A 56,580-nucleotide genomic window follows, 5' to 3' on the forward strand; every position below is an offset into this window, starting at 1 on the left:
ACGACGTAGCCGGTGTTCGGGACGACCGGGATGTCCTGGTGGATGACCGCGTGCTGACCGCCGACGGCCTTGACGGTCGTGTCGCCGACCTTCAGCACATCACCCGGCCGTGCGACGGTCGGGTGCTCGACGCTCGGCGCGGTCCCCTCGTCCACGACCAGCAACGCCCGCGGGTTCGACCTGAGCAGCGCGGGCAGCTTCTCGGCGTCGACGTGGTCGGCGTGCTGGTGCGTGATCATGATCGCGTCCAGGTCTACCAGGTCCTCGAACCCGGACGAGAAGGTGCCGGGGTCGATCAGGATGCGGGTGCTGCCGGTGTCGAGCAGCACACAGGCATGACCGAAATGGACAACTTGCATGGATTCCTCCATTACCGACGTTCGGCGGGCTGACACGGTCAGGTGACGTCGGAAGTATCAAAGGGCATGAGGAAAACCCTGCAACTCCTCACGGCACTGGCGCTGGCCCTGCCGATGACGACCGTTGTCCCTGCCACCACCACCACGTCTACACCTGCTCAGGCGCAATCGCCGCAGTCACAGGAAATCGGCACCGAGGAATCCGTCTCGGTCCGCGTGGGCGGCCTCAGCCGTTCGACGACCGTCGAACGGCCCGGATCGGGATACGTGAAGCTGCATTTCACGGATCTGCGCATTTTGCCGGGTGACGTGCTCACGGTGTCGAACCCTGACGGCACCGAGAAGTACACCTACACCCGCGACCTGAAGTCCTCGCTGACCGCCACCGTCGACGCGACCGGCTTCTGGGCCATGTCGATCACCGGCGACAGGGCGGTGGTGTCGGTGAGCAGCCCGCTCAGCCGCGCCCGCGTCGACAAGCTCACCCGCGGCTACACCGAGGCGGAGATGTCCGCGCAGCCGTCCGTGCAGAGCATCTGCGGCACGAACGACTACAAGGACGCCGTCTGCTACCAGTCCAGCAACCCGACCGAGTGGGGCAAGACGCCGGCCGTGGCGAAGCTGCTGCGCAACGGCAGCTCGCTGTGCACCGCGTGGCGGGTCGGCCCCAACAACCGCATGCTGACCAACGAGCACTGCTTCACCAGCACCACCGGCATCGAGGTGTGGTTCAACTACCAGTGCCCCACCTGCGGCGGCACGGCCACGGCCACCGTCACGAAGGTGCTGGCGGCCCAGGTCCTGAAGTACAGCGCCGCGCTGGACTACACCCTCTTCACCGTGAACAACTTCGCGGCCATCAGCTCGTTCGGCTACCTCGAACTGGACGCGCGCGTTCCGGCCGTGGGTGAGGAGATGTACATCGTCGGCCACCCGGCCGGGAAGCTGAAGAAGCTGTCGTTGCGCGACGACAGCAACGGCGGCGGCTACTGCGCCGTGCGGGCCGTACGGGTCAACGGCAGCTCGTCGCAGTCCGACATCAGCTACATGTGCGACACCGAGGGCGGCTCGTCCGGTTCGCCGGTGCTGTCGAGGCGCACGCACAAGGTGATCGGGCTGCACCACTTCGGCGGCTGCCCGAACCAGGGCGTGCGCATCGACCTCGTCGCCGCGCAGGTCAACCCGCTGCTGTAAGGACCTCCGCCTCCTCGTCGGGCGTCAGTCCCGCCTTGCGGGGCCGGTCCACCCCGAGGCCGCGCTCGTACTCCAGCGAGTCGAGCGCGGTCTCGGCCAGCGGCCTGGTCCGCAACCCGTTCGCCAGCGCGGCGCTGACGTCGCGGCCGACCATCTTCGCCCACTCCCGCGGCAACCACAGCGGCAACGACCGCGGCCCGGCCCACGGGTTGACCCCGAGCTGTTCGAGCACGCTCTCCGCCACCGGCACGAGCTGCGTCCCCGGCGCCGCCGTGGCCCCGGCGATCTCCCCGATGGCCATCTGGAACGGCATGACCGGCCCGGTCGAGTCGAACGTGCCGGTCACCCGCTCCTCGGCCGCGAACACGATCCACCGCGCCAGGTCCCGCACGTCGATGTGCTGGAACCCCAGCTCAGGGCTGTCCGGCACCACCACCCGGCCACCTCTGCTGAGCCTGGCGGGCCAGTACCCGAACCGGTCGCTCGGGTCGTCCGGCCCGGTGATCAGCCCGGCCCTGACGATGAACTCCTTGCCCTGCACGGCCTCCCTGACCGCGTTCTCGCTCGCGACCTTGACGCTGCCGTACCGCTCGGACGTGAACTCCTGCGCCGGATCGTCCTCGAGCGGCGGCAACAGCTCGTCGCTGCCCGACGCGTGGTCGGCGTAGACCGAGATGCTGCTGACGAACGTCCAGTGCGGCGTGGTCGCCCCGAACGCCTCCAACGCGTCCCGCACCCAGGTCACCGAGTACTTCGACACGTCGATGACGGCGTCGAACCGCTCCCCGGCGAGCTGGTCGAACGCGCCGGGCCGGTTCCTGTCCATCGAGACCAAGCGCGCACCTTCGGGTACTTCGCCCGAGGCGCCACGAGCACCGCACACCACGTCGTGGCCCCGGCGGACCGCCTCCGCCGTGACGGCCTTGCTGAGGAACACGGTTCCGCCGAGCACCAGGATCTTCATGATCCCAGCATCCGTCCGGAACACCGCGGACGCCAGCGCGCTCCGCTGACGGCGAAACGCGCTCGATCGGCTGGACTTCCTGCAGTGTCGTTCGGCCCCGGCCGATGAACGTTCCGTGAGTCTGCACGCCTTCGTCGACGAGTCGCGGCGAAACAACACCTACCTGCTGGCCGTCGCACTGGTCTCGCCCGGCGAGCTCGCCAGGTTCCGCAGGTCCCTCCGCGGGCTGCTGATGCCGGGTCAGCACGAGCTGCACTGCAAGAAGGAGACACCGAGCCGGCGCAGGTTGATCGCGTCCCGTCTCGTCGCCGAGCGGGTCTCCGTGCGGCTGTACACCCGCAGCTGCGGTGCGGGTGACGAGGCCGCTCGGCAGACGTGCCTGGAGAACCTCGTCGCCGACCTGCTCAAGGTCGACGCGCACCGGCTCGTCCTCGACTCGCGCGACCAGCGCGACCGCTTCGACGCCCAGACGATCCGCACCGCACTGGGGCCCGCACCCTGGTCGTCGAACCTCGTCTACGAGCACCGCCGGAGCACCAGCGAGGAGCTGCTGTGGATCGCGGACGTCGTGGCGTGGTGCCACGGCTCCGGAGGCGAATGGCGGGAGCGGGTGTCACCGGTCGTCGAGTCGGTCGTCGACCTGAACTGACCCCGGAAAGCGCGATACCCAGCCGCCGACCGTCCGGACGTGGGCTGGGTACACTTCCTCGGCTTACGGGCCTCGGCGACCCCCACATTACCAAACAGTGCCCCCGGGACAAGCCGCTTCACCCGATGGTGGAACCCGGTGAAGATGTGCCCCCGAACACCTGTCGAGTTGATGAACACCCAGGTCAGGTAGGCTCTCCGGGTACCGCCAGCCCCCTCGAATCCCGGGAGCAGTCTGTCGTGGCCCGAGTCGTCGTCGACGTCATGCCGAAGCCCGAAATTCTCGACCCGCAAGGCCAGGCGGTGGCGAACGCGCTGCCGCGCCTCGGTTTTGACGGCATCACCGCTGTCCGCCAGGGCAAGCACTTCGAGCTGGAGGTCGCCGACGACGTCGACGACGCCACGCTCGCCAAGATCGCTGAGACCTTCCTCGCGAACCCCGTGATCGAGGACTGGACCGTGCGCAGGGTCGACGCATGAGGGTCGGGGTCATCACCTTCCCCGGCACCCTCGACGACGTCGACGCACAGCGAGCCGTCAGGTACGCGGACGGGGAGGCCGTGCCGCTCTGGCACGGCGACCACGACCTGAAGGGCGTTGACGCGGTCATCGTCCCCGGCGGGTTCTCCTACGGCGACTACCTGCGCTGCGGTGCCATCGCCCGGTTCGCGCCGGTCATGCAGGAGGTGGTCGAGGCCGCGAACAGGGGGATGCCCGTGCTGGGCATCTGCAACGGCTTCCAGATCCTCGCCGAGGCCCACCTGCTGCCGGGTGCGCTGGTCCGCAACCACAAGCTGCACTTCGTGTGCCGCGACCAGTGGTTGAAGGTCGAGAACAACAGCACCGCGTGGACCACCCGTTACGACGCCGGCGCCGAGGTCCTCGTGCCGCTGAAGTCGGGTGAGGGCGGCTACCAGGCCGACGACCGGACCCTCGACGAGCTCGAAGGTGAAGGCCGCGTCGTCTTCCGGTACGTCGGCGAGAACCCCAACGGCAGCCGCAACAACATCGCGGGCATCACGAACGCCAGGGGCAACGTCGTCGGCCTCATGCCGCACCCCGAGCACGCGATCGACGCGCTCACCGGCCCGACGGACGACGGACTGGGGATGTTCCTGTCCCTCCTCGACGCAGTGCAGGTGAAGGCATGACCGTGGACACCGTCAAGAACGCCGAGAGCACCCCCGACCAGGAGCAGCCCTACAAGGAGCTGGGCCTGAAGGACGACGAGTACGCGCGCATCAAGGAGATCCTCGGCCGCAGGCCGACGGACGCCGAGCTCGCCATGTACTCGGTCATGTGGAGCGAGCACTGCTCCTACAAGTCGTCCAAGGTGCACCTGAAGTACTTCGGCGAGACCACGACCGACGAGATGAAGTCGAAGATGCTCGCGGGCATCGGCGAGAACGCCGGTGTGGTCGACATCGGTGACGGCTGGGCGGTCACGTTCAAGGCCGAGAGCCACAACCACCCGTCCTACGTCGAGCCCTACCAGGGTGCGGCGACGGGGGTCGGCGGCATCGTGCGCGACATCCTCGCGATGGGTGCCCGGCCGCTCGCGGTCATGGACCCGCTGCGCTTCGGCGCGCCGGACGCGCCCGACACCAGGCGCGTGCTGCCCGGCATCGTCGCGGGCGTCGGAGGCTACGGCAACTGCCTCGGCCTGCCGAACATCGGCGGCGAGGTCGTGTTCGACGAGACCTACCAGGGCAACCCGCTGGTCAACGCGCTGTGCGTCGGCGCGATGAAGGTCGAGGACCTGCACCTGGCGCACGCGTCCGGTGCCGGCAACAAGGTCATCCTCTACGGCGCGCGCACCGGCCTCGACGGCATCGGTGGCGTGTCCGTGCTCGCGAGCGAGACGTTCGACGACACGGCCGGCAAGCGCAAGAAGCTGCCGAGCGTGCAGGTCGGCGACCCGTTCACCGAGAAGGTGCTGATCGAGTGCTCCCTGGAGCTCTTCGAGAAGGGCATCGTCGTCGGCATCCAGGACCTCGGCGGCGCGGGTCTGTCCTGCGCCACGAGCGAGCTGGCGTCCGCGGGCGACGGCGGCATGCACGTGTGGCTCGACCGGGTTCCGCTGCGGGCCACGGGCATGACGCCGGCGGAGATCCTGTCCAGCGAGTCCCAGGAACGCATGTGCGCGGTCGTCGAGCCGCACAACGTCGACGCGTTCATGGAGGTCTGCCGCAAGTGGGACGTCATCGCCACCGAGATCGGTGAGGTGACGGAAGGCAACCGCCTGGTCATCACGTACCACGACGAGGTCGTCGTGGACGTGCCGCCGCGGACCGTCGCCCACGAGGGCCCGGTCTACAACCGGCCGATCCAGCGGCCCGCCGACCAGGACGAGCTGCAGGCGAACACGCCGGACGCCCTCGCGAAGCCCGCGAAGGACGAGCTGCTGGAGCTGATCAAGTCCCAGGCGGCCAGCCCCAACCTGGCCTCCAAGCGGTGGGTCACCCAGCAGTACGACCGGTACGTGCGCGGTGGCACGGTCCTGGCGCAGCCCAGCGACGGCGGCATGATCCGCATCGGCGAGGACACGCACCGCGGTGTGGCGCTCTCGACCGACTGCAACGGCCGCTACACCAAGCTCGACCCGTACGCGGGTGCGCAGCTGGCGCTGGCCGAGGCCTACCGCAACGTCGCCGCCACCGGTGCCACGCCGGTCGCGGTCACGAACTGCCTCAACTTCGGCTCGCCGGAGGACCCCGGTGTCATGTGGCAGTTCGAGCAGGCCGTGAAGGGCCTCGCGGACGGCTGCGTGGAGCTGGGCATCCCGGTGACCGGCGGCAACGTCAGCTTCTACAACCAGACCGGTTCCACGGCGATCCTGCCGACGCCGGTCGTGGGCGTGCTCGGCGTGATCGACGACGTGCGGCGCCGCATCCCCACCGGGATCGGGGCCGAGGCCGGCGAGACGCTGCTGCTGCTCGGTGAGACGCGCGCCGAGTTCGGCGGGTCGGAGTGGGCGCACGTCGTCCACCGCCACCTCGGCGGTCTGCCGCCGAAGGTCGACCTGCAGCGCGAGAAGCTGCTCGGCGAGGTCCTCGTCGCGGGCTCCCGCGACGGCATGGTCTCCGCCGCGCACGACCTGTCCGAGGGCGGTCTGGCCCAGGCCCTGGTCGAGACGTGCCTCATCGGCGAGACGGGTGCGCGGGTCTTCCTGGAGGGCGACCTGTTCACCGAGCTCTTCAGCGAGTCGGCCGGCCGTGTGCTCGTGGCCGTTCCTCGCACCGAGGAGCAGCGCTTCACCGACATGTGCACCGCGCGCGCTCTGCCGTGGCGCAAGGTCGGCGTCGTCGACCCGGAGTCGGGCGCCCTGGAGATCCAGGACCTCGGCTCGCTGCCCCTGACCGAGCTCCGCGAGGCCTGGGAAGCCACCCTCCCAGCCCTGTTCGACTGACGCTTCAACCGCACGCGGGGAGCTTTCGTACTCTCGGAGAGTACGAAAGCTCCCCGCGTGCGTTGAGCGGTCAACGGGCGGCCAGGCGGGCCAGTTGGTCGTACTTGCCGTTGAAGAGGTTCTGGTCGCCGGGGAAGAAGCCGGCGGCCTGCCACTGCCAGATGGTGTGGAAGGTGAAGCCGGCCGGGAGCGGTCCGAGCTCGTCGGCGTAGCGCGCGATCCACAACGGGTGGTGCTCGCCGAAGTTGTACGAGCCGCCGACGCACTTGTTCCACCAGTTCGTGGACGTGTAGATCGCCGGATACCGTTTCGTGCGCGCGTAGACCGTGTCGCTGAACGAGCGCACCCACGTCGTCAGCTCCGCCTGGGACATGTCGTAACAGGTGTCGCCGTACGGGTTGTACTCCATGTCCAGCGCGGGTGGCAGGGTCTTGCTGTTCGGCGTCCAGCCCCCGCCGTTGTCGACGAAGAAGTTCGCCTGCTCGGCGCCGTCGGAGCGGTCGGGCAGCGCGAAGTGGTACGCGCCGCGGATCATGCCGACGCCGAGCGAGCCGTTGTACTGCTGGGCGTAGTCCGGGTTCTTGTAGTCGGTGCCCTCGGTCGCCTTGACGTAGGCGAACCGCGCACCCTTGGCCCACGAGTCCGCCCAGTCGACGTCACCCTGGTGGCTGCTGACGTCCATGCCGGGCACCTTGCCGTCTGCCGGTGGTGCTGCGGCCGTCCGGGTCCCCACCCCCTCGTGCCGGAGGATCTGTGAACCCGCGAAGTGGTCCGCGGAGCCCTCGGGCAAGGGCACCGCGGACGCGGGGGCCGGGGTCATCCCGGCGACGATCGCCGCAATGCTGATCAAGGTCCGCATGCACTAGATCGTGCGACCATTCGGCTCAGTCGGCCACCGGCTTCACCCGTCCAGGCGGGTCAGCTCCTCCGCGGTCAGCTCCAGGTGGGTCGCCGCTGCCGAGTCCGTGGTGCTCGCCGGCCGGGAAGCACCCGGGATGGGGATGACGACCTCGGACTTGGCCAGCATCCACGCCAGGCACGCCTGGTGCGGGCTGACCCCGTGCGCGTCGCCGACCTCCTTGAACGGCCCGCTCAGCGCGCCCGCCTTGCCGATGCCGCCGAACGGGCTCCACGGCAGGAACGCGATGCCGAGCTTGTCGCACAGCTCCAGCTCCGGCTCGCTCGACCGGAACGACGGCGAGAACTGGTTCTGCACGGCGGCCAGCCGACCGCCCAGGACCTCGTTGGCCTGCACGATCTCCTCGGGGTTGAAGTTCGACACGCCCGCGTAGCGGATCTTGCCGTTGTCCAGCAGCTCGGCGAGCGCCCCGACCGACTCGGTGATCGGCGTCTTCGGGTCCGGCCGGTGGAACTGGTAGAGGAAGATCTGGTCTACACCCAGCCGCCGCAACGACCCGTCGACCGCCTTGCGCAGGTACTCGGGCCGTCCGTCGAGCGCCCAGCCGCCACCCTCGACGCGCGTGTGACCGCCCTTCGTCGCGACGAACACCTCCTCGGAACGACCGCGCAACCCCTCGGCGATCAGCTCCTCGTTGTGCCCGAAGTCGCTGTCGTCGAGCGAGTAGGCGTCGGCGGTGTCGATGAACGTCACGCCCGCGTCGAGCGCGGCGTGGATGGTCTCGATGGCCTGTGCGCGGTCCGGCCGGCCCTGGACCGACATGGGCATGCCGCCCAGTCCGATGGCGCTGACCTCGACTTCTCCGATTCGGCGCTTCTGCATGCCCTCCACTCTGCTCCACCTGCATTAAGCTGTCCAACGCAGAGAAGTGATCTCATTGAGCACCGCAGGTGATGAATCGTGGAACTCCGGCAGCTGGAGCACTTCGTCGCGGTCGCCGAGGAGTCCCATTTCACCAGGGCGGCGCGGCGCCTGCACATCGCCCAGTCGGGGCTGTCGGCGTCGATCCGCGCGCTGGAGGTCGAGCTCGGCGCGCCGCTGTTCCTGCGCACCACCCGCCAGGTCGAGCTGACCGAGGCGGGCCGCGCGCTGCTCCCGGAGGCCCGGCGCGCGCTGGGCACCGTCGAGTCGGCGCGCGACGCCGTGGCCGCCGTACAAGGGCTGCTGCGCGGCACGTTGTCCGTCGGCAGCCTGCAGTGCCTGCACGTGGTGCACCTGCCGGCCGTGCTGGCGCGGTTCCACGAGCTGCACCCCGGCGTGGAGATCCGGATGCGCCAGTCCGGCAACGCCGAGCTGGTCGAGGACGTCCGCGCCGGGCGGCTCGACCTCGCCTTCGTGACGCGCCGGCCGAGGATGCCCGACGACCTCCGGGTGTCCACTTTGGCCAGTGAACCGCTCGTGCTCGCCTGTGCGCCGGAAAGTCCCTTCGCCACCAGGGAAAGCGTCGAGCTGACCGAGCTGAGGGGGCAGGCGTTCGTCGACTTCAACGCCGACTGGGGCACGCGCGACGAGGTCGACCGCACCCTCACCGCGGCCGGGGTCGAGCGGCACGTCGCCGTCGAGGTCAACGACGTGCACTCACTTCTGGACTTCGTCGGGTTCGGTCTCGGGGTTGCGCTCGTCCCGCAGTCCTTCGCGGTGAAGCCCACCAGGGCGCACTTCGTCGGCCTGCGCGGGGACGTGCCCGTTGCCGAGACCGCGGTCGTCACCGGTCACGCGGTCAGCGCCGCCGCGCGCGTCCTGCTGGACGTGGTCGCCGAGGCGCGGGCGGGGCGTCTGCGTGCCGCCGGATAGCGACCAACCCTCCTTGGGCGTGCGCAGAGCGGTGCCGGGCAACAACCTCAGCTCGCCCACCTGCTCCGGCGGTGGCGGGTCGACGAGCGCCAGGAACGTGCCGACGGTGGCACCGCGGAAGTCCACCCTGCCGTGGAACTTGCACTCGGTGAACGCGAGCCCGCCCTCGAACCGCGCCTCCGGTACCGAGAGCCGGCCGTGGAAGGTCGAACCGGAGAACAACGCCCGGCTGCGCACGTGCAGCTCGCGGAACTCGGTGATGCCGTAGAACTGCGCGCGCCGGCAGACGAACCGGTGCACCCGCCGCCCGTCGAGCTGGAAGTACTCCAGCGCGGCACCGGTCAGGTCGAGGTCGTAGAAGTCCTTCCTGTTCCTGTCCCCCCACGACAGCAGGTCGCGGATCAGCCGTTGCGCGGTGCGGCGGACCTGCTGCTCGCGCTGGACCTCCGGGTCGACCGTGACGAACACCGTGTCCGGGTCCGCGCGCTCGTGCTCCCACGACGGGTGCGTGAACGGGCGGCGCAGGTACGCGCACAGCACGTCGAGCACGGTCTGCGTGTAGCGCGGCGTCGAGTTCGCGAGCCACACCAGCGCGTGCATCGCGCCCACGCGCACCTGGTCGGCCTCGTTGCCGAGCAGCTCGACCGAGCGCGCGAACCGCTCGTCGGCGACCTTGTCGCTCTCCAGCAGGTGCTTGCGGTCGTTGAGCCACAACGCGTAGACCGCGATGACGGCACCACCGGCGACACCGGCGGTCTTCACGACCTCCACCGCGGGTGCCTTGAGCCACCACAGCGCCACGGCGGTGCCCGCGGTGACGAGAGCGGCCGAGATGACGGCGAAGAGCCACTTCACGTCAGTTCCTCCACGTCAGCGGCAGGTCGGGCTCGTGGGAACGCCACGAGGGAGGCGGGGAGGGTGGGAGCAGCACGGTCTTCTGGTGGTGCTTGCGCCGATCGGCAAGCCGCAGGAACCTCACGAGGTCCGCATTCTGCCAACGGCGCGATGTGCAACGCTGGCGGATCGGCCCATGACGTGGGTGCGCGGATCCGACGTGGAGGTAGCGGTGGAGCGGCCGAACTGGGCACCGGGGGACATCGACCTGGAACGGCCGAGCGTCGCACGGGTCTACGACTACTGGTTGGGCGGCGCGCACAACTTCGCGGCCGACCGCGCGGTCGGGCAGCGGGCCCTGGAGGTCATGCCCGAGCTGCGCGACGTCATCCTCAACCACCGCGCGTTCCTGCGCCGGGTCGTGCGCCACCTGCTCGGCGCGGGCGTCCAGCAGTTCCTCGACCTGGGCTCCGGCATCCCGACCGTGGGCAACGTCCACGAGATCGCGCAGGGCACCGACCCGGCCGCGAAGGTCGTCTACGTCGACGTCGACCCGGTCGCCGTGGCCCACAGCCGGTCGCTGCTGAACGGCAACGGACGGGTGGCCGTGCTGCAGGCCGACGTGCGCGACCCCGCGGCCGTGCTGGGCTCGCCCGAGGTCGGCGGCCTGCTGGACTTCGACCAGCCGATCGCCGTGCTGATGATCGCGCTGCTGCACTTCGTGTCCGACGAGGAGGACCCGCTGGGCATCATCGGCGGGTACCGCGACCGGCTCGCACCGGGCAGCCACCTCGCCATCTCCCACGCCGGGTACGAGGCGGACGAGGAGACCGGCTCGTACCGGGCCGTGCGCAGCGTGTACGACCGCGACGTCACCCCGATGACGTACCGCAACGAGGCTGAGTTCACCCGTTTGTTCGACGGGTTCGACCTGGTGGAGCCGGGTGTGGTGCGGTTGCCGGCCTGGCGGCCCGAGTCGCCGGACGACCTGAACGGCTCGCGAACGCCCTTCCCGGCGTTCGGCGCGCTGGGCCGGAAGGCGTAAAGGTGACTGCGCACGGCAACCGCCCGTATGCTGCGCGTTCGTGGCGTTAGGGCCGAGACGATGACCGAACGGGTTGACCACCGGGTGCGCGACGACCGCTCTCCCTCGGACCCGGCCGTGTTGGCCGGTGCCGAGTCGTTCGCGCGCAGCTGGGCGACGGCCGTCATCGGGTCCAGCTACGTCCCCATGACCAGGGCCGAGGTCGCCCAGCACCTGCAGGACCTGACCGTGCTGCTGGTCGAGGCGCTCTACGCGAGCCCGTTCCGCACCGAGCCCGGCTACGAGATCGGCTCCCGGCTGGTCGACGCGCACTTCACCGGCACCGACACCCTCGGCCGCACGGTCCAGCTGCTCGGTGACGACCTGCTGGCCGAGCTGGGCGCGGTCGACGACACGCGGTTGCGGTCCCGGCTGGCCGCGCTGCAGGGCGCCCTGTCCGCCGGGTACGCCCGCGCGCTGCGGGAACGCACGCTCGCCGAGCAGGAGGCGATCAGGGCGGCCGTGCTGGACGCCCGCGACCAGGCGGAGGCGGCGCTGCGGGCCTCGGAGGCCCGGTTCCGCGCCATGTTCACCGAGGCCGCGATCGGCATCGGCATCGCCGCCATCGACGGCCGGATACTGGACGTCAACCAGGCGTTGCAGGACATGCTCGGCTTCAGCGTCGAGGAGATGCGCCAGTACAACGTGCGCGACCTCATGCACCCCGAGGACGCGGGCAGCGTGTGGCGGCTCTACGACCAGCTCATCGCGGGCGAGTGCGACCACTACCGGGCCGAGAAGCGCTTCCACCGCGCTGACGGCGAGCAGGTGTGGACGCACCTGACGCTGTCGCTGGTCCGCGACGACCACGGCGAGCCGCAGTACCAGGTGGCGATGATCGAGGACGTCACCGACCGGCACCTGCTGCAGAACCGGCTGCGCTACCAGGCGCTGCACGACCCGCTGACCGGGCTGCCGAACCGGGCGCTGTTCCTGGAACGCCTCGGCCGGGTGTTCAACAACCGCGGCAAGCACCAGCGGGCCGGCCTCTGCTACCTGGACCTCGACGGTTTCAAGGTCATCAACGACTCGCTCGGCCACGACGTCGGCGATCAGTTGCTGGTCGAGGTCGGGCGCAGGCTCGACCACTCGGTGTCCGGCGAGGGCAAGCTGGTCGCCCGCATGGGCGGCGACGAGTTCGTGATCCTGGTCGAGGGCTCGTCCGGTGAACAGGACATCGTCGACGTGGCCGGTCGGGTGCTGACCGAGCTGGAGGCACCGATCCGCATCGCCGGCCACGAGCTGTCGGTGTCGGCCTCGATCGGCATCGTCGAACGGCAGCTGTCCGGCACCACGGCCGCCGACCTGATGCGCGACGCGGACATCACGCTGTACTGGGCGAAGGCCGACGGCAAGGCGCGCTGGGCGTTGTACGACCCGGAGCGCAACGCCCGCGAGGTTGCCCGCTTCACGTTGTCCGCCACGATGCCGCGCGCGTTGGAACGCGACGAGTTCTACGTCGAGTACCAGCCGCTGGTGCGGCTGGAGGACTCCACGGTCGTCGGCGTCGAGGCGCTGGTGCGCTGGCAGCACCCGGAGTTCGGGCGGCTCGCGCCGGACCGGTTCATCGAGCTGGCCGAGGAGACCGGGCTGATCGTCCCCTTGGGACGGTGGGTGCTGCGCAAGGCCTGCGAGGAGGCGCGGCGCTGGCTGGTCGAGTTCGGTGACGCGGCACCGTTCGTGTCGGTGAACCTCGCCGTGCGCCAGTCCCGCGACCCCGAGCTGGTGCGGGACGTGAAGCGCATCCTCGACGAGTGCGCGCTGCCGCCGCACCACCTGCAGCTGGAGCTGACCGAGTCGGCGATCATGGGCACCGCCGACGAGCCGTTGGAGGCGCTGCGAGCGTTGTGCGACATGGGTGTGCGCATCGCGATCGACGACTTCGGCACCGGCTACTCCAACCTGGCGTACCTCAAGCACCTGCCCGTGCACGAGCTGAAGATCGCCGGTTCGTTCATGGAGGGCCTGCGCGCCGAGAACGAGGAGGACCCGGTCGACGCGCAGATCGTGGCCACGCTGGTGCAGCTGGCGCACGCGCTGTCGTTGGGCGTCACCGCCGAGGGCGTCGAAACGCCTGCTCAGGCCGCACGGCTGCTGCGGCTGGGCTGCGACACCGGCCAGGGCTGGTTCTTCGCGCGGCCCGGTCCGCCCGAGGACATCGACAGCCTGCTGCGTGGTGATCTCTAGGTCGGGGAACTCCGAGTGCCATGAAGATCCTGGCGCTCGTCGTGCTCCTTCTCGTGGCGGTGACACCGGTCGTGCACGCCGCTGAGGTCGTCCCCCTCCCCGCGGACAAACAGGGGTTCGGCACGGCCAGAGGTGGCAGCCCGGTGTGGTTCACGCTCGGCCACCAAGGCCTGTCCGAGGTCTTCCACCCCGATCTGAGCACCCCGGCGACCCGCGAGACCCGGCTGCTGGTCGACGGCAGGCCCGGTCAGGCGCGGACCGAACCCGCCGACGACCGGTCGTTGACGTTCCGGCAGCGCTTGCGCGGTGAGGGCTGGCACGCCGTGCTCACCTACGTCACCGATCCGCAGCGTGCGGCCGTGCTGGCGGACGTGGAGTTCTGGGCCAAGCAGCCGATGAAGCTGACGATCGACCACGTGCCGATGAAGGGCGCGAGCACCGTCGAGAGCACGCTGCCCGCCGAACCCGTGCGGCACGCTCGTGGCACGTTCGCCGTCGGGTTCGGCGACGGCGTCGCACGGGCGGCGCTGAACCGCGATTTCCGTGTGGTGGCACGGGAGTACGCACGCGGCTGGCACCAGTACCTGGACGGGTTGAAGCGGCCGAGGTCGGCGGACCGGCGGCTCTACGACATGTCCGTGATGGTGCTGGCGGCGACCGAGGACAAGACGCACCCCGGTGCGTCCATCGCGTCGCCGAGCTTCCCGTGGGCCTTCGGGTCCGATCGGGAGCTGGCACCGGAGCTCGGCCCGTACGCGCTCGTGTGGCCGCGCGACCTCTACCACGTGTCCACCGCCATGATCGCCGCCGGCGACCGCGGGTTCGCCGAGCGCTCGCTGGACTTCATGCTGCGTGAGCAGCAGGAGCCGGACGGCCACCTGCCGCAGAACACGCGGGTCGACGGCACCCCGGTGTGGCTGAAGGTCCAGCTCGACCAGACCGCGGCACCGCTGCTGCTGGCGTGGCACCTGGACCGGCGCGACAGGTCCACGGTGGACGCTCTGCGCCGTTCGGCCGACTACCTGCTGAGCTACCCGGACGCGCCGTTCAGCGAGCAGGAGCGGTGGGAGAACCAGAGCGGGTACTCGCCGGCGACGATCGCGTCCGCGGTCGCGGGCCTGGTGTGCTTCGCGGACCTCCTGCGGCGCAACGGGGAGAACGCCGACCGCTACCTCGCCGCGGCCGACGCGTGGCAGCGGCAGGTCGAGGGCTGGACCGCGACGAGCACCGGCCCGTACGCGCCCAAGCCGTACTACCTGCGCGTCACCAAGGACGGGCAGCCCGACCAGGGTACGAAGTACAACCTCGGTGACAACAACCCGACCGACATCGACCAGCGGGCCGTCGTCGACCCGAGCTTCCTCGAACTGGTGCGGCTCGGCGTGAAGCGCGCCGACGACCCGGTCATCCGCAACACGGTCGCCGTGGTCGACGCGCAGCTGAAGGAACAGGGCTACTGGCACCGGTTCACGCAGGACGGCTACGGCGAGACCGCGGACGGCCGCCCGTGGGGCATCAACTGGCCGGAGCCGACCCGCACGTACGGGCGGCTGTGGCCGTTGCTCAGCGGTGAACGCGGCGAGTACGAGCTGCTCGCGGGCGACAAGGCGAGTGCAGCCAAGCGGTTGCGGGAGGTCGCGGCGACGGCGAACAGCGGCCTGATGCTGCCCGAACAGGTGTGGGACGGCCGGGGCACGCAGTCGGCGACCCCGCTGGCCTGGACGCACGCCCAGTACGTGCGGCTGGCGTGGTCGCTCGACCGGGGCGAACCGGTCGAGCGACCTGCCGTGGTGGTCGAGCGGTACCTCAGCTGACGGACTTCTTCGCCACGTTGTGGCCGGAGACCTCCACGACGGGCCGGGCGGACCCGAGCGACGAGGACCGGTACTCGGCCTTCAGCGCCAGGGTCTCGCCCGGCCACAACGTCACGTAGTTGTCGCTCCACCGCGTCGGCAGCACCTCGGCACCGCCGGTGCCCTTGCGCAGCGACGCCCGCACGAAGAACGCCACGGTGCTGCCGGTGTTCTTCAGCGTCACGGTGGTGACCTGCCGGTCGTCACCGGCGGGTGCGGTCGACACGGTCGAGGTGACCGTGCCCGGCTTCAACGCGTTGAGGCCTTTGAGGTCCGCGTACCCGGACTGCGGCGTGTGGTACCAGGTGGAACCGCCGTAGTTCAGCGTGTCGGGCTTGGTGGAGAGCCAGTAGACGTTGCGGTCCACCACCTGGCCGGCCGCGTCCTTGAGCAGCAGGCGCACGAAGTACGTGGTGGACAGCCCGGACGGCTGCGGCAGCAGGCCGGCCTTGGTGGGACCGTTGGCCGCCGCGGTCACGGCCCGGGTCTCGTCGGCCTTCTGCGTGCCGTCGAGGTTGAACAGGGTGATCTGCAGCCGGTGGCCGGTGGCCGGGTGCAGGCTCGTGTTCATGACGGACAGCGACTTGTCGTCGTAGGAGTACTGGGCGTGCAACGGCCGCAGTCCCGCCTTGGCGCCGAAGTACGACCCCGCGGTGGCGAGGTAGTAGTCGTACAGGTGCCAGTAGAGCGTCGGCCAGGCGTTGTTGAGCATCCAGTAGATGACACCGGTCGACGGGTTGGTCGCGTCGCTGAAGTTGTCGCCGAACGCCTCGAACTGCGCGCGGTTCGTCTCGTAGTTCGCGAGCTGCGCCTTGCGGACCAGGTCCTCGGCGTTCGCCGGCTTGCCGTAGCGGTTGTCGAGCGCGGTGCCCCAGAACGTCAGCTTGTCGAACGTGGCCGACGGCGACAGGTGGTACTGCGTCGCGTTGTAGTCGGTGAGTCTGTTGATCTCGGCGGCGGACAGGAACTTCTTCAGCTCGTCCATCTCGGGGATGGTCGCGCCGGGGCCGATCTCGGAGGCGAACCCGGCCGCGCCGCCGAGCTGCTTGGTGTGCCAGTAGACCGGCGGCTCCCACCAGTACGGGCCGTCCATCTTCATGCCGGGCTTGCCCAGCTGCGGCGAGCCGATGTTCTTGGCCGACGAGATGACCGGCAGGTTCCACTCGGCCCGCTGCAACGCGTCGAGGTAGGTCTTCTCCAGGCCGGCGCCGGGTGCGGCGTCGGAGCCGATCATGAACCCGATCATGCTCGGGTGGTTGCGGATGCGCCGTGCCTCGCTCTCCGCGGACTCGCCGGCGACCCGGTCGTCCTCGGCGTCGAACGAGTCGTACCGCTCCCACTTCGAGCAGCACTCCCAGCCGGTGAGGATCATGATGCCGCGCTGGTCGGCCAGGTCGTAGAGCTCGTCGTTCTCCGGCTTGCCCTCCAGCCGGAGGGTGTTCATGCCCATGGCCTTCACGAGGTCGAGCTGGTCCTCGACGTAGCGCACGTCCGTGCGCAGGAACAGGTCCGAGGCCCAGCCACCGCCGCGGATCAGGAACGGCTTGCCGTTGACGGTGAACTGCCGTCCGGTGCCGCGGAGGCTCGACGACACCTCGCGGACGCCGAAGGTGGTCTTCGCGCTGTCGGACGCGGTGGTGCCGACGTTCGCGGTGAGCACGGCCTCGTAGAGCGGCTGCGCGCCCATCTGGAACGGCCACCACACCCGCGGGTCCCGCAGGTCCTGGGTGAACGTCACGGTCCTGGTCTGGTTGGCCGCGAGCTGCACCCGCTGCTTGAGGACCTGACCGGCGACCGCGGCGGTGACCTCGGTGGTGACCGGCTGGCCGGTGTTGTTGCGCGCGTCGACCTTCGTGGTGATCTTCGCGCTGGTCAGGGCCGGCAGCGGCAGGTCGGTGTCGACGCGCGGGTTGCGCAGCGAGACCGGGCCGCTCGGTTCGAACGTGACGTCGCGGAAGATCCCCTGGTTGCGGTCGGGCGGCAGCTGCGCCCAGTCGATGAAGTGGATCAGCAGTTCGTTCTGCGGGTCGGCCGGCGTCGCCTTGATCGCGAGCGCGTTGTCGCCCTTGCGCAGCAACGGCGTCACGTCGAACTCGTGCGTCGGGTACGCGCCGACGACCTGGTCGGTGCCGGCGACCTTGCTGCCGTTCAACCAGATCTCGCCGCGGGCGATGATGCCGCCCTTGAGCCGGAGGAACGTGTGCACGCCCGGCTGCGGGTCGGCGCTGAACACCTTGCGGTACCACCAGGCGACCTTGAAGTCGCCGGCGTCGACCTGCTTCATGTTCTCGGAGAACCGGACGTCCGGGTACCGGCCGTTGGCCACCAGGCCGGCCATGACGGTGGACCGCGCGGGCACCGTCAGCCACCCGGTGTCCGAATAGGCCGGTCCGGAGATCACGTCACCGGCCTGCGCGGCCCTGGCGCTGCTCTGCATGCGCCAGTCGGGGACGGTGGAGGCGGTACCGGGCCGTGCGGTCACGGTCAGCGCCGCTCCCGTGCCGGGCACCGGACCCGCGGCCGCCGTGGTGGGCACCAGCAGTGCTAGCCCCAGGGCCGCCACGGCCAGTGCCGGTAGTGGTCGGTTGCGCAGCATGTCGCTCCTCGACGCATCGGGGCGGCGGCGCTCCGGGTTATCGTAAAGAAGGTTTCCTTTCAGTGGGGGTCACCGGCAATGGGCCGTGCGGGTGACTCGGCTCACCGCAATCGCGACACTCCGCGTTCGGCGATCCGATACGTTGACCGTCATGCGTCGCGTGGTGGTCCCGTTCCTGCTGGCAGCGGTCCTGACCGGGTGTTCTTCCACCGAACCCGGCACCCCCTCCGCGGGCGGGCAGACCTCGGCCGGCACGCAGACCGGGACGTCTGCGAAGAGCGCACCGGTGAACCGCCCCAGAGCCGTCGACCTGCTGGCGCTCGACCCGTGCACGCTGGTGACCCCCGAGACCAGGACCGCGCTCGGCATCCGCAGCGTGCAGCCCGGCACGCCCGACGCCGACTACGGCGAAGGCAGCAGGGGGTGCGGCACGAGCTACGAGGACCGCAAGTTCCTCTGGAGCATCGACACCGTGGTCAACGGTGGCGCCGACCGGCTGAAGAGGACGGTCGGCCAGGCGACCGGGCTGACCGAGCTGGAGGTCGCCGGGTACCCCGCCTACCTCGCCACCGGCCGGTCCGGGAACAGGACGGCCCAGTGCGAGGTCTTCCTCGACGCCAACGAAGGGCAGCTGTTGAGGGTTGCGGTGACCGCCGGTCTGGGTAATGACTCCACGGCGGACAGCGCGTGTGAGAGGGCCAAGCCGCTCGCGGAGGCAGCGGGGTCGGCGCTCCGGGCGAAGTGAGCAGAACTACTCGCTTTTACCGGGAACCGGTCACCCGCGTCATGCATCAGAGCTAAAGTCGTTCCAAATGCACACGCGGCCCCGATCCTGAGGGCCGTACTGAGGAGGGTGTGCCGTGCATCTCGCGGATGGTGGGGGTACTTCGTCGCCTCCGGAGTTCGGTCAACGCAGGCTGAAGGTGGACCCGTCCGCCATTCCCCAGGCGAGGGCGGCGTTCGAGCGCGCGTTGGACGAGTTCGAGGCCAAGATCGAACGTTCGTCGGACGCGCTGCCCACCAGGCCCTGGGCCGGTGACCCGATCAGCAGCGAGACCTCCAAGGCGTTCAACGAGCAGACCAGCGAGAAGGCCCTGGCCGCGCTGGTGTTCTACAAGAAGCAGCTCATCGGGGTCATCGACCAGCTCCGCGCGATCGAGGAGCAGTACCGCATGGTCGAGGGCGACAACACCGCCCTCTGGGGAAAGCACCTGCAGGGCTGAGAGGAGGGGACTGACCGATGAGCGACCACCGCTTCCAGGGGTACGCACACCCCGAGCTGTACAAGATGATCAACTCCGGCCCCGGCGTCTCCGCCTCCATCCCGGTCGAGGGCGGCTGGAAGACGATCGCCGCCTCGCTCGCGGAGATCAACGAGAACCTGCACGCCGCGCTGGCGAAGATGGGCGCGGACTGGGAGTCCGACGCCGCCGACGCCGCGAACGCCGCGCTGTCGCCGCTGGCGGAGTGGGCCGGGTTCGCGAACCAGGGCGCCACGACCATGGAGAAGCTCGGCACGCCTGCAGGGCGAGTTCATCGCCGAGGCGCGCAAGAAGATGCCCGAGGTCGTCCCGATCACCGCCGAGAAGCCCGGCTTCCTCGACTTCGCCGGTGGCGCGCTGACCGGTCCGGCCGGCATCGCGCACGTCATCGGCCAGCAGCGCGACCACGAGCGCCAGGAGGCGGCCGCCGACAACGCCGCCGCCCAGGCCGTGAAGGTCATGGAGGACTACCAGGCCGACAGCCGGTGGAACTCCTCCACGCTGGGCGAGTTCCCGGACCCGCCGCAGATCGTCATCGACACGCCGCCGCCCGGCCAGACGGGCACGCACAACCAGCACGTCGGCTACACCCCGACGGGCGTGAGCTCGCCGACGGGCACCGGCACGAACACGGGCACGACCACGCCGTCGTGGACCGCGCCGCCCACCGGCACGGTCTCCCCGACGCCGACGTGGACGCCGCCCGGTGACACCACGCACACGTCGTGGACGACGCCGTCGACGACCACGACGCCCCCCACGACCCACCTCCCGCCGACGACCCTGCCGACGCCCGAGCCGAAGCCGACCCCGACGCCGGGGCCCGGTCCGGTCTTCACCCGCCCGGCCACGGGCGGTCCCGGTGGCGGCCGCAGCGGTCCCGGTGGCACCGGTGGCGTGCGCGGTGGTCAGCTCGGTGGCGGCAAGGCGTTCGGCCCGATGTCCGGGTCGCTCGGTGCCTCCGGCCAGGGCGTCGGCGCCGGTCAGGGCGGCCTGAAGGCCGGCGTTCCCGGCATGGGCCCCGACGCGCTGCGCCCCGGTGGCACGGGCGCTGCCGGTGGACCCGGCGGTGTCGCGGGCAAGGCCGGTGCCGCCGGTGGAGCCGGCATGGGCGCCGGTGGCGCGCACGGCGCCAAGGGCGAGGGCGAGGACGACATCGAGCACAAGGTGGCCGACTACCTGGTCGAGACCGACGACGTGTTCGGCGACGACCGCATGATCGCGCCCCCGGTCATCGGAGGCCTGTCGGAGTGAGCCTGTTCGGCGGTCCGGCGGAGAGGGAGCCGATCACCCTGTCCGCCGAGGAGTTCGACGTGGTGTGGGAGCGGCTGAACGTCGGTCCCATGCCGCTCGTGCTCAAGGTCCCCTCACCTGGTCGGACGCGGGACGAGCGCATCGCGCTGGAGAACCGCGTCCACCAGCAGCTGGACCACCGCCGGCTCGGCAACTCCCGCGGCCTGTCGGCCGAGCTGGACGGCCTGCTGCGGATGTTCTCCAAGCCCGAGCGGGAGGCGGACGGCCGCCTCTGGCTCGGCCACGGCCTGCGCGTCCTCGCCGTGGCGAACGGCGACCACGGCGCGCTCGCGACGTTGCGGGACGACCAGCTGACGTTCCAGCCGTGGGCGGGCTCCGGCCTGGCCGCCGCGGTCCTGTCGGTGCTGCCCCAGCACCCCGCAGGCACCGGCCTCTCGGTCACGCTGCCGAGCGCGGACATCGAGAAGGCGGCCGCGCGGACCGACGGTTCACCGAAGTCGATGGAGGCCGCGTTCCGCGGCATCGGCCTGCGCGAGGACGACGCGAAGGCGCTCGTCACGATGTTCACCGGCGTCGTGCGGACCGGGAACTTCGGCGCGGCGGCCCGCGACAGGTACGGCAAGCGCTGCCGGCCCGACCGCGTGATCTCGTTCTTCGACACCGAAGAGGGCCGTTACCTGCAGCAACGCCGTTCCACCAACGGCCAGCCGCCGTGGAGCACCTTCACGCCGACCGACGCCCGCCGGTTGATGCACCAGGTGGACGAGCTGGTCGCGGAAGCAGTGCGTTCCGCAGCGGACTGATCTCTGGTTTGATCTGACCACCGCCGCCGTGGCCAAGACCCCTTGGAGACGGCGAAATGAACATCGACAGACGGCAGTTCCTGGTGGCTGCGGGGATTGCGGTGGCAGGGACACCGGCGTTGACGGGGACGGCAGCCGCCGAGTCCTCCGCGTCGCTGTGGCAGGAGTTCGTCGCCAACCCGTACGACCACCCGCAGCTCCCCAACGTCGCCTACGCAGGCCACCGCACCGGCGAACGCCCGCCCCGCCGCCCGGTGCTGGCGAACGTCCTGTTCTTCGGCGCACGCCGCGACGGTTCCGCCGACGCCGCGCCCGCGATCAACAGGGCGGTCGAGCTCGTCGGCCGGTTGGGCGGTGGCACCGTCCTCGTGCCGCCGGGCCGCTACCGCATCGACGACATCATCCGCATCGGCTACGACAACGTCGTGCTGCGCGGCGCGGGCAGTGCGAAGACGACCTTCTACGCCACCAGGTCGCTGGAGCAGATCATCGGCATCAACCGCAGCCGTTACGGCTCGGAGAACTCGGCGTGGAGCTGGGCGGGCGGCCTGGTGTGGGTCTGCCACCGCGACCGCTACCGGCCGCTGGTCGAGGCGATCCAGGCGAAGAGGTGGCCGTTCGAGGGCTGGACCGGCAACGAGCTGGAGCAGGGCTCGGTGCTGACCGGGATCACCGGCTCCGCGCCGCGCGGTGCGTTCGTCGTGACCGTCGCGGATGGACGGTCGATCCGCGCGGGACAGCGGGTGCTGTTGCAGCTGGACGACTCCGAGTACTCGCTGCCCAGGCACATGTGCGGCGACGTGCCCGGCACGACGTCCTACCGCTGGGACGACAAGACGAAGCTGTTGTCCTACTTCCCGTTCCTGTGGCCGGTGCGGGTGGAATGGGTGCGCGGCAACAGGGTCAAGCTCGCGCAGCCGTTGCCGCTGGAGCTCCGGCCGGAGTGGAAGCCGCGGCTCACCACGATGGCACCCGTCGTCACCGGCGCGGGCGTCGAGGGCATCAAGATCGAGATGTTCCGGGTGCCGACCCCGAAGCACCTGCAGGACAAGGGCTACAACGGGGTGGCGTTCCAGTGCGCCTGGGACTGCTGGGCCGACGACGTGCACGTCCACGACGTCGACAACGGCTTCCTCCTGGTGTCCGCCAAGGGCATCTCGCTGCTGAACACCCGTGTTTCCGGCCGCGGCCACCACCACGCCTACGCCACCCGCGAGCAGTCCCACGACAACCTCACCGACGGCTTCGTGATCGAGGCCCCGTCCGAACCGTCCCAGGCGGGGGCGGGCAACCACGGTCTCAACGTCGAGGGCCTGTCCTGCGGCAACGTCTGGACCCGCGGCAGGATGGACCACGACGTGTTCGACACGCACCGCGGTCTGCCGTTCGGCAACGTCCGCACCGAGATCACCATCAACAACGTCGGCGCCCACGGCGGCAGCGCGGACGCGGGCCCGTTGTACGGCGCCCGGTTCGCGCACTGGAACGTCACCGTGACCAACCAGCGCGCCGGCAACGTCCGCATCGACCAGGTCGCCCCGTGCAGCGCGACGGTGGCGATCTCCGAGGTCCGCGACTTCGGCCAGGTGGACAAACCGGACTTCACCGGGCCGCTGAACTCGCGGCTGGAGCTGTACGGCACGACGGACGTGGTGCCGCGCAACCTCTACGACGCGCAGCGGCGCCTGCGCGGCCGCTGAGCCCGGGCCGGACCGGTCGGGCGGTGCCGCGTCACGACCGGTCCGCTGCCGCAGCTCGGTGCACTCGGGTCCGTCCTCCGCCACCCGCCGTCGGCGAGCGCTCGTGGTCCGGTCAGGTGGGGCGGGCCGATGAGGGCGCGGTGGGTCACGGCAGCGCGATCTGCACGTGCAGCCGGTCGGGCACGGACAGGCCGAAGCCCGGCCGGTCCGGCACCCGGCCGGCCTCGCGCGCCCCGACCAGTGACGTGGCCGGGTCGTCGAGGCGGAGCTCGACGCCGAACGCGAGGCTGTCGAGGACGAACTGCGGCACCTGGTCCCAGGTCCGGGCCGTCACGACGACGTGGCGGTCCGGGTCGAGGGGTTCGCCGGGGCCGTCGAGCAGCTGGAAGCCGGTGAGGTCGCCGAGCACCGTCGCGAGGGTGCGCAGCGTGGTGGTCTTGCCGGTGCCGGGGCCGCCGACGATCGCGCCGTGCCGCAGCTCGTCGGTGAACGACGGGACGAGCACGCCGCGGCGTTGTTCGTAGGGCAGGTCGAGCACGCCGATCGCGCCCGGCGGCAGCACGTCCAGGGTGGGCGTGTCGCCGGTGGTGTGCAGCGGCGCCAGGACGATCTCGTGCGCGGGCGGGCCGCCCACCAGCACGTGCGGCAGTGCCGCGGCCATCTCGTCGAGGTCGAACGCGGGGGTCGCGTGCGGCCACTCGGGGAGCTGGAGCGCCAGCTGCGGCGGGAAGGCGTCGCCGGAGAACAGCATCCGGATGCCGAGGGTGCGCCCGGCCCTGACCAGCGGTTCCAGCACGTTGCGGTAGCCGCGTTCGATCAGGATCTCCGCGGTGTCGACGCAGATCAGCAGGTCCGGCAGCGGTTCGAGGCCGGCACCCGCCGCGCGTGCGGCCCGGTAGTCGAGGCTGTTGCGGCACCGGGCAACCCGGTGGATCAGCTCCTGGCGGCGGTTGAGCTCGCCGTGCAGGCCCGCGGTGAAGCGGTCGAACCACTCGTCGTCGTCCTGGCCGGTCAGCTCGAACGTCGTGTGGCCCGCGTTCGGCAGCTCGCCGAACACGTCGTTGTCCTGCATGTCGAGGAACGCGATGTTCAGGTCTGCCGGCGAATGCGTGACCATCAGGCCGAGGAGCGCGCTCTGCAACCATTGCGAGCGCTGTTCGAACGGGCCGAGGTACGTGCCGCTGTAGCCGTGTCCGTCCACGCTGATGTCGAGGTACACGGGCCAGCCGTGCTCATCCGTGCCGAGAGCGGTCTTGAAGTCACTGCGCTGCCACTTGTCGTGCAGGTCGGCCGAAACCCCGTGCAGCGCCAGGAAGTCCGTCGCCTCGCCGTGCAGGTGCCTGCGCAGCCGCCGGGGCAGCGTGTCCCAGTCCCGCGCCGTCACCACGGTCTGCACGCCCCGCCCTGGACCGAAGGCCGCGATCCACTCCACCGTCCGGTCGAGCTCCGGGTCCATCTCCGCGCACAGCGCCCAGTCGTCGACCAGCAGCACCGCCCCCGACGGCGCACCCCGCTCGAACCAGTCGAGCAGGCTGCGGCACCCCGACTGGTCGGCCGGGTCGAAGCTCGCCGAGACCGGTAACGGGTCGGCGCCCCGGCCGATCCGGTAGACGGACAGGTTCGGCGCGGCCGCCAGCGCCGCCGCCAGCCGCTCCCTCGTCGCCGGCCTGGGGCCCACGACGGCGAAGTTCCTGATCACCGCCCAGATATACCAACAGCACCAAATCGGCTGCTCGCACTTCGCTAATCTGGCCCGCGTGCCAGCCAAACCCGTCGACCCCGCGCAGATGCGCGCCGCGGTCGAAGCCGTCCTGCCCTGGCTGCACGGCACCGCCGACCAGCCGGAACGCCCCGTGCTCGCCGCCGCCGTGCGCCTGAGCCTGCGCACCCTCGAACAGGTGGCACCCGGCCGCAGCGTCGAGGTCCGCGTCCCGCCGTTCGCCGCCGTGCAGTGCGTCGAGGGCCCCCGCCACACCCGCGGCACGCCCCCGAACGTCGTCGAGACCGACGCCCGCACCTGGCTCGAACTGGCCACCGGCGCCCTGACCTGGCCCGACGCGGTGGACACCGCCCGGGTCACCGCGTCCGGCACCCGAGCCGACCTGTCCGCACTGCTCCCGGTCGTGAGGTTCCAGGACCCGGTCTAGAACCACGACCCGATCGTGTTGCCGATGCCCTTCACGATCCCGACGCCGCCCTCGACGACGTCGCGGCCCAGCTCCACCGCGTTGCCCACGGTGTCCGCCACGACGTCGACGGCGTCGCTGCCGACCTCCTTGGCGGTGTCCCAGGCGTGCCCGGCGGCACCGCCCCAGTTGCCGTTCGACACGTCCTCGACGACCCGGCCGCCGCCGTTCCAGAGGTCCTCGCCCATGTCGGCGACCTCCTTGCCGGTGTTGACGCCCCAGTCGATGATCGGACCGGCCACCGGCAGGTCGGAGCCGGGCACCTCGACCGGGGTGGGCGAGTCCTGCCAGCGTTGCGAGCTGATCTCGTCGCCGCGACCGGTGGCGATCTTCGCGAGGTTGTCGAGCGACTCGGAGTTCTTGTCGAAGTAGGCCGAGTGCGCGTAGTCGACCTTCGCGTCCGTGGCGGTGCCGAACGTCTGGGCGCCGAACGACGAGTCGTAGGGACCCGTGGACGAGCCGTCCTTGGTGAACCAGTCACCGCTGGTGGCCTGCACGACCGGGTCGTGCTCGGTGCCGCCGACGTACACGTGGCCGCGGCCGGCGGAGAGCTGGTCGACGGTGGAGGCGCCGACGCCCGGCGAGCCGACGAACGCGATGTCGTCGGCCCTGAGCCCGTTGTCCATGGCCGAGTAGCCGACGACGGTGCTGCCGTAGCTGTGGCCGATCACCGTGACGTGGGCGCCGGGGTTCGTGGTGCGGTAGCCCTCGACGTCCTTCGCGAGGATCGCCGCGCCCTCCTGGGCCTGCGCCGGGTCGTTGACCTGGCCGATCGCGAACTCCGGCGCGTCGTAGCCGAGCCACTGGATCGCGGCGCCGTCCGGTCCCATCGCCGCGCTGAGCTGCGCGGCCTGGTGCTGGCTGAAGGACGTGAGCGTCGACGTCGTGCCGGGCACGCACACCGCGAGGTTCTTCGCGGTGTCCGGGTTGCCGTAGGACACCGCGAGGGCGCCTTCCTTGGCACCGGCGCCGTCCGGGCTCCAGTAGAGGACGTAGGGCTGCTTGCCGTTCGCCTTGCCCAGGTCCCTGGCGTCGGTCAACGCCTTGGCCGCGTCGTTGGAGTTCTTCTCCCGCCGGGCCGCCTCGTCGTACTGCGCCATCAGCTGGGAGCCCTGCGGGTCGTTGCGCAGTGCGCGCTGGCCCTCCGCCGACTTCGGGTCGACGCCGAGCTCCCGCGCGCGGTCGGCGAGCTGCTGCCCGAGCTGTTCGCGCTGCTGCTTGAACCGGGCCTGGTCCTCGGGGATGCGCTTGCGGTTGGCCTCGTCGAGCACGTCGGCCGGCAGGCCGCGGAGCTGGCCGAGCTCCTGGTACCTGGTGTCCCGCAACGCCTTGCGCTGGTCCTCGCTGAGCGAGTTCCACCAGGCGGCGACCGCCTTCGGGTCGGTTCCCGGCGGCGGCACCGGCGGCAGCGGTCCACCCGCACCGCCCGCGCGCTGGGCCGCCCGGCTCCAGCCGCCGTCGGTCCGCGCGGACTCCTCGAAGCCCGGCGGGATCTTGGCGAGCGCACCCGCGTAGGAGCGCAGCACGGCGTCGTAGCCGGTCCGCACCCGGTCCAGTGCGGCGTTGACCTGGTTGGCCAGCTGGCGCGTCTGCTGCTCGTCGAGACCCGGCGGGCGGCTGCGCCACACGCTGATCGCCTGGTCGGCGGCGCCGCGCATCTGCCCGTAGGCGCGGGAGGCGGCCTGCACGATGTCCACGCCGGCACCGAGGCGTTCGCGGACGGCTTTCGTGGCGGTGGAGGACAGCTCCGCGCGCGCGGTGAACTTCGCGGCGCTCTCGCCGACCCAGCTGCTGACCGCGGTCCTGCCGCCGTTGACGACCGACTCCCCGGCCCTGCCGACGGCGCTGATCGCACCGGTGATCGGGTCCGCGGCGGCGGCGATGCGGCTGACGTCCCCCGAGGCGAGCCGGCCGTACAGGCCCTCCGGATCGGTGTAGCTCACCGGCCGCCCCCCAGTCCGTTCATGATCTTCGTCAGGAACGACGCGTGGTCGTCGTCCGTGCGCTGGTAGGCCTCCGCGTTCGACACCAGGCCCTCGGCGGCGTCGGTGAACCAGGCCGAGCCGCGCTGGAGGTCCTGCGAGTGGGTGCCGACGAACCGCGACAGGGCGTCCGCGAACTCGGCGGCCGCGTCCACCTCGCCGAGCGCACCGGCGTCGAGCTGGAGCATCGAGATCATCTCCGCTGCCTCCCGCACCGCGTCGGAGCCGTTGCCGAACTCCTTCGACGCGGTTCGCAGCAGCTCTGGCTCAACGCCGAACATCGCCACCCCCTGGTTGGTCGTCGATCCATGCGACGCAGGAGCATCATGACCGGTTCCCCACTCATGCGAAGACCGTTTCGGGCACGATGACGCGCATGGTGCAGACAGGGTGGACGGCCCAGCGGTGGACCGCTGTGTTCATCGAGCAGGCGGAGATGTTCCGCAAGGCAGTGGCGGACGCGGACCCGGCGGCGGAGGTGCCGACCAGGCCCGGCTGGACCGTGCAGGACCTGGTCATCCACCTCGCGCGCTTCCTCGAGACCTCCACCGCCTACCTGCGCACCGGCAGCCGCAACCCGATGGCGCCGCCGCCCGCGCCGACCGGGCTGTCCCCACTCGAGTACCTCGACCTCCAGCTCGTGGCCGCGAACGAGATCCTCACCGCGGTGCCGGGCAACCGCCCGGTGTGGACCTTCTCGCCGTCCGCCCCCGACCTCGCGTGGGTCTGGCACCGCCGGATCGCGCACGAGACGGTGCTGCGCCGGTTCGACGCGCAGACGGTCGTCCGCACGCTCGTGGGCACGGACGCCGACCTGTGCGCCGACGGCATCGACGAGGTGCTGACCACGATCGTCGCCGCCAAGCTGGACGGCGACTCGCCTGCCGTCCTGTCCGGCACCGCCGTGGTCCGGCCCACCGACGTGCCCGAGTCGTGGCTGATCTCCTTCACGCCGGGCGGGGTGCCGGACGTCCGCGCGGCCGCCCCCGGCGAGGAGGGTGACGCCGGGGTCACCGGCGAGGCCGAGCTCGTCTACTTCTGGCTGTGGAACCGGATGAACCTGCAGGACATGACCGGCGACCGGGCCGTGCTGGACGTCCTGCAGGTCGGACGGGGGCACTGATGCGCGAGCTCACCGCGGTCCTGCTCGGCTGCCTGCTGCTGTCCGGGTGCGGTGCGTCCGGCTGGGAGGGCCAGCTGCGCTACCGGATCGCCTCGATCGACAGGTCGACCCCCACCGAGTTCCTGGACCTCGAACTGGTGGGCGACGCACCCGAGGGGGTGCTGTGGCAGGACGGCCTCACCCCCAAGTCGCTCATGCCGAGCAACGTCAGCGGTGACGTGGCCGTGGGCGACGAGGTGGTCTGCACGGGCACCCAGAAGAAGGGCAGCCCGTTCGCGGACTGGCAGAAGGGCACCGAGCTGAGCGGGTGCCGGAAGGCCTGACGCGCGGCCGGGAAGTACACGATCGGGGTGTCGTCCCGGCGAACTCGGTGCGAACCGAGGTCGCCGGGTGCCGGAAGGCATGAGTTTCATCACCTCAACGGGGGTGCGATGGGGGTGAACAGCCCCCTGCTCCACATACACTCGGGTAGCAGCCAGCCCCGTCGTGAGGGAGCCAACTCGGTGGTCGCCGACCATTCCCAGCCCGAACAGGAACCTCGTGAGGAGTGCGGCGTCTTCGGCGTCTGGGCTCCTGGCGAGGACGTCTCGAAGCTCACCTACTACGGCCTCTACGCCCTGCAGCACCGCGGTCAGGAGGCAGCGGGCATCTCGGTCGGTGACGGCGCGCAGGTGGTCGTCTTCAAGGACCTCGGGCTCGTCAGCCAGGTCTTCGACGAGCAGGTCCTGCAGTCGCTGAAGGGCCACGTGGCCGTCGGCCACTGCCGCTACTCCACCACCGGGTCCACGACCTGGGAGAACGCGCAGCCGACGTTCCGCACCACCGCCGCCGGGTCGGGGCTCAGCCTCGGGCACAACGGCAACCTGGTGAACACCGCCGAGCTGCGGGAGAAGGCGCGGGAGCTGGGTCTGACCAGCCGCAACGGCGCCACCACCGACTCGGACATCCTCACCGCGCTGCTCGCGCACGCGGCGGCGGACAAGGGCATCGAGCAGGCGGCCATGGAGCTGCTGCCGACCGTCCGCGGTGCGTTCTGCCTGGTGTTCTCCGACGAGAGCACGCTGTACGCGGCACGGGACCCGCACGGCGTCCGGCCGCTGGTCCTCGGCCGGCTGGAGCGCGGCTGGGTCGTCGCGAGCGAGACCGCGGCGCTGGACATCGTCGGCGCGAGCTTCGTGCGCGAGGTCGAGCCGGGTGAGCTGATCGCGATCGACGGCGACGGGCTGCGGTCCAGCCGGTTCGGGAACCCCGAGCCCAAGGGCTGCATCTTCGAGTACGTCTACCTGGCGCGGCCGGACACGACGATCTCCGGTCGCAGCGTGCACGCCACGCGCGTCGAGATCGGCCGCCGGCTCGCCAAGGAGCACCCGGTCGAGGCCGACCTGGTGATCCCGGTGCCGGAGTCCGGCACGCCGGCCGCGATCGGGTACGCGCAGGCCAGCGGCATCCCGTACGGCTCGGGCCTGGTCAAGAACGCCTATGTCGGCCGGACGTTCATCCAGCCGTCGCAGACCATCCGGCAGCTGGGCATCCGGCTCAAGCTGAACCCGCTGCGCGACGTCATCCGCGGCAAGCGCCTGGTCGTCGTGGACGACTCGATCGTGCGCGGCAACACCCAGCGCGCGCTCGTGCGCATGCTGCGCGAGGCCGGTGCGCTTGAAGTGCACGTGCGGATCGCGTCGCCGCCCGTGAAGTGGCCGTGCTTCTACGGCATCGACTTCGCCTCGCGGGCCGAGCTGATCGCCAACGGCCTGGACGACGACGGCATCCGCCGCTCGGTCGGTGCCGACTCGCTCGGGTACGTGTCGCTCGAACAGCTCGTCGCGGCGACCGAGCAGCCCAAGACGCGGCTGTGCTCGGCGTGCTTCGACGGCGAGTACCCGATCGAGCTTCCCGGCGGACGCGCTCATCGGCAAGCACCTGCTGGAGGGCCTCAAGGGCGTGGCGGGCTCGGCCGCTCCCGTCCTGCCCAACGGCTATGGTGCCGAGGACGCACTGCGTCGCCCCTGAGGCCTCCAGAACAAGTGGAAGAAGTTGACGTGACCGACAGCGCCAAGGCCACCTACGCCGCAGCCGGAGTCAGTATCGCCGCAGGTGACGAGGCGGTGGAGAAGCTGAAGCCGTGGGCGGCCAAGGCGCACCGGCCCGAGGTGCTCGGTGGCATCGGCGGGTTCGCCGGCCTGTTCCAGCTCAAGCTCGACCGCTGGAAGGAGCCGGTCCTCGCCTCCTCCACGGACGGCGTCGGCACCAAGATCGCGGTCGCGCAGGCGCTCGACAAGCACGACACCGTGGGCATCGACCTGGTCGCCATGATCGTGGACGACCTGGTCGTGTGCGGCGCGGAGCCGCTGTTCGTGCAGGACTACATCGCGGTCGGCCGGGTTGTGCCGGACAAGATCGCGGCGCTGGTCAAGGGCATCGCCGAGGGCTGCGTGCAGGCCGGCTGCGCGCTGCTCGGCGGCGAGACCGCCGAGCACCCCGGCCTGATGGGCGACGACGACTACGACATCTCCGGCACCGGCGTCGGCGTGGTCGAGCAGTCGAAGCTGCTCGGCCCCGACCGGGTCCGCGACGGCGACGTCGTGATCGCGATGGGCTCGTCCGGCCTGCACTCCAACGGCTACTCGCTGGCCCGCCACGTGCTGCTGGAGATCGCCCGCATGCCGCTGGAGGGCCACGTCGAGGAGTTCGGCCGCACCCTCGGCGAGGAGCTGCTGGAGCCGACCAAGATCTACGCGAAGGACTGCCTCGCGCTGATCGCCGAGACGGAGGTCCGCGGGTTCTCCCACGTCACCGGTGGTGGCCTGGCCGCGAACCTGGCCCGCGTGCTGCCGGAGGGCCTGCACGCGAAGCTCGACCGCGGCACCTGGACGCCCGCCCCGGTCTTCCAGCTCATCGCCCAGCGCGGCCGGGTGGAGCGCGAGGAGATGGAGAAGGCGTTCAACATGGGCGTCGGCATGGTCGCCGTCGTCGCGCCGGAGGACGTCGACCGCGCGCTGGCCGTGCTGACCGCGCGCCACGTGCCGTCGTGGGTGCTCGGCGAGGTCACCAGGTCGGAAGAGGGCGGCGCCTCGCTCGTCGGGGACCACCCGCGTTTCTGATCTCCCGAGGCAACCTCCCGGGGTCGCCGCCGCGTACTAGGCGGCGACCGAGGAGGGGCACTTGGACCGGGACCGCGAGTTCGGGGAGTTCGTCGACGCACGCGCGCTCGTCATGCGCCGCACGGCGTTCCTGCTGTGCGGCGACTGGCACCGTGCCGAGGACATCGTCCAGAACGCGTTGATCAAGCTCTACGTGGCGTGGCCGCGGGTGCGCAGGGACAGCGTGGACGCGTACGCGCGCAAGGTGCTCGTGCGCACGTCGATCGACGAGTCCCGGCGCGGGTTCTTCCAGCGCGAGCGGTCCGTCGACGCCGTGCCCGAACGCGCGGCACCGGAACCGTCGACCGCCGACCTGGACCTGCGCCAGGCGCTCGACGCGTTGCCACCGGGGCAACGCGCCGTCGTAGTGCTGCGGTACTGGGAGGACCTGAGCATCACCGAGACCGCCCGCATCCTCGGCAGGACGGAGGGCACGGTGAAGAGCCAGGCGGCCAAGGGACTCGCCGCGTTGCGCGACCTGCTGGTCGACGAACCGCAGTCGGGCATCCGCCGCAGCGAGGTCATCCGGGCGGGCAGGACGAAGCTCGCCCGCCGCCGCACCGCCATCGCGGGCGCGCTCGTGTTCGTACTGGTCGCGGGCCTGGGCGGGGTGGTCGTCGCACTCCGGCCGCAGCTCACGGCGAGCGACAGCGCGGGCAGCGCGGTCTCCGGCACGATCGACCGCAACGCCCAGCTCACCGCGGTCCTGGGCGCCGCGGACGTGATCCCGGCCGGGGTGACCGTGCGGGACGTCCCCGGGGTGCCGGGACGTGCGCTGCAGTTCTTCGACCTGGACAAGAGCCGTCGCGCCGTGGCGCTGCTGGACGACGCCCAGGGCACCGGCGCGCTGACGATCGAGCTCACCCGCGGCAACGCCACGGACATCAGCACGTGCTTCGAGCCTGAGGTCGCACCGTGCGAACTGCGCGAGGTCGGCGGCATCAAGGTCCGGTCCAGCACCGCGGGCAGGCCGGACGGCGTCCACCTGTACCAGGTGGAGGCGCTCCGGCCGGACGGCACGTTCGTCAAGGTCGTCAGCGCCAACGTGGGTGAGTTCCGCACCAACGTGGCCGGCGCGCCGAAGCTGGACGCCCCGACGTCCCGGCCGGCGCCGCTGCCCGACCGCGAGACGCTGATAAAGATCGCGACACTTCCGGGCCTGACCTTCTAACCTGGAGGCATGAACGACGTGACCGTGACTCGGACGCTGGTGCTCCCGGCGGCCGAGTTGCGCGAACGTTTTTCCAGGTCGGGTGGCCCTGGCGGGCAGGGCGTGAACACGGCGGACAGCCGGGTGGAGCTCAGCTTCGACGTCGCCGGCTCGCCCACGATCCCCGAGCACCTCAAGCGCCGCATGCTCGACCGCCTGGCCGGTCGGCTGGTCGACGGCGTCCTCACGATCGCCGCCTCCGAGCACCGCGCCCAGCTGCAGAACCGCGCCGCCGCCCGCGAACGCCTCGCCGCGGTCCTCCGCGCCGCCGCCGCGCCGCCACCGCCGATGCGCAAGCCGACCAAGCCCACCAGGGGCTCGAAGGAACGCCGCATCGCCGGCAAGAAGCGCCGGGCGCAGACCAAACGCGGCCGCTCAGGCTCCTGGGAGTAGTGCATAGATCCGTTCCGGACGGCCGGTTCCGCCGTACCGCAACCGCACCTCCGCCCGCCCCGCCGACACGAAGTGCTCCAGGTACCGCCGCGCGCTCACCCGCGCGACCCCCGTGGACGACGCGCACTCCGACGCGGACAACCCCTCCGGGTGCGCCCTCAGCGCGTTCTCCACGAGCCGCGCGGTCTCCGGCGTCAACCCCTTGGGCAGCAACGGTTTCGACGACGGTCGTGCACCGAACACCTGGTCCACGTCCGCCTGCCCGGCCGTTCCGAGCCGGTCGAGCTTCTCGTGCAGCGACGCGAAGTGCGCGAGCTGGTCGCGCAGCGCGTCGTAGTCGAACGGCTTGATCAGGTAGTGCAGCACACCGCCGCGCATCGCACCGCGCACGGTGTCCACGTCGGTCGCGGCCGTGATCACGATGACGTCGACGTCCTCGTTGGCGCGCAACGACTTCAGCACGTCGAGTCCGCTCATGTCCGGCAGGTAGACGTCGAGCAGCACCAGGTCCGGTTTGAGCGTCGCCACCAGCCGCAACGCGTCCGCGCCCGTGTGCGCGACGCCGACGACCTCGAAACCGCCGGTGCGCGCGACGTAACCGCTGTGCACCTTGGCCACCATGAAGTCGTCGTCGACGACCAGCACCCGCTTCACCAGGGCAGCCTTGCCGTGAACACCGAGCCGGACACGCTCACCGACCCGCCACGCCGCAGGCACGCCCGCCGGATCAGCGCGAGCCCGAGGCCGCGTTCCCCGTGCGATGCCGCCTTGGTCGTGAACCCGTGCCGGAACACCTCCTCGGCCAGCTCCGGTGCGACTCCCGGGCCGGAGTCGCGGACCACGACCTGGACCTCGTCGTCCACCTGCACCACACCCACCTCGATCCACTTCCGGTCGCCGTTCAACGAGCTCAGCGCATCCAACGCGTTGTCGACGAGATTTCCCAGCACCATCACCAGATCGGCGGACAACGCCTCGTCGGTGCGGCCCAGCACGCTGTCCGGTGCCATCCGCAGCTCCGTGCCGCGCTCGGCGGCCAGCGACGCCTTGGCGATCAGCAGCGCGGCCACGGCGGGGTCGCCGATCGACGAGCTGACCTCGGCCCGCCACTGGTCCTGCGCCGAGCTGATCCGGTGGATGTAGTGGGTGACCTCGTCGTACTCCTGGAGCGAGATCAGCCCGGCGATGGTGTGCAGCCGGTTGGCGAACTCGTGCGCCTGCGCCCGCAACGTGTCCGTCGCGTGCTGCGAGGCGTCCAGCTCGTGTTGCAGCGCGAGGAGCTCCGTGCGGTCCCGCAGCGTCACGACCGCACCCGCGCCCTCGATCGGCATGCGGTTCAACGTGAGCACGATGCCTTGGCGCAGCACGAGCTGGTCGACGCCGGTGGCCCGCCCGGTGAGCACGTCGCGCAGCCGGTCGTTGAGCTCCAGCTCCTCCACCGCCCGCCCGACCGCGTCGCCCGGCAACGCGAGCAGCTCCCGCGCGTGGTCGTTGACCAGCGTGATCCGGTCCTGCGCGTCGAGGCCGACCACGCCCTCCCTGATGCCGTGCAGCAACGCCTCGCGGTTCTCGACCAGCGCGGTGATCTCGTGCGGTTCCAGCCCGAGCGTCTGGTTCTTCACCCGCCTGGCCAGCAGCAGCGACCCGGTGACGCCGATGACGAGCGCGATCAGCAGGTAGCGCAGCGCGTCGACCGGCTGGTTGAGGGCGCCCGCCCAGATGCCCGGCTCGCGCACGCCCGCGACCACGATCCCGTTGACCCCGCGGGTCTGCGGGTCGAACACCGGCACGTGCGCCTCGATCGAGCCTCCGGCCGTGCCGACCCACGCCCTGCCGTCGAACGCGGTGGTCGTGGTGTCCAGAGTGGACCCGACCTGGGCGGGGTCGGGTGAGGTGAGGACGCGCCGCTGGAGGTCGACGACCAGCACGTAGGTGGCGCCGGAGAGGCCCCGCGCGGTCTCCGCGGCCGGTGCCAGCAGGTCGCGGTTGCCCATCTGCGTCTGCACGACGTCCGTGGCGGCCACGTTCTCCGCGACGGAGAGCATCCGGCGTTCCTCGTTGGAGCGGAAGTTGCGGCCCGTCTGGACGACGGTCAGCGCGCCCACCGCGAACAGCAGGCACAGGACCACTACGAGTTGCCACACGAGCAGTTGGCTGGCCAGGGAACGGCGGCGGCGCATGAAACCTCCCGTGACCAGAAAGACCGAAAGAAACCTTAGAAGCGCAAGAGCGACATCCAGGTTTACACCAGAGCAACATGTCCAACCACGCGGACGAGAGGCGGGGATCACAGTGTCGGTGAAGGTGTGGGTGGCGGTGGCGACGGCGTTGCTCGCCGTCCTGCTGGTGCCGCCGTTGCTGACGCCGGGTGCGGACAGCGGCGACACGAACCAGGTGCGGGCGCTGCGCGTGCTCGTGCCGAACGCACCGGGCGGCGGCTACGACATCACGGCGCGCACCGCGGCCAAGGCCATGGAGGACGCCGACCTGCTGCGCAACGCCGAGGTGTTCAACCTCCCCGGCGCCGGCGGCACGGTCGGGCTCGGCCGCACGGTCGGCGAGCGCGGCAACGGCAAGCTGATCATGTCGATGGGCCTGGGCGTGGTGGGCGCGGTCTACACGAACAAGTCGCCCAACTCGCTGCTGGACACCACCCCGATCGCGAAGCTGATCGAGGAACCGGACATCGTCGTGGTGGCGAAGGACTCGCCGTACACGTCGATGCAGCAGCTCGTGGACGCGTGGAAGGCCAACCCCGGCACGGTCACCGTCGGCGGCGGATCGGCGCCGGGCGGTCCCGACCACCTGGCACCGATGTTGATCGCGAAGGCCGTCGGGCTGCCGCCCAGGACCGTCAACTACATCCCGTTCGACGGCGGCGGCGAGCTGCTCGCGAGCGTCCTCGGCGGCAAGGTCGCGTTCGGCGTCTCCGGCGTCGGCGAGTACCGCGACCAGATCCAGGCCGGCACGCTGCGGGTGCTCGCGGTGACCAGCAAGGACCGCATCCAGGGCATCGACGCGCCGACGTTGCGGCAGGCGGGGGTGGACGTCGAGTTCACCAACTGGCGGGGCGTCGTCGCACCGCCGGGCATCGCGCAGGCCGACCGCGACAAGCTCGTCGACCTGTTCGAGCGGATGCAGAAGACGCCGCAGTGGTCGGAAGCCCTGCAGCGCAACGGGTGGACCGACGCGTTCGCACCGGGCGACGAGTTCGGGACCTTCCTCGACAACGAGAACAAGCGGGTGGCAACGGTGCTCAAGGACTTGGGGCTCGCATGACGACGAAGACGGAGGAGCGGCCTCGGGCACGGCCGGGAAGCTGGCTCCGCGAACGGTCCGAGCTGGGCATCTGCGCCCTGCTGGTCGTGCTCGGCGCGCTGGTGCTGACCGACGCCGTGCAGATCCCGACCGACTTCGCCCAGCGCGGCCCGGTCGGCCCGAAGGCGGTGCCGGTCCTGGTCGGCTCGCTGCTGCTGGTCGTGGCGGTGCTGCTGGCCCGCGACGTGCTGCGCGGCGGCCGCGGTGAGGCCGAGGGCGGCGAGGACGTCGACCTGACCGCACCCGCCGACTGGCGCACGGTGTTGTTGCTGTGCGGTGCCTTCCTCGCGAACGCCGCGCTCATCGGCGTGGTCGGCTTCCCGATCTCCGGCGCGGTCCTGTTCTGGGGCGCGGCCTACGCGCTCGGCAGCCGCAACCTGGCCCGCGACCCGCTGATCGCGGCCGGCATGTCGGTCGCGACCTTCCTGGTGTTCAACAACCTGCTCGGCGTCCCCCTGCCCGGTGGCCCGTTGATGGAGGTGTTCTAGGTGGAACAACTGCTCGACGGCTTCGCGACCGCGCTGACGCCGACACACCTGCTGTTCGCGGCGATCGGCGTGCTCCTGGGCACCGCGATCGGCGTCCTGCCGGGCATCGGCCCGGCCATGGCGGTGGCACTGCTGCTGCCGGTCACCTACGGCATGGAGCCGACCGGCGCGTTCATCATGTTCGCGGGCATCTACTACGGCGGCATGTTCGGCGGCTCGACGACGTCGATCCTGCTGAACACACCGGGTGAGAGCGCCGCGGTCGTCGCCGCGTTCGAAGGCAACCCGATGGCCCGCAAGGGCAGGGGTGCGCAAGCGCTTGCCGCGGCCGCGATCGGCCACTTCACCGGCGGCATCGTCGGCACGCTGCTGATCGTGCTGCTGGCCCCGTTCGTCGCGAAGCACGCCGTCGACATCGGTGCACCGGACCTGTTCGCGATCATGGTGCTGGCGTTCATCGCGGTGACCTCGGTGCTGGGCGCCTCGCGCATCCGCGGCGTGGCGTCGTTGCTGATCGGCCTCACCCTCGGGCTGGTCGGCCTGGACGAGATGACCGGCCAGCAGCGCCTGACGTTCGGCTCGCTGCACCTCGCGGACGGCATCGACATCATCGTGGTCGCGGTCGCCCTGTTCGCGGTCGGCGAGGCCCTCTGGGTGGCCGCCCACCTGCGCCGCAAGCCGTTCGAACCGATCCCGGTCGGCCGCCCGTGGCTGTCCCGCGCCGACCTGAAGCGCACCTGGAAGCCGTGGCTGCGCGGCCCGGTGATCGGCTTCCCGTTCGGCGCGATCCCGGCCGGCGGCGCGGAGATCCCCACGTTCCTGTCGTACGTGACGGAGAAGCGCCTCTCCAAGCACAAGGACGAGTTCGGCAAGGGCGCCATCGAGGGCGTCGCGGGCCCGGAGTCCACGGCCTCCGCCTCCGCCGCCGGCACCCTCGTCACGATGCTGACCCTGGGCCTGCCCACCACGGCGGTCGCGGCCGTCATGCTCGCCGCGTTCCAGCAGTACGGCATCCAGCCGGGCCCGCTGCTGTTCCAACGCGAGTCCGGCCTGGTCTGGGCGCTGATCGCATCGCTGTTCATCGGCCTGACCCTGCTGCTGGTGCTGAACCTGCCGCTGGCACCGGTGTGGGCGAAGCTGCTGCGCATCCCGCGGCCGTACCTGTACGCGGGCATCCTGTTCTTCGCCTCGGTCGGCGCCTACGCGGTCAACGCGGACATCTTCGACCTGCTGCTGATGTTCGTGATCGGCCTGCTGGGCTTCGCGATGCGCCGCTACGGCCTGCCCGTCCTGCCGGCGATCATCGGCGTCATCCTCGGCCCGGCGGCCGAACAGCAGATGCGCCGCGCACTGCAGCTCTCCGACGGCTCGCTCACCGGCCTGGTCAACACGCCGATGGCGATCGTCGTCTACGTCGTGATCCTGCTGATCGTGTTCTTCCCGCTGCTCCGCCGCCTCCTCCCCACCTCAACCCCTCCTGCTGCTCCCTCTCCCCAGCACGAGAAAATCGACGCCTGAGCAGGGCACGCGGGGACCTTTCGTACCCTCCTGGGGTACGAAAGGTCCCCGCGTGCCGTGAAGGCGGGGTCAGCCGTGCGTGGGGAAGCCCAGGTTCACGCCGTGCTGCTGCGGCCATCGGGCCGTGATCGCCTTCGCCCGCGTGTAGAACCGCACGCCCTCGGCGCCGTGCACGTGCGTGTCGCCGAACAGCGAGTCCTTCCAGCCGCCGAACGAGTAGTAGGCCATCGGCACGGGGATGGGGACGTTGATCCCGACCATGCCGACCTGCACCCGCCGCTGGTACTCGCGCGCCGCCAGCCCGTCACCGGTGTAGATGGCGGTGCCGTTGCCGTACGGGTTGGCGTTGACCAGCGCGAGCGCGTCCTCGAACGTCTCGGCGCGCACGACGACGAGCACCGGCCCGAAGATCTCGTCGGTGTAAACGCTCATGCCCGGGGTGACGTGGTCGAACAGCGTCGGCGCGAGCCAGAAGCCGTCCTCGTGGCCCTCGGGTGCGTGCCCGCGGCCGTCCACCACCAGGGACGCGCCCGCGGCCTCGCCCGCGTCCACGTAGGACCGGACGCGGTCCCGGTGCGCGCCGGTCACCAGCGGGCCCATCTGCGCGGACGGGTCGGTGCCCGGCAGCACGGACGGGTGCAGGTCGCGGGTGCGCGAGGCGATCTTGGCCACGAGCTCGTCACCTGCCGGGCCCACCGCCACGACCACCGAGATCGCCATGCAGCGTTCGCCCGCAGAGCCGTAGCCCGCGGACACGGCGGCGTCGGCGGCCACGTCGAGGTCCGCGTCCGGCAGCACGACCATGTGGTTCTTCGCGCCGCCCAGCGCCTGCACCCGCTTGCCGGCCGCCGTGCCGCGCGCGTACACGTGCCGGGCGATCGGGGTCGAGCCGACGAACGAGGCCGCCGCGACGTCCGGGTGGTCGAGCAGGGCGTTGACCGCGAAGGCGTCGCCCTGCAGCACGTTCAGCACCCCGTCGGGCAGGCCGGCCTCCTGGAACAGCTCGGCCAGGCGCACCGACGCCGACGGGTCGCGCTCGGACGGCTTCAGCACGAAGGTGTTGCCGGTCGCGATGGCGATGGGGAACATCCACATCGGCACCATCACCGGGAAGTTGAACGGCGTGATGCCCGCGACCACGCCCAGCGGCTGCCGCAGCGAGTACGCGTCCACACCGCGCGAGACCTGCTCGGAGTGCTCGCCCTTGAGCAGCTGCGGGATGCCGCACGCGAACTCGACGACCTCGAGCCCGCGCTGCACCTCACCGGCCGCGTCCGACAGCACCTTGCCGTGCTCGGCCGTGATGATCGCCGCGAGCTCGTCGCGCGCCTCGTGCAGCAGGTGCCGGTAGGCGAACAGAATCCTGCTGCGGGTCGACAGCGACGACTCCGACCACGACTGCGCCGCCTTCAGCGACGACGACACCGCCAGGTCGACATCGGCCTGCTCGGCCAGCACGACCTGCGCCGACACCGCACCGGTGGCCGGGTTGAAGACGTCGGAGGTCCGGGACGACACCCCGGTGGTGCGGGCGCCGTCGATCCAGTGGGGGATGGTGCTCAACGCGGTCCTCCGTGTTTGTTTGGTCGCGGCTGCGCCGCTCCGGCGACTTCGCCTGGAAGACGCGAAGTCGCTGGTGGTGCTGTCGTGTTCCGGACTACGAGACAGGGGGTCAGCAGGTGGCGCACGGGTTCGGTGCGTCCTTCGCGAACCCGTTGCAGCAGCGCGGAAGCAGCCAACCGGCCGAACTCGGCGCGGGGCTGGTCGATCGTGGTCAGCGAGACGTGCCGCAACGCCGCCAGCGACGTGTTGTCGTATCCCACAACGGAAACGTCGGCAGGTACGCGCAACCCGGCGTCTTCGAGGGCCGAGATCGCGCCGACGGCGTTGAAGTCGTTGCACGACAAGACTGCCGTGGGCAGGGCATCCTCTTCGAGCAGCCCACGGATCGCCCGCGCGCCGGCCGCGTCGGTGTACTCGGACGGCACGACCTGCGGCACCAGCCCGTGCGCCTCCATCGCGGCGACGTACCCGCGCCGGCGGGGCCCCGCCTGGGTGCCCTCGCCACCGTCCAGGTGCGCGATCCGCCTGTGCCCCAACGACACCAGGTGGTCGACGGCCAGCCGGGCGCCCACCTCGCCGTCGTCGTTCACCGTGTCCACAGTGGACGCGCGGGATGAACGGGCCACGAGCACGACCGGGAGTTGTTCGGCCGCCTTGGAGATCGCCGTCGCGGGCACGACCGGCGACAGCAGGACCAGGCCACCGGGGCGGAACGACAGCAGTGACTCCAGCGCCCTGCGCTCGCGGGTGGGTGAGCGGCCGCCGGTGTTGATGATGATGTCGAACCCCTGCTCGCGCGCGACCTCGTCGATGCCGTCCACGACCTCGGCGAAGAACGCGTTGTGCAGGTCGGACACCATCACGCCGAGCACCGTCGAGGTGCGCGAGGCCAGCGAGCGCGCCATGGCGTGCGGGGAGTACCCCAGCTCCTCCGCTGCCTTCAGCACCGCGGTGCGTCGCGCCTCGCTCACCTTGGGTGAATTGCGCATCACCAGTGACACGAGGGCGCGGGACACGCCCGCGCGCAGTGCGACGTCTTCCATCGTCGGCCTGACCACCGGCAACACCTCCCCTCACGTCACGGGCGGGAAACGCACCCTTGACACCCGTGTGACGCAACCTACAGCATTAGAGCGCTCCAACCAATAGAGCGCTCTAACACATCAGGTCGATGAACAGGGGAAACCTGCGATGCGGATCGGAGTAGCGGGTGTCGGCAGGATCGGCACCATGCATGCGACCAACCTCGCCGCACTGGATCGGGTGGACGAGGTGCTCCTCTTCGACCCGGTGCCCGGCAGGGCAGCGCAGGCGTCGGCGGGCCTCGCCGGGACCACGGCGGTGGACGACCTCGACACGCTCCTGGGCAGCGTCGACGGCGTCCTGCTCGCCACCCCGACGAACACGCACCCCGAGATGCTCCGCGCGGCCATCGCCAAGGGCGTTCCCACGTTGTGCGAGAAGCCGATCGCGAGCGACGTCGCCGAGATGCGCGCACTGGTCGCTGACGTCGAGAAGTCCGGTGTGGAAGTCCTCGTGGGCTTCCAGCGCCGGTTCGACCCGGCGATCTACGAGCTGCACCGCCGCATCCGCGCCGGCGAGGTGGGTGACGTCTACCTGGTCAGGGCGGTCGGCAACGACGCCACCCCGCCGGACTTCTCCTACCTGCCCGCGAGCGGCGGCATCTTCCGCGACCTGCTGATCCACGACCTGGACTGCGTGCCGTGGCTGGTCGGCGAGCCGGTCGTCGAGGTCTACGCGAGCGGGTCTGTCCTGGTGCACCAGGCGTTCGCCGACGCCGACGACGTCGACAACGCGGTCGTGCTGCTGAAGTTCGCCGGTGGTGCGCACGCCACGCTGGCCGGCGGGCGGCACGACCCGGTCGGCTACGACCACCGCATCGAGGTGCTGGGCAGCAAGGACTCGCTGGTCGCGGGTGTCGACCCGCGCACCCCGCTGAACTCGCTGGAGCCCGGCGGCCACGTGGCCGGACCGGACGCCTACCCCGGCTTCCCCGAGCGCTTCCACCGTGCTTATGTCAACGAGATGAAGCTGTTCACGCAGGTCATCAAGGGCGAGGTCGCGAACCCGTCGCCGGCGGGGCAGAGTTTGATCAGCCTTCGCCTGGCCGAAGCGTGTGAGCAGTCGCGCCGCAGCGGCGCACCGGTGCGGATCGAGGGGAACTGAGGACATGGCGAAGATCGCCGGAGCACCGATCTCCTGGGGCGTGTGCGAGGTGCCGGGCTGGGGTGACGTGCTCCCGTCCGGGACCGTGCTGAGCGAGATGCGCTCGCTCGGCCTCACCGCGACCGAGCTCGGCCCGCCCGACTACCTCCCGGCCGACCCCGAGCAGCTCAAGACCCTGCTCAAGAGCCACGAGCTCGGCCTCGTCGGCGGCTTCCTGGCCGTCCCGCTGCACACCGGCGCCCAGTCCACCCTGGACGAGACCGACCGGGTCGCCGCGATCCTGGCGGCCGGCGGCGCCGAGGTGCTCGTGCTCGCCGCCGCGACCGGGCTCGACGGCTACGACGAGACGCCGGAGCTCAGCGACGACGAGTGGGACACCCTCGTCGGCACCTGCGCGAAGATCCGCGAGATCGCCGCCGGGCACGGACTGCGGACCGTGCTGCACCCGCACGTGGGCACCCACGTCGAGCGGGAGGTGGAGGTCGACCGGTTCCTCGCGGACTCCGATCTCCAGCTCTGCCTGGACACCGGCCACCTCCTCATCGGCGGCACGGACCCGGTCGAGCTGGCGCGCCGCTACCCGGACCGGATCGGTCACGTGCACCTCAAGGACGTGCGTGACGAGATCGCGGCGAAGGTGCGCAGCGGCGCGCTCAGTTACACCGATGCCGTGGAACAGGGCGTCTACGTGCCGCTCGGGGACGGCGACGTGGACGTGGAAGCACTGGTGAAGTCCGTGCAAGAGGCGGGCTACACCGGTTGGTTCGTGCTTGAGCAGGACACCCGGCTCGAGCACGGAGGTCCCGTGGACAAGCCGCTCCAGGACACCGCGCGCAGCCTCGCGCACCTCAGCAAGATCCTCTGAAGGGACGGGAGACGATGAAGTCTCGTCTGGTCATCCGTGCGGGCGCCGCTCTCGCCGGTGTTGCTCTACTGGCCGCGTGCAGCGGCCCGACGGGAACGCAGTCGCAGAACACGGGCGACAACGCCCCGGCCGCCGCGTCGGGCGACCTCAAGGTCTCCGTCATCACGCACGGCACCGCGGGTGACGCGTTCTGGAGCGTCGTGAAGGTCGGCGCGGAGGACGCGGGCAAGCAGCTCGGCGTCGGCGTCACCTACAACTCCGACGGCGACCCCGGCGCGCAGGCCAAGCTGATCGACAACGCCGTGTCGCAGAAGGTCGGCGGCATCGTCGTGTCGATGGCGAACCCGGACGCGCTCAAGACCTCCGTCGAGAACGCGGTGAAGGCCGGCATCCCGGTCATCACGATCAACTCCGGCAGCGCGAAGAGCGCGGAGTTCGGTGCCATGGCGCACGTCGGCCAGGAGGAGACGATCGCGGGTGAGGAAGCCGGCAAGAAGCTCAAGGCCGCCGGCCGGACGAAGCTGCTCTGCGTGATCCACGAGGCCGGCAACTCGGGCCTCAACCAGCGCTGCGACGGTGCCCGCACCGGCTTCGGCGGCGCGGTGGAAAACCTCCAGGTCGACATTTCCAACCCGACCGACGTCGAGGCCCGCATCAAGGCCAAGCTGCAGTCCGACACCACCGTCGACGGCGTGCTCGCGCTCAACCCGCAGGTCGCCGTGAACGCCGCGTCCGCCATCAAGGGCACGAGCTCGAAGGCGCAGGTCGCCACCTTCGACCTCAACGCGGACGTGGTCACCGCGATCAAGGCGGGCGAGGTGCTCTTCGCCGTCGACCAGCAGCAGTACCAGCAGGGCTACCTGCCGGTCGTGATGCTGAAGCTGTTCAAGGACAACGCCAACACCCTCGGTGGCGGCAAGCCCGTGCTCACCGGCCCCGGCTTCGTCGACAAGTCCAACGTGGACAAGGTCGCGGAGTACGCCAAGAACGGCAAGAGGTAGGGAGGAGGCGGGGAGATGACCGTGACAGCCACAGCTCCACCGGCTGCCGACGAACGGCTGGGCAAGCCGAAGCCGATGGACCAGCTGGTCAAGCGGCCGGAGATCGGCGCCATGCTCGGCGCACTGCTCGTGTTCGTGTTCTTCTCCGTGGTCACCGAGCAGTTCCTGAGCGTCGGCGGTGCCGCCACCTGGCTGGACGACGCGTCCATGCTCGGGATCATGGCGGTCGCGGTGGCGTTGCTGATGATCGGCGGCGAGTTCGACCTGTCCGCCGGCGTCATGACCGCGTCCACCGCGCTGGTCACGGCTCTCCTCGCCACCCAGCTCGGACTGAACGTCTGGCTGGCGCTGCTGGTGTCGCTCGCCTTCGCGCTGGCGGTGGGCGCGCTGAACGGCTGGCTCGTGATGCGCACGGGCCTGCCGAGCTTCATCGTGACGCTGGGCAGCTTCCTCGCGTTGCAGGGCCTCAACCTCGGCGTCACGCGCCTGGTCACGGGCAGCGTGCAGGTGTCGGGCATGCGCTCGGCGGCCGGGTACGAGTCGGCCGGGTTCCTGTTCGCCTCGACGTTCCAGGTCGCGGGCACCGGCTTCTACGTGTCGATCATCTGGTGGGTGCTGTTCACCGTCGTCGCGTCGACTGTGCTGATGCGCACCCGGTTCGGCAACTGGATCTTCGCGGTCGGCGGTGCCGCGCAGAGCTCGCGCGCGGTCGGCGTGCCGGTCGTGCGGTCGAAGATCCTGCTGTTCATGACGACCGCGTTCGCCGCGTGGCTCGTCGGCTCGATCAACATCCTGCGGTACGCGAGCGTGCAGGCCAACCAGGGCATCGGCCTGGAGTTCCAGTACATCATCGCGGCGGTGATCGGCGGCTGCCTGCTGACCGGCGGGTTCGGTTCCGCGGTGGGCGCGGCGATCGGCGCGCTGATCTTCGGCATGGCCCGGCAGGGCATCGTCTACGCCGGCTGGAACAGCGACTGGTTCCAGCTGTTCCTCGGCGTGATGCTGCTGGCCGCCGTGCTGGTGAACAATATGCTGCGCCGCCGAGCGGAGAGGGTCCGGCGATGACGCCACTCATCGAGACCGAGGACATCGGCAAGACCTACGGCAGCGTCATCGCGCTCAGCGACGTGTCCACCGTGGTCAACGCCGGTGAGGTCACCTGCGTGCTCGGCGACAACGGCGCCGGCAAGTCGACGCTGATCAAGATCCTGGCCGGTGTGCACCAGCACGACCGGGGCTCGTTCAAGGTCGAGGGGCAGGAGATCCGCTTCTCCTCGCCCCGCGAGGCGCTGGACCACGGCATCGCGACCGTGTACCAGGACCTCGCCGTCGTGCCGCTGATGTCGGTGTGGCGCAACTTCTTCCTCGGCTCGGAACCGACGACGAAGCTCGGGTTCCTGGACCGGAAGAAGGGCAGGGAGATCACCAGGAAGGCGTTGTCCGACATGGGCATCGACCTCCGCGACGTCGAGCAGCCCGTCGGCACGCTGTCCGGCGGTGAACGGCAGTGCGTCGCCATCGCCCGCGCCGTGCACTTCGGCGCCAAGGTGCTGATCCTCGACGAACCGACCGCGGCGCTCGGCGTGAAGCAGGCCGGGGTGGTGCTGAAGTACGTGGCCCAGGCCCGTGACCGCGGCCTCGGCGTCGTGCTGATCACCCACAACCCGCACCACGCCTACCCGGTCGGCAACCGGTTCCTGCTGCTCAAGCGCGGCCGTGCGCTCGGCTCGTACGAGAAGTCCGAGATCGACATCAACGAGCTGCACGAAGCAGATGGCCGGTGGTGCCGAGCTGGAGGCCCTGGAGCACGAGCTGCGGGGTGTGGAGGCGTGACGTCGCTGGAGGTGCTGACCGTCGGCCGGGTCGGGGTCGACCTGTACCCCGAGCAGTCGGGCGTGCCGCTGGCCGACGTCAGCACGTTCGCCAAGTCGCTCGGCGGCACGGCGACCAACGTCGCGGTCGCCGCCGCACGGCTCGGCCGCCGGGCCGGTGTGCTGACCAAGGTCGGCCCGGACGGCTTCGGGACCTACGTGCGGCGAGCACTGGAGGGGTTCGGGGTGTCGCCAGCACACGTCGGCACGTCGCCGGACCTGCTGACGCCGGTGGTGTTCTGCGAGCTGAACCCGCCCGCCGACCCGCCGCTGCTGTTCTACCGGCTGCCGACCGCGCCGGACCTGACGCTGACCGACGCCGACGTGCCGTGGGACGTCGTGCGGGACGTGCCGCTGCTGTGGGTGACCGGCACCGGCGTCTCCGCGGAACCGGCCCGCGCGACCCAGCGGAAGATGCTGGAGCACCGCGGCCGGCGCACGCACACCGTGCTCGACCTGGACCACCGGCCGATGTTCTGGCCGGACGTCGAGACCGCGCGCACCGAGATCGGCTGGATGCTCGACCACGTCACGGTCGCCGTGGGCAACCGGACCGAGGTCGAGGTCGCCGTCGGCACGTCCGATCCGGACGGGGCCGCTGACCGGCTGCTGGCCCGCGGGTTGTCGTTGGTGCTGGTCAAGAAGGGTGCCGACGGCGTGCTCGTCGCCACGCCGGAGGGCCGCTGGACGGTCGCGCCGAACCCCGTCGAGGTCGTCTGCGGGCTCGGCGCCGGTGACGCGTTCGGCGGGTCGCTGGCGCACGGCCTGCTGTCCGGCTGGGACCCGGTGCGGATCGCCCGCTACGCCAACGCGGCCGGCGCGTTGGTCGCGTCCCGGCTGGCCTGCGCCGACGCGATGCCGGACGAGAAGGAGATCGAGGAACTGCTGTGATCACTGATGGGCAGTGGCGCGAACTGCTGTGGCGGCGCGCGGAGGACCCCGGTTCGATCCGGCGGGCCTACCAGTCGCGCAGGCGCAGGCAGACGTTGCTGAACGGCAAGTCCACGCTGTTCCTGGTCGCGGCGGACCACCCGGCGCGCGGTGCACTCGGCGTCGGCGGCGACCCGCTGGCGATGGCGGACCGGCGCTCGTTGCTGGCGCGCCTGCTGACGGCGCTGGCCAACCCCGACGTCGACGGCGTGCTCGGCACGCCGGACGTGATCGAGGACCTGCTGCTGTTGGACGGCCTGCACGAACGCGTGGTCATCGGGTCGATGAACCGCGGTGGCCTTGCCGGTGCCGACTGGGAGATCGACGACCGGTTCACCGCGTACTCGGCGGCGTCCATCGCGACGTTCGGCCTGGACGGCGGCAAGATGCTGCTGCGCCTGGTCGACTCGGACCCCGGCACGATCCCGACGCTGGAGGGCTGCGCGCGGGCCGTCACCGAACTGGCCGAGCACGGCCTGATGGCGATGGTGGAACCGTTGCCGTACCAGCGCGACCACAACGACAAGCTGGTGCTGCAGAAGGACGCCGCCGCCCTGTCGCGCGCTTCGGCCGTGGCAGCGGGGCTGGGCTCGACGTCCGCCTACACCTGGCTCAAGCTGCCCGCGCCGGGCGAACCCGAGGTCGTGCTGGACACGACGGCGCTGCCCGCGCTGGTGCTCGGCGGCGTGCCGTCCGCGAACCCCGAGGACGACCTCGCGTCGTGGGGCCGTTCGCTGCGCCACGACGCCGTGCGGGGCCTGGTCGTCGGCCGCGCGCTGCTCTACCCGCCGGACGGTGACGTGGCCGCCGCCGTCGCCGCTGCCGCCGAAGTCCTCCGCGCCGCGAAGGGGATCACCGAATGACCCTGCACCGTCCACACGGGACGCTCTCGACGCCGTCCGACGTCGTCTCGCTCGCGCCCGCGGACGCGGGCTGGACGTACACCGGTCTGCGGGTGCTGCGGATCGAGGCCGGCCACGCCCGTACCGTCGTGACCGGTGAGTTCGAGGCGTTCGTGCTGCCGCTCGCCGGATCGCTCGTGGTCGAGGTGGACGGCGAGCGGTTCGAGCTGCGGGGCCGCGAGTCGGTCTTCACCCGCGTCACGGACTTCGCCTACGTGCCACGGGACGCGACGGTGGTCTTGTCCAGTGTGGACGGATGCGAGGTCGCGCTGCCGATGGCGCGCTGCGACAACCGGCTGACGCCGAAGTACGGCCCGGCGGAAGGAGTTCCGGTCGAGGTGCGCGGCTCCGGCAACGCGACCCGCCAGGTCACGAACTTCGGCGTGCCGGGCGTGTGGGACCACGCGGACAGGCTGAACGCGTGCGAGCTGATCACCCCGGACGGCAACTGGTCCTCGTACCCGCCGCACAAGCACGACGCCTCCGCGCCGTGCGAGGTGGAGAACGAGGAGGTCTACTACTTCCGCATCGCCGACCGGGACGGCGTCACGCCGTCGCGCACCGGTTTCGGCTTCCACCGCACGTACACCGACGACGGCACGATCGACGAGGACGTGACCGTGCGCGACGGCGACGTGTTCCTGATCCCGCGCGGCTACCACGGCCCGTGCGTGGCCGCGCCCGGTTACCCGATGTACTACCTGAACGTGCTGGCGGGGCCGGGTGCCGAGCGTTCGATGGCGTTCTGCGACGACCCGGCGCACACCTGGGTCCGCGACAGCTGGGCGGCGCAGGAGCTCGACCCGCGCTGCCCGGTCACGACCGCAGAGGGGCGGACCAAGTGAAGCTCACGACCGCACAGGCGCTCGTCCGCTGGATGCTCGCCCAGCAGACCGAGCTCTTCGACGGCACGCGCGCACCGCTGTTCTCCGGCGTGTTCGCGATCTTCGGTCACGGCAACGTCCTCGGCGTCGGCACCGCGCTGGAGGAGGTCCGCGACCGGATGCCGGTGTGGCGCGGCCACACCGAGCAGGGCATGGCGCTGGCCGCCGTCGGCATCGGCAAGGCCACCCACCGCCGTCAGGTCGGCGTCGCCACCTCGTCGATCGGCCCCGGCGCGTTGAACATGGTCACCGCGGCCGGTGTCGCCCACGCCAACCGCCTGCCGCTGCTGTTGCTGCCCGGCGACACCTTCACCGGCCGCGCGCCGGACCCGGTGCTGCAGCAGGTCGAGCACTTCCACGACCCCACGGCCACCGTGAACGACGCGTTCCGCGCCGTCTCCCGCTACTTCGACCGCATCACCAGGCCCGAGCAGCTGCTGTCGACGTTGCCGCAGGTGGCCCGCGTGCTGACCGACCCGGCGGACTGCGGCCCGGTGACCCTGGCGCTGCCGCAGGACGTGCAGGCCGAGTCCTTCGACTTCCCGGAGTCGCTGTTCAAGCCGGTCGTCCACCGCCTGGTGCGCTCCCGCCCCGACCTGCACGCGCTGGCCGACGCCGCTCACCTGGTCCGCTCGTCGGCCCGCCCGCTGCTCGTGCTGGGCGGCGGCGTCCGCTACTCCGGTGCCGCCGGCCGCGCCCTGCGGTTCGCCGAACAGCACGGCATCCCGGTCACCGAGACCACAGCGGGCCGCACGCTGGTCCCGCACGACCACCCCCTGCACGCCGGTCCCCTGGGCATCACCGGCTCGACCTCGGCGAACGTCCTGGCCGGCGAGGCCGACCTGGTGCTCGCGGTGGGCACCCGGCTGCAGGACTTCACGACCGCGTCCTGGACCGTGTTCTCCCCGGACGTGAAGCTGGTGTCGCTCAACACGGCCCGCTTCGACGCCGTGAAGCACGGCTCGTCCGCCCTGGTCGCCGACGCCGACGAGGGCCTGCGCGAGCTGACCGATGTCCTCGGTCCCTGGCAGGCCCCGTCGTCGTGGGCCCAGCGCGCGGCTTCGGAGCGTGCGAAGTGGGACGCCCACATCACCGCGCTGCGCACCCCGTCGGCAGGCCTGCCCACGTACGCCCAGGTCGTCGGCGTGGTGAACGAGGCCAGCGGCCCGACCGACTACGTGCTGACCGCGTCCGGTGGCCTGCCCGGCGAGCTGATCGGCGGCTGGCGCGCCACCGGCGCGGCCACCATGGACGTCGAGTACGGCTTCTCCTGCATGGGCTACGAGCTGGCCGGCGCCTGGGGAGCCGCGATCGCCCACACCTCCGGTGTCGTCACGACCCTGCTGGGCGACGGCTCGTACCTGATGCTGAACTCGGAGCTGTTCTCCGCGTCCTTCGCCGGCCACGGCTTCGTGGCCGTGGTCTGCGACAACGACGGCTACGCCGTGATCCACCGCCTGCAGACCGGCCAGGGCGGCACCGGCTTCAACAACCTCTACGCCGACTGCCGGTCCACCCACGCCGCACCGCCCCGCACCGACTTCGCGGCACACGCGGCGGCCATGGGCTGCGCGGTGTTCCCGGTCGACTCGCTGGACGAGCTGGACGGCGCCTACCGCAAGGCGCGCGAGGTGGCGGTCGGTGAGCAGCGGCCCGCGGTCGTGGTGATCCGCACGCACCCGTCGTCGTGGACGGAGGCCGGGGCGTGGTGGGAGGTCGGGGTGCCGGAGACCTCGCACCGGGCGGAGATCGCGGCGGCGCGGGAGGACGTGCTGGAGGGCAAGGCCAGGCAGGTCCGCTATCTGACCTGATGACCGGTTCGGTGTCTCAGCGTCACGCCCAGTGACTGAGACGACGCCGCTGCCGGGAACAACACGCCGAGCGGCTCCCTTGAACATTTAGTTAGGTCTACGAACGTTCAAGGGAGCCCCCGTGAGCTTGCTGTTCTCCCCGCTTACCCTGCGGGGCGTCACGCTGCCCAACCGCATCGCGGTCAGCCCGATGTGCCAGTACTCGGTGGACCAGGAGGACGGCGTCCCGACCGACTGGCACCTCGTCCACCTCGGCTCGCGCGCCGTCGGCGGGGCCGGCCTGGTGATCGCCGAGGCCACGGCCGTGGTGCCGGAGGGCCGGATCTCACCGCAGGACACCGGCATCTGGAACGACGAGCAGGTCGCGGCCTGGCGCAGGGTCACGAGCTTCATCAAGGCGCAGGGCAGCGTCCCCGGCATCCAGCTCGGGCACGCCGGGCGCAAGGCGATCGGCGACTGGGTGCCGGTGGCGCCCACGACCGAGCCGTTCCCCGGTGGCAACCAGCCGGAGAAGATCACGAACCACACCGGGGTCGTCAAGGCGTTCGTCGAGGGGGCGATCCGGGCGCTCGCGGCCGGGTTCGAGGTGCTCGAGATCCACGCCGCCCACGGCTACCTGCTGCACCAGTACTACTCGCCGCTGACGAACGAGGGCAGCCTGGAAGAACGCATCGCCGTGCCGGTCGAGGTCACCGCCGCCGTGCGGGCAGCCGTCGGCCCGGAGGTGCCGGTGATCGTGCGGATCAGCGGTACCGACTGGGTCGACGACGGCTGGACCGCCGACGACAGCGTGGTGCTGGCGACGGCGCTCAAGGCCGCGGGTGCCGACCTGGTCGACGTGTCCAGTGGTGGCAACACGGCGCAGGCGGAGATCCCGGTCGGGCCCGGCTACCAGGTGCCGCTGGCTGAGGCTGTGCGGCGCAAGGCGGACGTGCCCACGGGTGCGGTCGGCCTGATCACCGAGGCGAAGCAGGCCGAACAGGTGTTGAACGACGGTGCCGCCGACCTGGTGCTGCTCGCACGCGAGCTGCTCCGCGACCCGTACTGGCCACTGCACGCGGCACAGCAGCTGGGTGTGGAGGTTCGAGCACCGAGGCAGTACGCCAGGGCGTTCTGAGCAGGCCTGACGAGGTCAAGGGTTGGGTGGCCTCGATCAGCCACCCAACCCTTGAACCGCGTCAGGCTTGATTCAGCGACGGTAGTCGTCGTAGTCGTCGTACGGGTCGTCATGGCGCTCATCGCCACCACTCCCGTTCGGCGACGTTTCGCCACCAGACAGCTCTCGCTGCAGCGCAGCGAAGTCGGTCTCATGAGAGCTGTATTTGAGCTCCCTGGCGACCTTCGTCTGCTTGGCCTTCGCTCGGCCGCGCCCCATGGCTCGACCCCCTCGCACAGGGACGGGGGCGGCCGGGGGAACGGCGGCCCCACTCGTCTCGACAACTAGTTCCTGGTAACTACCGTACCGTGCCGATGGGGTTCCTCGCGACGCGGTAGGCGTGACACGCACCGCCAAATCTCCCAGCCGCCCCCGCGTGGAAGGATGCACAGGTGCCCAGACCGTTCGTCGCCTACCTCAGGGTGTACGAACCGTTATCGGTTCTGGACGCGCCGCTGGCCGATGAAGTGCGAAAAGCCCTGGACAGGGGCCCTGTCGCCCGCGCGGAGGTCGGTGACCGAGAGCGAGAGCTGTGGTTGCGCTCACAGTTGGCGAAGAAGTTGCTCCCGGGCGGTTCGGACCTCGACGTGATGACCATCAGCCCGGCCGAGGTGCCGACGTCCGACGCCGCGCGTGTCGGGCCGGGACCCCTCGTCTGCCCGCTGGACCTCAGGGCCCGGTCCGCGGCGGCCCTGGTGGGCTTCCTGGCCTCTTCTCCGCCCGTTCTGCAGGACGCGGCGCTCGGCGCGGCACCGGAGACGGTCCGGTCGCGTGCGTCCGCCGTGCTGGCCGAGCTGTCCGCCGGGGCCGTGCACGTGATCTCCACGACGTGGACGGTGCCGCTGCCGTGGTTCGCCCTCGTCGACCCGGCCCAGCGCCGGGTGGTGCTCGCGAGCGCCCAGGACGACCCGGAGCGGCAGGTGTCCTGGCGGGTTGCCATGGCCGACGCCCGCCGGCGGGTCGCGCGGGCGTTGAAGGTCGTGAAGAGCGCGCTGGGCGACGACGGACCGGCCAAGGTCCTCGCCGACACCGGCCGCTGGCTGGAGCACTTCCACCCGCACTCGGCGGTCGAGCTCGACTACGGCGGCCTGGTCCAGCTGCTGAACGACGTGGACCTGATGGAGGACTCCTCCGCGGCCGACGTGAACGCCGTCGTCGACGCGCTGGAGACCGGGGACGCCGAGGAGGTCGCGCTGCGCTACGAGACGCTGCGCGAGTTCTGGGGCGAGCTGGCCCGCCGCGAACGCCACGGCTGAAGCAGCGCCCACCCGGCGGTCGACGCCGCGGCCGCGAGCAGCATCGCCGCGGGCCACCCCACGTGCACCGCGACCCAGGCCGAGACGGCGGGCGTGACCGTCGCGCTGAGGTAGTTCGCGCTGTTCTGCATGCTGATCGCGGTCGCGCTGCGGCCCTCCGGCGCGAGCTCGCCCGCCTCGGTGACGGCGAGCCCGTTCCACGCCAGCGCCACCACGGCGGTCGGCACCAGCACCGCCACGAGCACCGGCACCGGCGCCCGGTCCAGCACGGCGGTCAGCACGAACCCCACCGCCATCGCCACGGCGAGCACCCGCAGCGGCCCGACGCGGCTGCCCACCCGGTCCGACCAGACCCCGGCCGCCAGCCGACCGGCCCCGCCCAGCGCCTGCGCCACGCCGAACACCATGGCGGCGGTCGTGACGGCCAGCCCGCGGTGCTCGTGCAGCAGCGGCACCAGCAGCGTCGCCGCGGTGAACTGGGGGACGACGAGGAGCCCGCTGGCCACGGTGAGCCGGATCAGCCGCGGGTCCCGGAGCACGAGCCCGTGCGCGCCACCGCCGCGGGTGGCACCCGGTGGTTCGCGGACCAGCAACGCCACCGCGAGCGCCACGAACGCCGTCACCGACGCCAGGACGACGAACGCCACCGGCACGCCGGAGGCGAGCGCGATGCCGGGCAGGAACGCGGCGGTCAGCGCGGCGCCCAGCGGGGTCGCCGTCTGCCGCACCCCCATCGCCAGCCCGCGCTGGCCGCTGGGGAACCAGGACATCACCGCCCGGCCGCTGGCGGCGTTCACGCTGGCACCGAACAGCCCGGCGCCGAGCAGGGCCGCGCCCGCGAGCCACGCATCGCCGACCGCCACGCCGAGCAGGCAGGCCGCGGCGCCGGCGCCCCCGATGGTCATCGCGAGCCGTTCGCCGCGCTTGTCCGCGAAGAGGCCCCACGGCACCAGCGCGATCATCGTGCCGAGGTTGACCGCGCCGAGCAGCAACCCCACCTGGGGCAACGTCAGGCCGAAGTGGTCGCGCAGCTGGGGGCTGAGGGCCGAGAGGCCGAGGAAGACCGCCGCGTTGGTGCCCTGCGCCAACGCCCCCACGAACAGCACGACCCAGCGGTACCCCATGGGGGCACGCTAGGTCCGCCGCTCAGAAAGTGGAACGACTCTCCCAGATGCTGGGAGTCAGCTCTTCCGCCGGTGGTGACCGCGCTCCGCGGCCAGCAGCTCGTCCACGGACGCGCTCCCGCGCTGGTAGCGGGACGCGATCTCGGCGTTGAGCCGGTCCACGACCACCTGCACCTCGCGCCGCCGCACCGACACCGAGGCCTCTTCGGAGATGAACGTCTCCAACACCTCACCGAGGCGGTCGTCGGACAGCTTGCTCACGTCGGAGAGGTCGACATCGGAAATCAGCGCTTCCACGTGCCGTTGATGCGCATCAGCACGTGAGGGCTCATGGGTCTGGTACCGGCCGAGGCCGGTCGCCGGCCCGACGGCGTTCGTGGAGAGGATCGTGGCCAGTTGGTCGACCACCGCCGAGCCGCCGGAGCTGCGGCGCTGCTGTTCGGCACGCACGATGTCGATCCGCGCGTGCAGCAGCCGCCGCAGGTAGGACAGGTCGGTTTCCTCCTGCGCTGCTTCGTCGCGGAGTTCGCGCACCTCGACGAGCGGGCGTTGCTCGACGCCCTCCGTGTAGTCGGGAGCGAGCACCCGGTCGATTCGGCGGCGCCCGCCAGGACGCACCTCGATCACGTGTCCATCCTGCGGTAGATCCTCCTCAGCCGCCAACAGATCCCTTGCACCGAACTTGTCTCAAATCTGCACGCCCAGCACCTTGCGCGCCTCGTCGGGCGACAGCGGCGGCCGCTGCGCGATCTTCGCGAGACCCGCCGCACGGGCGACGAGCTGTGCGTTGTCCCGCACCGGCACGCCTCGCGAGTAGCTGGTCGTGTCTTCCATACCCACGCGGAGGTGCCCATCCGCGCCCAATGCGGTGAACATCACGGGAAGAGTGGTCCGGCCGATCCCGGTGGCGGAGAACGTCGCCCCGTCCGGCAGGGCGTTCACCGCGGCGACCAGCGTCTGCGCGTCACCGGGCATGCCGCCGGGCACGCCCATGACGAGGTCGACGTGCACGTGCCCGCCCGCGGGCAGGCCGTGCTGGTCGAGCAGCCGCTTCAACGACGCCAGCTGGCCGATGTCGAAGATCTCGTACTCGGGCACGATGCCGCGTTCCTGCATGCCCTTGTGCAGCGCGACGACGAACTCCCAGCGGTTCAGGAACACGTCGTCGCCGAAGTTGACGGTCCCCATCGTGCAGGACGCCGAGTCCGGCATCGCCTCCAGCACGCGCAGCCGGTGCTCCTCCGGGTCGTGCACCGACCCGCCGGTGGACAGCTGGACCACGAGGTTCGTCTGCTCGCGCAACGCGGCGACGGTGGCCTTCAGCAGCCCGAGGTCGAGCGACGGCTTCGCGTCCGCACCGCGGACGTGGACGTGGATCATCGCCGCGCCGACCTGCTCGCAGCTCCGCGCCGTCGAGACCAGCTCCTCCAGGGTCACCGGGAGCTGGGGGACGTCGGTCTTCGCGTGCTCCGCTCCGGTGGGAGCGACAGTGATGAGCGTGCCCAGGGACATAGGCGCGACTGTAGGGGCTCAGCCCCTCAAGTTGCGAACAGCTTCCCTGCCCAAACCGGGCGTGTCCGGCGGCACCGAGTCGGGGTCGATGCGGGCGGCCGCCTGGCGCTCCCCGTCACCGGCGACCAGCTCGGACTCGACCGGTACGGACCGCTTGACCAGCGCCAACGCGATCGGTCCCAGCTCGTGGTGCTGCGCGACGCTGCCCACCCGGCCCACCACGCGGCCGTCCAGGAGGACCGGGTCACCGGTCTCCGGCTGGCCGTCGGCAGAACCATCCAGGTGGAGTAGGAGCATGCGGCGGGGCGGCCGTCCCACGTTGTGGACCTTCGCGACCGTCTCCTGGCCGCGGTAGCAGCCCTTGCTCAGGTGGACCGCCGGCTCGACCAGGTTCACCTCGTGCGGGATCGTGCGCTCGTCGGTGTCGACGCCCAGCCGGGGCCGCAGCGACTCGACCCGCAGCGCCTCGAAGGCGAAGCTGCCGGCCGGGCGGGCGCCCGCGCCGGTGATCCGCTGCCACCACGCGGCCAGCTCGGCGCGCGGCACCAGCAGGTCGAACGCGCCCTTGCCCGGCCACGACGTCCGCCGCACGAAGCCGTCGCCCAGCGCGGCGACGTCCGCGGGCACCGGCACGCCGAGCTTCTCCAGCAGCGCGGCCGCGTCCGGGCCGATGACCGTCAGCAGCGCGAGCTCGGCCGTGGCGTCACGTGGCTCGACCTTCGACCAGAAGACCATCTTCTTCAGGTACGCGAGCAGGTCGTCGACCTTCTCCACGTCCAGGAACACGGTGCCGCCGACGTTCGCGACGACCATGTGGTGCTCCAGCCGGCCCTGCGCGTCGAGGATCAGCGCCTCGGTGCCGGCGTTCTCGCCGAGCTGCTCGAAGTGCTGGCTGGTGAGCTGGTGCAGCCAGGTGAGCCGGTCCTCGCCGGGCACGGCGATGATCCCGCGGTGCGAGCGGTCCACGACGACGACCGAGCGCGCGGCCGAGCGTTGTTCCGCGAACGGGTCGCCGTAGTGCCAGGCGACGCCGGCGTCGGTCGACTCGTCGGGCGGAGGAACGGCTCCTGGGAGGCTCACTCGGTCTCCTGCTCCTGCTTCAGGCAGTCGCGGCACGTGCCGGACAGCGCGAGGTGGCTTGCATCAAGTTCGAACCCGTCGCGCTCCCGCAATGTTCCGACCAGCGGGTCGAGCAGCTCACACGGGATCTCGTCGACCCGGCCGCAGGAGTGGCAGACCAGGTGCACGTGCTGGTGCTCGTCGACGGAGTAGCTCGGCGCGCCGTGCCCGAGGTGCGTGT

The 56,580-nt window shown here is 71.0% G+C and carries 51 protein-coding genes and 3 pseudogenes (2 of these 54 running past the window's edge); 35 read left to right on the forward strand and 19 right to left on the reverse strand.

Features of this window, described 5'->3' with window-relative positions; translation table 11 throughout:
• Window positions 1–359 carry the 5' portion of an MBL fold metallo-hydrolase gene (locus ACVDFE_RS07330; RefSeq protein WP_458429976.1) on the reverse strand. It extends 265 nt beyond the left edge of the window, so 359 of the gene's 624 nt are visible here — the first part of the coding sequence; its start codon is at window positions 357–359; its stop codon lies beyond the left edge, outside the window.
• Window positions 360–677: 318 nt separating this feature from the next.
• Here ACVDFE_RS07330 and ACVDFE_RS07335 point away from each other — a divergent pair, with 318 nt between their 5' ends.
• Window positions 678–1,553 carry a trypsin-like serine peptidase gene (locus tag ACVDFE_RS07335; protein WP_458429978.1) on the forward strand — a complete coding sequence of 292 codons (876 nt, stop codon included), beginning with the start codon at window positions 678–680 and terminating at the stop codon, window positions 1,551–1,553.
• On the opposite strand, the gene ACVDFE_RS07340 is transcribed toward ACVDFE_RS07335, so the two are convergent.
• A complete protein-coding gene (locus tag ACVDFE_RS07340) occupies window positions 1,537–2,517 on the reverse strand; it encodes an NAD-dependent epimerase/dehydratase family protein (protein ID WP_360394354.1) in 981 nt (326 codons plus the stop codon). The two genes, ACVDFE_RS07335 and ACVDFE_RS07340, sit on opposite strands and share 17 nt — an antisense overlap.
• Before the next feature lie 115 nt (window positions 2,518–2,632).
• Between ACVDFE_RS07340 and ACVDFE_RS07345 the strand changes: the two genes are divergently transcribed.
• From ACVDFE_RS07345 to purL, 4 genes are all read left to right on the forward strand, one after another.
• Window positions 2,633–3,166 carry a hypothetical protein gene (locus tag ACVDFE_RS07345; protein WP_458429980.1) on the forward strand — a complete coding sequence of 178 codons (534 nt, stop codon included), beginning with the start codon at window positions 2,633–2,635 and terminating at the stop codon, window positions 3,164–3,166.
• Between the two features lie 239 nt (window positions 3,167–3,405).
• Window positions 3,406–3,645 carry a phosphoribosylformylglycinamidine synthase subunit PurS gene (gene purS, locus ACVDFE_RS07350; RefSeq protein ID WP_053739663.1) on the forward strand — a complete coding sequence of 80 codons (240 nt, stop codon included), beginning with the start codon at window positions 3,406–3,408 and terminating at the stop codon, window positions 3,643–3,645.
• The gene (gene purQ / locus ACVDFE_RS07355) at window positions 3,642–4,316 is read left to right on the forward strand and encodes a phosphoribosylformylglycinamidine synthase subunit PurQ (protein WP_458429982.1); all 675 of its coding nucleotides are present in this window, start codon (window positions 3,642–3,644) and stop codon (window positions 4,314–4,316) included. The genes purS and purQ overlap by 4 nt, the downstream gene beginning before the upstream one ends.
• Window positions 4,313–6,574 carry a phosphoribosylformylglycinamidine synthase subunit PurL gene (purL, locus tag ACVDFE_RS07360; RefSeq protein ID WP_458429984.1) on the forward strand — a complete coding sequence of 754 codons (2,262 nt, stop codon included), beginning with the start codon at window positions 4,313–4,315 and terminating at the stop codon, window positions 6,572–6,574. The genes purQ and purL overlap by 4 nt, the downstream gene beginning before the upstream one ends.
• 70 nt (window positions 6,575–6,644) lie before the next feature.
• On the opposite strand, the gene ACVDFE_RS07365 is transcribed toward purL, so the two are convergent.
• Together ACVDFE_RS07365 and ACVDFE_RS07370 are read right to left on the reverse strand one after the other, a co-directional pair.
• Complete coding sequence (locus ACVDFE_RS07365; protein ID WP_360394365.1) at window positions 6,645–7,433, reverse strand: lysozyme; 789 nt, start codon at window positions 7,431–7,433, stop codon at window positions 6,645–6,647.
• A gap of 42 nt (window positions 7,434–7,475) precedes the next feature.
• Window positions 7,476–8,315 (reverse strand): aldo/keto reductase, encoded by an 840-nt coding sequence (locus tag ACVDFE_RS07370; RefSeq protein ID WP_360394368.1) that lies wholly within the window; start codon window positions 8,313–8,315, stop codon window positions 7,476–7,478.
• 78 nt (window positions 8,316–8,393) lie between these two features.
• On the opposite strand from ACVDFE_RS07370, the gene ACVDFE_RS07375 reads away from it, so the two are divergent.
• Window positions 8,394–9,287, forward strand: coding sequence for a LysR family transcriptional regulator (locus ACVDFE_RS07375; RefSeq protein ID WP_458429987.1), 894 nt, complete (start codon window positions 8,394–8,396; stop codon window positions 9,285–9,287).
• A 153-nt stretch (window positions 9,288–9,440) separates the two neighbouring features.
• Here ACVDFE_RS07375 and ACVDFE_RS07380 read toward each other — a convergent pair.
• Window positions 9,441–9,887, reverse strand: a pseudogene (locus ACVDFE_RS07380) (hypothetical protein); the annotation flags it as partial.
• Window positions 9,888–10,341: 454 nt separating this feature from the next.
• Here ACVDFE_RS07380 and ACVDFE_RS07385 point away from each other — a divergent pair.
• Genes ACVDFE_RS07385 through ACVDFE_RS07395 form a run of 3 tightly spaced genes read left to right on the forward strand, consistent with a single transcriptional unit; the run spans window position 10,342 to window position 15,206 of the window.
• A complete protein-coding gene (locus tag ACVDFE_RS07385) occupies window positions 10,342–11,166 on the forward strand; it encodes an SAM-dependent methyltransferase (protein WP_458429988.1) in 825 nt (274 codons plus the stop codon).
• 60 nt (window positions 11,167–11,226) lie between these two features.
• A complete protein-coding gene (locus ACVDFE_RS07390) occupies window positions 11,227–13,392 on the forward strand; it encodes a putative bifunctional diguanylate cyclase/phosphodiesterase (RefSeq protein WP_458429989.1) in 2,166 nt (721 codons plus the stop codon).
• A 20-nt stretch (window positions 13,393–13,412) separates the two neighbouring features.
• Window positions 13,413–15,206 (forward strand): glycoside hydrolase family 15 protein, encoded by a 1,794-nt coding sequence (locus ACVDFE_RS07395; RefSeq protein WP_458429990.1) that lies wholly within the window; start codon window positions 13,413–13,415, stop codon window positions 15,204–15,206.
• Here the strand turns inward: ACVDFE_RS07395 and ACVDFE_RS07400 are convergent.
• Window positions 15,199–17,841, reverse strand: coding sequence for a glycosyl hydrolase 2 galactose-binding domain-containing protein (locus ACVDFE_RS07400; RefSeq protein ID WP_458429991.1), 2,643 nt, complete (start codon window positions 17,839–17,841; stop codon window positions 15,199–15,201). The genes ACVDFE_RS07395 and ACVDFE_RS07400 overlap by 8 nt on opposite strands.
• Before the next feature lie 151 nt (window positions 17,842–17,992).
• Between ACVDFE_RS07400 and ACVDFE_RS07405 the strand changes: the two genes are divergently transcribed.
• The 5 genes from ACVDFE_RS07405 (at window position 17,993) to ACVDFE_RS07425 (ending at window position 22,860) form a co-directional block, all read left to right on the forward strand.
• Entirely contained in the window at window positions 17,993–18,586 is a 594-nt protein-coding gene (locus tag ACVDFE_RS07405) for a DUF3558 domain-containing protein (RefSeq protein ID WP_458429993.1), read from the forward strand.
• A gap of 115 nt (window positions 18,587–18,701) precedes the next feature.
• Window positions 18,702–19,064 (forward strand): transcriptional regulator, encoded by a 363-nt coding sequence (locus tag ACVDFE_RS07410; protein ID WP_458429994.1) that lies wholly within the window; start codon window positions 18,702–18,704, stop codon window positions 19,062–19,064.
• Between the two features lie 333 nt (window positions 19,065–19,397).
• Window positions 19,398–20,357: a hypothetical protein gene (locus tag ACVDFE_RS07415; RefSeq protein ID WP_458429995.1), complete on the forward strand. Its 960-nt coding sequence runs from the start codon at window positions 19,398–19,400 to the stop codon at window positions 20,355–20,357.
• A complete protein-coding gene (locus ACVDFE_RS07420) occupies window positions 20,354–21,160 on the forward strand; it encodes an ESX secretion-associated protein EspG (RefSeq protein WP_458429996.1) in 807 nt (268 codons plus the stop codon). Before ACVDFE_RS07415 ends, ACVDFE_RS07420 begins: the two co-directional genes overlap by 4 nt.
• A gap of 56 nt (window positions 21,161–21,216) precedes the next feature.
• Window positions 21,217–22,860 (forward strand): glycosyl hydrolase family 28-related protein, encoded by a 1,644-nt coding sequence (locus ACVDFE_RS07425; protein WP_458429997.1) that lies wholly within the window; start codon window positions 21,217–21,219, stop codon window positions 22,858–22,860.
• Between the two features lie 145 nt (window positions 22,861–23,005).
• Here ACVDFE_RS07425 and ACVDFE_RS07430 read toward each other — a convergent pair whose 3' ends face one another.
• Window positions 23,006–24,559 (reverse strand): hypothetical protein, encoded by a 1,554-nt coding sequence (locus tag ACVDFE_RS07430; RefSeq protein ID WP_458429998.1) that lies wholly within the window; start codon window positions 24,557–24,559, stop codon window positions 23,006–23,008.
• Window positions 24,560–24,647: 88 nt separating this feature from the next.
• Between ACVDFE_RS07430 and ACVDFE_RS07435 the strand changes: the two genes are divergently transcribed.
• Entirely contained in the window at window positions 24,648–25,007 is a 360-nt protein-coding gene (locus ACVDFE_RS07435; RefSeq protein WP_458434289.1) for a sterol carrier family protein, read from the forward strand.
• Here ACVDFE_RS07435 and ACVDFE_RS07440 read toward each other — a convergent pair.
• The gene (locus ACVDFE_RS07440) at window positions 25,004–26,989 is read right to left on the reverse strand and encodes an alpha/beta hydrolase (RefSeq protein WP_360394407.1); all 1,986 of its coding nucleotides are present in this window, start codon (window positions 26,987–26,989) and stop codon (window positions 25,004–25,006) included. The two genes, ACVDFE_RS07435 and ACVDFE_RS07440, sit on opposite strands and share 4 nt — an antisense overlap.
• Window positions 26,986–27,309: a type VII secretion target gene (locus ACVDFE_RS07445; RefSeq protein WP_360394409.1), complete on the reverse strand. Its 324-nt coding sequence runs from the start codon at window positions 27,307–27,309 to the stop codon at window positions 26,986–26,988. Before ACVDFE_RS07445 ends, ACVDFE_RS07440 begins: the two co-directional genes overlap by 4 nt.
• 95 nt (window positions 27,310–27,404) lie before the next feature.
• Between ACVDFE_RS07445 and ACVDFE_RS07450 the strand changes: the two genes are divergently transcribed.
• From ACVDFE_RS07450 to arfB, 6 genes and pseudogenes are all read left to right on the forward strand, one after another.
• Window positions 27,405–28,151 (forward strand): maleylpyruvate isomerase N-terminal domain-containing protein, encoded by a 747-nt coding sequence (locus tag ACVDFE_RS07450; protein ID WP_360394412.1) that lies wholly within the window; start codon window positions 27,405–27,407, stop codon window positions 28,149–28,151.
• Window positions 28,151–28,474: a hypothetical protein gene (locus tag ACVDFE_RS07455; RefSeq protein ID WP_458429999.1), complete on the forward strand. Its 324-nt coding sequence runs from the start codon at window positions 28,151–28,153 to the stop codon at window positions 28,472–28,474. The genes ACVDFE_RS07450 and ACVDFE_RS07455 overlap by 1 nt, the downstream gene beginning before the upstream one ends.
• 108 nt (window positions 28,475–28,582) lie before the next feature.
• Window positions 28,583–30,161 (forward strand): annotated as a pseudogene (purF, locus tag ACVDFE_RS07460) (amidophosphoribosyltransferase).
• Window positions 30,162–30,175: 14 nt separating this feature from the next.
• Window positions 30,176–31,252 carry a phosphoribosylformylglycinamidine cyclo-ligase gene (gene purM / locus ACVDFE_RS07465; protein WP_458430000.1) on the forward strand — a complete coding sequence of 359 codons (1,077 nt, stop codon included), beginning with the start codon at window positions 30,176–30,178 and terminating at the stop codon, window positions 31,250–31,252.
• Window positions 31,253–31,313: 61 nt separating this feature from the next.
• Window positions 31,314–32,462, forward strand: a complete 1,149-nt coding sequence (locus tag ACVDFE_RS07470) for a SigE family RNA polymerase sigma factor (protein ID WP_458430001.1) — start codon at window positions 31,314–31,316, stop codon at window positions 32,460–32,462.
• Window positions 32,463–32,471: 9 nt separating this feature from the next.
• The gene (gene arfB / locus ACVDFE_RS07475; RefSeq protein WP_458430002.1) at window positions 32,472–32,894 is read left to right on the forward strand and encodes an alternative ribosome rescue aminoacyl-tRNA hydrolase ArfB; all 423 of its coding nucleotides are present in this window, start codon (window positions 32,472–32,474) and stop codon (window positions 32,892–32,894) included.
• On the opposite strand, the gene ACVDFE_RS07480 is transcribed toward arfB, so the two are convergent.
• On the reverse strand, window positions 32,877–33,548 hold the full coding sequence (locus tag ACVDFE_RS07480; RefSeq protein WP_360394425.1) for a response regulator: 672 nt from the start codon (window positions 33,546–33,548) through the stop codon (window positions 32,877–32,879). The genes arfB and ACVDFE_RS07480 overlap by 18 nt on opposite strands.
• A complete protein-coding gene (locus tag ACVDFE_RS07485) occupies window positions 33,545–35,074 on the reverse strand; it encodes an ATP-binding protein (protein WP_458430003.1) in 1,530 nt (509 codons plus the stop codon). The genes ACVDFE_RS07480 and ACVDFE_RS07485 overlap by 4 nt, the downstream gene beginning before the upstream one ends.
• A gap of 130 nt (window positions 35,075–35,204) precedes the next feature.
• Here ACVDFE_RS07485 and ACVDFE_RS07490 point away from each other — a divergent pair, with 130 nt between their 5' ends.
• Genes ACVDFE_RS07490 through ACVDFE_RS07500 form a run of 3 tightly spaced genes read left to right on the forward strand, consistent with a single transcriptional unit; the run spans window position 35,205 to window position 38,218 of the window.
• Window positions 35,205–36,173 carry a Bug family tripartite tricarboxylate transporter substrate binding protein gene (locus ACVDFE_RS07490; RefSeq protein WP_458434290.1) on the forward strand — a complete coding sequence of 323 codons (969 nt, stop codon included), beginning with the start codon at window positions 35,205–35,207 and terminating at the stop codon, window positions 36,171–36,173.
• Entirely contained in the window at window positions 36,170–36,700 is a 531-nt protein-coding gene (locus ACVDFE_RS07495; protein ID WP_458430005.1) for a tripartite tricarboxylate transporter TctB family protein, read from the forward strand. The genes ACVDFE_RS07490 and ACVDFE_RS07495 overlap by 4 nt, the downstream gene beginning before the upstream one ends.
• Window positions 36,701–38,218: a tripartite tricarboxylate transporter permease gene (locus ACVDFE_RS07500; protein WP_458430006.1), complete on the forward strand. Its 1,518-nt coding sequence runs from the start codon at window positions 36,701–36,703 to the stop codon at window positions 38,216–38,218.
• Between the two features lie 69 nt (window positions 38,219–38,287).
• Here ACVDFE_RS07500 and ACVDFE_RS07505 read toward each other — a convergent pair whose 3' ends face one another.
• Together ACVDFE_RS07505 and ACVDFE_RS07510 are read right to left on the reverse strand one after the other, a co-directional pair.
• On the reverse strand, window positions 38,288–39,781 hold the full coding sequence (locus tag ACVDFE_RS07505; protein WP_458430007.1) for a CoA-acylating methylmalonate-semialdehyde dehydrogenase: 1,494 nt from the start codon (window positions 39,779–39,781) through the stop codon (window positions 38,288–38,290).
• Window positions 39,778–40,839 (reverse strand): LacI family DNA-binding transcriptional regulator, encoded by a 1,062-nt coding sequence (locus ACVDFE_RS07510; protein WP_458430008.1) that lies wholly within the window; start codon window positions 40,837–40,839, stop codon window positions 39,778–39,780. Before ACVDFE_RS07510 ends, ACVDFE_RS07505 begins: the two co-directional genes overlap by 4 nt.
• A gap of 133 nt (window positions 40,840–40,972) precedes the next feature.
• Here ACVDFE_RS07510 and ACVDFE_RS07515 point away from each other — a divergent pair, with 133 nt between their 5' ends.
• The 10 genes and pseudogenes from ACVDFE_RS07515 (at window position 40,973) to ACVDFE_RS07560 (ending at window position 51,349) form a co-directional block, all read left to right on the forward strand.
• Window positions 40,973–41,968 carry a Gfo/Idh/MocA family protein gene (locus ACVDFE_RS07515; protein ID WP_360396725.1) on the forward strand — a complete coding sequence of 332 codons (996 nt, stop codon included), beginning with the start codon at window positions 40,973–40,975 and terminating at the stop codon, window positions 41,966–41,968.
• 4 nt (window positions 41,969–41,972) lie between these two features.
• The gene (locus ACVDFE_RS07520) at window positions 41,973–42,833 is read left to right on the forward strand and encodes a TIM barrel protein (RefSeq protein ID WP_458430009.1); all 861 of its coding nucleotides are present in this window, start codon (window positions 41,973–41,975) and stop codon (window positions 42,831–42,833) included.
• Between the two features lie 14 nt (window positions 42,834–42,847).
• On the forward strand, window positions 42,848–43,834 hold the full coding sequence (locus ACVDFE_RS07525; RefSeq protein ID WP_458430011.1) for a sugar ABC transporter substrate-binding protein: 987 nt from the start codon (window positions 42,848–42,850) through the stop codon (window positions 43,832–43,834).
• Between the two features lie 75 nt (window positions 43,835–43,909).
• Window positions 43,910–44,899 (forward strand): ABC transporter permease, encoded by a 990-nt coding sequence (locus ACVDFE_RS07530; protein ID WP_458434291.1) that lies wholly within the window; start codon window positions 43,910–43,912, stop codon window positions 44,897–44,899.
• Window positions 44,896–45,667: pseudogene (locus tag ACVDFE_RS07535) on the forward strand (ATP-binding cassette domain-containing protein). Before ACVDFE_RS07530 ends, ACVDFE_RS07535 begins: the two are co-directional and overlap by 4 nt.
• Window positions 45,664–46,596 (forward strand): 5-dehydro-2-deoxygluconokinase, encoded by a 933-nt coding sequence (gene iolC, locus ACVDFE_RS07540; protein WP_360396734.1) that lies wholly within the window; start codon window positions 45,664–45,666, stop codon window positions 46,594–46,596. The pseudogene ACVDFE_RS07535 and the gene iolC overlap by 4 nt, the downstream one beginning before the upstream one ends.
• Window positions 46,593–47,498: a Cgl0159 family (beta/alpha)8-fold protein gene (locus ACVDFE_RS07545; protein ID WP_360396736.1), complete on the forward strand. Its 906-nt coding sequence runs from the start codon at window positions 46,593–46,595 to the stop codon at window positions 47,496–47,498. Before iolC ends, ACVDFE_RS07545 begins: the two co-directional genes overlap by 4 nt.
• A complete protein-coding gene (gene iolB, locus ACVDFE_RS07550) occupies window positions 47,495–48,382 on the forward strand; it encodes a 5-deoxy-glucuronate isomerase (RefSeq protein ID WP_458430012.1) in 888 nt (295 codons plus the stop codon). The genes ACVDFE_RS07545 and iolB overlap by 4 nt, the downstream gene beginning before the upstream one ends.
• Window positions 48,379–50,232: a 3D-(3,5/4)-trihydroxycyclohexane-1,2-dione acylhydrolase (decyclizing) gene (gene iolD / locus ACVDFE_RS07555; protein ID WP_458430013.1), complete on the forward strand. Its 1,854-nt coding sequence runs from the start codon at window positions 48,379–48,381 to the stop codon at window positions 50,230–50,232. The genes iolB and iolD overlap by 4 nt, the downstream gene beginning before the upstream one ends.
• A 121-nt stretch (window positions 50,233–50,353) precedes the next feature.
• Window positions 50,354–51,349, forward strand: a complete 996-nt coding sequence (locus ACVDFE_RS07560) for an NADH:flavin oxidoreductase/NADH oxidase (protein ID WP_458430014.1) — start codon at window positions 50,354–50,356, stop codon at window positions 51,347–51,349.
• A gap of 72 nt (window positions 51,350–51,421) precedes the next feature.
• Here the strand turns inward: ACVDFE_RS07560 and ACVDFE_RS07565 are convergent, their stop codons facing one another.
• Window positions 51,422–51,607 carry a DUF3073 domain-containing protein gene (locus ACVDFE_RS07565; RefSeq protein WP_360396744.1) on the reverse strand — a complete coding sequence of 62 codons (186 nt, stop codon included), beginning with the start codon at window positions 51,605–51,607 and terminating at the stop codon, window positions 51,422–51,424.
• A 173-nt stretch (window positions 51,608–51,780) separates the two neighbouring features.
• Here ACVDFE_RS07565 and ACVDFE_RS07570 point away from each other — a divergent pair, with 173 nt between their 5' ends.
• Window positions 51,781–52,644, forward strand: a complete 864-nt coding sequence (locus ACVDFE_RS07570; RefSeq protein ID WP_360396746.1) for a hypothetical protein — start codon at window positions 51,781–51,783, stop codon at window positions 52,642–52,644.
• On the opposite strand, the gene ACVDFE_RS07575 is transcribed toward ACVDFE_RS07570, so the two are convergent.
• The 5 genes in view from ACVDFE_RS07575 to ACVDFE_RS07595 are tightly spaced (at most 60 nt apart) and all read right to left on the reverse strand, a layout consistent with a single transcriptional unit that may run on beyond the window.
• A complete protein-coding gene (locus tag ACVDFE_RS07575) occupies window positions 52,587–53,768 on the reverse strand; it encodes an MFS transporter (protein ID WP_458430015.1) in 1,182 nt (393 codons plus the stop codon). The genes ACVDFE_RS07570 and ACVDFE_RS07575 overlap by 58 nt on opposite strands.
• A gap of 57 nt (window positions 53,769–53,825) precedes the next feature.
• Window positions 53,826–54,395 carry an RsiG family protein gene (locus ACVDFE_RS07580; protein WP_360396750.1) on the reverse strand — a complete coding sequence of 190 codons (570 nt, stop codon included), beginning with the start codon at window positions 54,393–54,395 and terminating at the stop codon, window positions 53,826–53,828.
• 60 nt (window positions 54,396–54,455) lie between these two features.
• Window positions 54,456–55,280, reverse strand: coding sequence for a 3-keto-5-aminohexanoate cleavage protein (locus tag ACVDFE_RS07585; RefSeq protein ID WP_458430016.1), 825 nt, complete (start codon window positions 55,278–55,280; stop codon window positions 54,456–54,458).
• 18 nt (window positions 55,281–55,298) lie between these two features.
• Window positions 55,299–56,360, reverse strand: a complete 1,062-nt coding sequence (gene ygfZ, locus ACVDFE_RS07590) for a CAF17-like 4Fe-4S cluster assembly/insertion protein YgfZ (RefSeq protein ID WP_458430017.1) — start codon at window positions 56,358–56,360, stop codon at window positions 55,299–55,301.
• A protein-coding gene (locus tag ACVDFE_RS07595; RefSeq protein WP_458434293.1) for a Fur family transcriptional regulator crosses the window boundary here: on the reverse strand, window positions 56,357–56,580 show its 3' portion. It continues 166 nt past the right edge of the window; 224 of the gene's 390 nt are visible here — the last part of the coding sequence; the start codon falls outside the window, past its right edge; the stop codon is at window positions 56,357–56,359. The genes ygfZ and ACVDFE_RS07595 overlap by 4 nt, the downstream gene beginning before the upstream one ends.

It is taken from the genome of Lentzea chajnantorensis (genome assembly GCF_054300775.1).

Excerpts from the sequence above, each read along its gene's own strand:
- ACVDFE_RS07340 (WP_360394354.1), bottom strand. The coding sequence starts at position 2,517 with ATGAAGATCCTGGTGCTCGGCGGAACCGTGTTCCTCAGCAAGGCCGTC.
- purQ (WP_458429982.1), top strand. The coding sequence starts at position 3,642 with ATGAGGGTCGGGGTCATCACCTTCCCCGGCACCCTCGACGACGTCGAC.
- purL (WP_458429984.1), top strand. The coding sequence starts at position 4,313 with ATGACCGTGGACACCGTCAAGAACGCCGAGAGCACCCCCGACCAGGAG.
- ACVDFE_RS07365 (WP_360394365.1), bottom strand. The coding sequence starts at position 7,433 with ATGCGGACCTTGATCAGCATTGCGGCGATCGTCGCCGGGATGACCCCG.
- ACVDFE_RS07370 (WP_360394368.1), bottom strand. The coding sequence starts at position 8,315 with ATGCAGAAGCGCCGAATCGGAGAAGTCGAGGTCAGCGCCATCGGACTG.
- ACVDFE_RS07390 (WP_458429989.1), top strand. The coding sequence starts at position 11,227 with ATGACCGAACGGGTTGACCACCGGGTGCGCGACGACCGCTCTCCCTCG.
- ACVDFE_RS07395 (WP_458429990.1), top strand. The coding sequence starts at position 13,413 with ATGAAGATCCTGGCGCTCGTCGTGCTCCTTCTCGTGGCGGTGACACCG.
- ACVDFE_RS07400 (WP_458429991.1), bottom strand. The coding sequence starts at position 17,841 with ATGCTGCGCAACCGACCACTACCGGCACTGGCCGTGGCGGCCCTGGGG.
- ACVDFE_RS07405 (WP_458429993.1), top strand. The coding sequence starts at position 17,993 with ATGCGTCGCGTGGTGGTCCCGTTCCTGCTGGCAGCGGTCCTGACCGGG.
- ACVDFE_RS07415 (WP_458429995.1), top strand. The coding sequence starts at position 19,398 with ATGCCCGAGGTCGTCCCGATCACCGCCGAGAAGCCCGGCTTCCTCGAC.
- ACVDFE_RS07425 (WP_458429997.1), top strand. The coding sequence starts at position 21,217 with ATGAACATCGACAGACGGCAGTTCCTGGTGGCTGCGGGGATTGCGGTG.
- ACVDFE_RS07435 (WP_458434289.1), top strand. The coding sequence starts at position 24,648 with ATGCGCGCCGCGGTCGAAGCCGTCCTGCCCTGGCTGCACGGCACCGCC.
- ACVDFE_RS07445 (WP_360394409.1), bottom strand. The coding sequence starts at position 27,309 with ATGTTCGGCGTTGAGCCAGAGCTGCTGCGAACCGCGTCGAAGGAGTTC.
- ACVDFE_RS07450 (WP_360394412.1), top strand. The coding sequence starts at position 27,405 with ATGGTGCAGACAGGGTGGACGGCCCAGCGGTGGACCGCTGTGTTCATC.
- ACVDFE_RS07455 (WP_458429999.1), top strand. The coding sequence starts at position 28,151 with ATGCGCGAGCTCACCGCGGTCCTGCTCGGCTGCCTGCTGCTGTCCGGG.
- arfB (WP_458430002.1), top strand. The coding sequence starts at position 32,472 with ATGAACGACGTGACCGTGACTCGGACGCTGGTGCTCCCGGCGGCCGAG.
- ACVDFE_RS07485 (WP_458430003.1), bottom strand. The coding sequence starts at position 35,074 with ATGCGCCGCCGCCGTTCCCTGGCCAGCCAACTGCTCGTGTGGCAACTC.
- ACVDFE_RS07495 (WP_458430005.1), top strand. The coding sequence starts at position 36,170 with ATGACGACGAAGACGGAGGAGCGGCCTCGGGCACGGCCGGGAAGCTGG.
- ACVDFE_RS07515 (WP_360396725.1), top strand. The coding sequence starts at position 40,973 with ATGCGGATCGGAGTAGCGGGTGTCGGCAGGATCGGCACCATGCATGCG.
- ACVDFE_RS07520 (WP_458430009.1), top strand. The coding sequence starts at position 41,973 with ATGGCGAAGATCGCCGGAGCACCGATCTCCTGGGGCGTGTGCGAGGTG.
- ACVDFE_RS07525 (WP_458430011.1), top strand. The coding sequence starts at position 42,848 with ATGAAGTCTCGTCTGGTCATCCGTGCGGGCGCCGCTCTCGCCGGTGTT.
- ACVDFE_RS07530 (WP_458434291.1), top strand. The coding sequence starts at position 43,910 with ATGGACCAGCTGGTCAAGCGGCCGGAGATCGGCGCCATGCTCGGCGCA.
- iolB (WP_458430012.1), top strand. The coding sequence starts at position 47,495 with ATGACCCTGCACCGTCCACACGGGACGCTCTCGACGCCGTCCGACGTC.
- ACVDFE_RS07565 (WP_360396744.1), bottom strand. The coding sequence starts at position 51,607 with ATGGGGCGCGGCCGAGCGAAGGCCAAGCAGACGAAGGTCGCCAGGGAG.
- ACVDFE_RS07575 (WP_458430015.1), bottom strand. The coding sequence starts at position 53,768 with ATGGGGTACCGCTGGGTCGTGCTGTTCGTGGGGGCGTTGGCGCAGGGC.
- ACVDFE_RS07585 (WP_458430016.1), bottom strand. The coding sequence starts at position 55,280 with ATGTCCCTGGGCACGCTCATCACTGTCGCTCCCACCGGAGCGGAGCAC.